49 protein-coding genes and 1 rRNA gene (1 of these 50 only partly in view) are annotated in these 52,964 nt (G+C 73.9%); 22 read left to right on the plus strand and 28 right to left on the minus strand.

Annotation, left to right across the window (positions count from 1 at the left end; all coding sequences use genetic code 11):
* The 4 genes from BM142_RS07440 to BM142_RS07455 form a co-directional block, all read right to left on the minus strand.
* Positions 1–1,817 carry the 5' portion of a vitamin B12-dependent ribonucleotide reductase gene (locus BM142_RS07440; RefSeq protein WP_092196140.1) on the minus strand. 1,066 nt of this gene lie to the left of the window's left edge, so 1,817 of the gene's 2,883 nt are visible here — the first part of the coding sequence; it begins with the start codon at positions 1,815–1,817; its stop codon lies beyond the left edge, outside the window.
* Positions 1,818–1,968: 151 nt separating this feature from the next.
* Positions 1,969–2,469 (minus strand): transcriptional regulator NrdR, encoded by a 501-nt coding sequence (gene nrdR / locus BM142_RS07445; protein WP_092196141.1) that lies wholly within the window; start codon positions 2,467–2,469, stop codon positions 1,969–1,971.
* 616 nt (positions 2,470–3,085) lie between these two features.
* The gene (locus BM142_RS07450) at positions 3,086–3,967 is read right to left on the minus strand and encodes a hypothetical protein (protein ID WP_139228801.1); all 882 of its coding nucleotides are present in this window, start codon (positions 3,965–3,967) and stop codon (positions 3,086–3,088) included.
* 206 nt (positions 3,968–4,173) lie between these two features.
* The gene (locus tag BM142_RS07455) at positions 4,174–4,752 is read right to left on the minus strand and encodes a LysM peptidoglycan-binding domain-containing protein (protein ID WP_092196143.1); all 579 of its coding nucleotides are present in this window, start codon (positions 4,750–4,752) and stop codon (positions 4,174–4,176) included.
* Positions 4,753–4,958: 206 nt separating this feature from the next.
* Here BM142_RS07455 and lexA point away from each other — a divergent pair, with 206 nt between their 5' ends.
* Complete coding sequence (gene lexA, locus BM142_RS07460) at positions 4,959–5,714, plus strand: transcriptional repressor LexA (protein ID WP_092196144.1); 756 nt, start codon at positions 4,959–4,961, stop codon at positions 5,712–5,714.
* A 54-nt stretch (positions 5,715–5,768) separates the two neighbouring features.
* Here lexA and BM142_RS07465 read toward each other — a convergent pair whose 3' ends face one another.
* The 3 genes from BM142_RS07465 to hflX form a co-directional block, all read right to left on the minus strand.
* Positions 5,769–6,791, minus strand: coding sequence for an NHL repeat-containing protein (locus BM142_RS07465; protein ID WP_254790620.1), 1,023 nt, complete (start codon positions 6,789–6,791; stop codon positions 5,769–5,771).
* A gap of 4 nt (positions 6,792–6,795) precedes the next feature.
* Positions 6,796–7,515, minus strand: a complete 720-nt coding sequence (locus tag BM142_RS07470; RefSeq protein WP_254790622.1) for a phosphatase PAP2 family protein — start codon at positions 7,513–7,515, stop codon at positions 6,796–6,798.
* Positions 7,516–7,592: 77 nt separating this feature from the next.
* Complete coding sequence (hflX, locus tag BM142_RS07475) at positions 7,593–9,041, minus strand: GTPase HflX (protein WP_092196146.1); 1,449 nt, start codon at positions 9,039–9,041, stop codon at positions 7,593–7,595.
* A gap of 141 nt (positions 9,042–9,182) precedes the next feature.
* Between hflX and BM142_RS07480 the strand changes: the two genes are divergently transcribed.
* On the plus strand, positions 9,183–9,392 hold the full coding sequence (locus BM142_RS07480; RefSeq protein ID WP_092196147.1) for a hypothetical protein: 210 nt from the start codon (positions 9,183–9,185) through the stop codon (positions 9,390–9,392).
* Positions 9,393–9,402: 10 nt separating this feature from the next.
* Here the strand turns inward: BM142_RS07480 and dapF are convergent, their stop codons facing one another.
* Genes dapF through BM142_RS07495 form a run of 3 tightly spaced genes read right to left on the minus strand, consistent with a single transcriptional unit; the run spans position 9,403 to position 11,920 of the window.
* Positions 9,403–10,281, minus strand: a complete 879-nt coding sequence (gene dapF / locus BM142_RS07485) for a diaminopimelate epimerase (RefSeq protein WP_254790624.1) — start codon at positions 10,279–10,281, stop codon at positions 9,403–9,405.
* Positions 10,278–11,198: a tRNA (adenosine(37)-N6)-dimethylallyltransferase MiaA gene (miaA, locus tag BM142_RS07490; RefSeq protein WP_092196148.1), complete on the minus strand. Its 921-nt coding sequence runs from the start codon at positions 11,196–11,198 to the stop codon at positions 10,278–10,280. The genes dapF and miaA overlap by 4 nt, the downstream gene beginning before the upstream one ends.
* Positions 11,195–11,920: a class III extradiol ring-cleavage dioxygenase family protein gene (locus BM142_RS07495; protein ID WP_092196149.1), complete on the minus strand. Its 726-nt coding sequence runs from the start codon at positions 11,918–11,920 to the stop codon at positions 11,195–11,197. Before BM142_RS07495 ends, miaA begins: the two co-directional genes overlap by 4 nt.
* A gap of 41 nt (positions 11,921–11,961) precedes the next feature.
* Here BM142_RS07495 and BM142_RS07500 point away from each other — a divergent pair, with 41 nt between their 5' ends.
* A complete protein-coding gene (locus BM142_RS07500; RefSeq protein WP_092196150.1) occupies positions 11,962–13,773 on the plus strand; it encodes a DUF349 domain-containing protein in 1,812 nt (603 codons plus the stop codon).
* Positions 13,774–13,780: 7 nt separating this feature from the next.
* Complete coding sequence (locus BM142_RS07505) at positions 13,781–14,485, plus strand: alpha/beta hydrolase (protein ID WP_092196151.1); 705 nt, start codon at positions 13,781–13,783, stop codon at positions 14,483–14,485.
* Here BM142_RS07505 and miaB read toward each other — a convergent pair whose 3' ends face one another.
* Positions 14,486–15,967, minus strand: coding sequence for a tRNA (N6-isopentenyl adenosine(37)-C2)-methylthiotransferase MiaB (gene miaB / locus BM142_RS07510; RefSeq protein WP_092196152.1), 1,482 nt, complete (start codon positions 15,965–15,967; stop codon positions 14,486–14,488).
* A gap of 134 nt (positions 15,968–16,101) precedes the next feature.
* On the opposite strand from miaB, the gene BM142_RS07515 reads away from it, so the two are divergent.
* The 6 genes from BM142_RS07515 (at position 16,102) to ctaD (ending at position 22,291) form a co-directional block, all read left to right on the plus strand.
* Complete coding sequence (locus BM142_RS07515) at positions 16,102–16,857, plus strand: amino acid ABC transporter ATP-binding protein (protein ID WP_175527151.1); 756 nt, start codon at positions 16,102–16,104, stop codon at positions 16,855–16,857.
* 34 nt (positions 16,858–16,891) lie between these two features.
* Positions 16,892–17,782 (plus strand): glutamate ABC transporter substrate-binding protein, encoded by an 891-nt coding sequence (locus BM142_RS07520; RefSeq protein ID WP_092196154.1) that lies wholly within the window; start codon positions 16,892–16,894, stop codon positions 17,780–17,782.
* Between the two features lie 104 nt (positions 17,783–17,886).
* The gene (locus tag BM142_RS07525) at positions 17,887–18,537 is read left to right on the plus strand and encodes an amino acid ABC transporter permease (protein WP_092196155.1); all 651 of its coding nucleotides are present in this window, start codon (positions 17,887–17,889) and stop codon (positions 18,535–18,537) included.
* The gene (locus BM142_RS07530; protein WP_092196156.1) at positions 18,534–19,436 is read left to right on the plus strand and encodes an amino acid ABC transporter permease; all 903 of its coding nucleotides are present in this window, start codon (positions 18,534–18,536) and stop codon (positions 19,434–19,436) included. The genes BM142_RS07525 and BM142_RS07530 overlap by 4 nt, the downstream gene beginning before the upstream one ends.
* 114 nt (positions 19,437–19,550) lie before the next feature.
* Entirely contained in the window at positions 19,551–20,285 is a 735-nt protein-coding gene (locus tag BM142_RS24435; protein WP_175527152.1) for a hypothetical protein, read from the plus strand.
* A 245-nt stretch (positions 20,286–20,530) separates the two neighbouring features.
* Entirely contained in the window at positions 20,531–22,291 is a 1,761-nt protein-coding gene (ctaD, locus tag BM142_RS07540; RefSeq protein ID WP_092196203.1) for an aa3-type cytochrome oxidase subunit I, read from the plus strand.
* A gap of 189 nt (positions 22,292–22,480) precedes the next feature.
* Here the strand turns inward: ctaD and BM142_RS07545 are convergent, their stop codons facing one another.
* The 4 genes from BM142_RS07545 to BM142_RS07560 form a co-directional block, all read right to left on the minus strand.
* The gene (locus tag BM142_RS07545) at positions 22,481–23,128 is read right to left on the minus strand and encodes a regulatory protein RecX (RefSeq protein ID WP_092196157.1); all 648 of its coding nucleotides are present in this window, start codon (positions 23,126–23,128) and stop codon (positions 22,481–22,483) included.
* An 8-nt stretch (positions 23,129–23,136) separates the two neighbouring features.
* Complete coding sequence (gene recA, locus BM142_RS07550; protein WP_092196158.1) at positions 23,137–24,171, minus strand: recombinase RecA; 1,035 nt, start codon at positions 24,169–24,171, stop codon at positions 23,137–23,139.
* Positions 24,172–24,344: 173 nt separating this feature from the next.
* Positions 24,345–24,539 carry a DUF3046 domain-containing protein gene (locus BM142_RS07555; protein ID WP_092196159.1) on the minus strand — a complete coding sequence of 65 codons (195 nt, stop codon included), beginning with the start codon at positions 24,537–24,539 and terminating at the stop codon, positions 24,345–24,347.
* A gap of 194 nt (positions 24,540–24,733) precedes the next feature.
* Positions 24,734–26,038: an MFS transporter gene (locus tag BM142_RS07560; protein ID WP_092196204.1), complete on the minus strand. Its 1,305-nt coding sequence runs from the start codon at positions 26,036–26,038 to the stop codon at positions 24,734–24,736.
* Between the two features lie 163 nt (positions 26,039–26,201).
* Here BM142_RS07560 and BM142_RS07565 point away from each other — a divergent pair, with 163 nt between their 5' ends.
* Both BM142_RS07565 and BM142_RS24440 read left to right on the plus strand, forming a co-directional pair.
* The gene (locus BM142_RS07565; RefSeq protein WP_092196160.1) at positions 26,202–30,803 is read left to right on the plus strand and encodes an ATP-dependent helicase; all 4,602 of its coding nucleotides are present in this window, start codon (positions 26,202–26,204) and stop codon (positions 30,801–30,803) included.
* A 154-nt stretch (positions 30,804–30,957) separates the two neighbouring features.
* Positions 30,958–31,131 carry a hypothetical protein gene (locus tag BM142_RS24440; protein ID WP_175527153.1) on the plus strand — a complete coding sequence of 58 codons (174 nt, stop codon included), beginning with the start codon at positions 30,958–30,960 and terminating at the stop codon, positions 31,129–31,131.
* 21 nt (positions 31,132–31,152) lie between these two features.
* Here BM142_RS24440 and BM142_RS07570 read toward each other — a convergent pair whose 3' ends face one another.
* Positions 31,153–31,743 carry an antibiotic biosynthesis monooxygenase gene (locus tag BM142_RS07570; RefSeq protein WP_092196161.1) on the minus strand — a complete coding sequence of 197 codons (591 nt, stop codon included), beginning with the start codon at positions 31,741–31,743 and terminating at the stop codon, positions 31,153–31,155.
* 97 nt (positions 31,744–31,840) lie between these two features.
* On the opposite strand from BM142_RS07570, the gene BM142_RS07575 reads away from it, so the two are divergent.
* The 3 genes from BM142_RS07575 (at position 31,841) to BM142_RS07585 (ending at position 34,333) form a co-directional block, all read left to right on the plus strand.
* Entirely contained in the window at positions 31,841–32,695 is an 855-nt protein-coding gene (locus BM142_RS07575; protein ID WP_092196162.1) for a DNA-formamidopyrimidine glycosylase family protein, read from the plus strand.
* A 62-nt stretch (positions 32,696–32,757) separates the two neighbouring features.
* Positions 32,758–33,354, plus strand: a complete 597-nt coding sequence (locus tag BM142_RS07580) for a helix-turn-helix domain-containing protein (RefSeq protein ID WP_092196163.1) — start codon at positions 32,758–32,760, stop codon at positions 33,352–33,354.
* Between the two features lie 106 nt (positions 33,355–33,460).
* Entirely contained in the window at positions 33,461–34,333 is an 873-nt protein-coding gene (locus tag BM142_RS07585) for a class I SAM-dependent methyltransferase (protein WP_092196164.1), read from the plus strand.
* Positions 34,334–34,424: 91 nt separating this feature from the next.
* On the opposite strand, the gene BM142_RS07590 is transcribed toward BM142_RS07585, so the two are convergent.
* Positions 34,425–35,270, minus strand: a complete 846-nt coding sequence (locus BM142_RS07590; protein ID WP_092196165.1) for a PspA/IM30 family protein — start codon at positions 35,268–35,270, stop codon at positions 34,425–34,427.
* A gap of 119 nt (positions 35,271–35,389) precedes the next feature.
* Here BM142_RS07590 and BM142_RS07595 point away from each other — a divergent pair, with 119 nt between their 5' ends.
* Entirely contained in the window at positions 35,390–36,400 is a 1,011-nt protein-coding gene (locus tag BM142_RS07595) for a PfkB family carbohydrate kinase (protein ID WP_092196166.1), read from the plus strand.
* Positions 36,397–36,882 carry a GNAT family N-acetyltransferase gene (locus BM142_RS07600; protein ID WP_092196167.1) on the plus strand — a complete coding sequence of 162 codons (486 nt, stop codon included), beginning with the start codon at positions 36,397–36,399 and terminating at the stop codon, positions 36,880–36,882. The genes BM142_RS07595 and BM142_RS07600 overlap by 4 nt, the downstream gene beginning before the upstream one ends.
* On the opposite strand, the gene BM142_RS07605 is transcribed toward BM142_RS07600, so the two are convergent.
* Both BM142_RS07605 and BM142_RS07610 read right to left on the minus strand, forming a co-directional pair.
* On the minus strand, positions 36,855–37,460 hold the full coding sequence (locus tag BM142_RS07605) for a TetR/AcrR family transcriptional regulator (RefSeq protein WP_254790626.1): 606 nt from the start codon (positions 37,458–37,460) through the stop codon (positions 36,855–36,857). The two genes, BM142_RS07600 and BM142_RS07605, sit on opposite strands and share 28 nt — an antisense overlap.
* A gap of 58 nt (positions 37,461–37,518) precedes the next feature.
* Complete coding sequence (locus BM142_RS07610; protein ID WP_092196168.1) at positions 37,519–37,932, minus strand: helix-turn-helix domain-containing protein; 414 nt, start codon at positions 37,930–37,932, stop codon at positions 37,519–37,521.
* A gap of 249 nt (positions 37,933–38,181) precedes the next feature.
* Here BM142_RS07610 and BM142_RS24120 point away from each other — a divergent pair, with 249 nt between their 5' ends.
* Positions 38,182–38,820: an AfsR/SARP family transcriptional regulator gene (locus tag BM142_RS24120; protein WP_139228802.1), complete on the plus strand. Its 639-nt coding sequence runs from the start codon at positions 38,182–38,184 to the stop codon at positions 38,818–38,820.
* On the opposite strand, the gene pgsA is transcribed toward BM142_RS24120, so the two are convergent.
* The 3 genes from pgsA to BM142_RS07625 form a co-directional block, all read right to left on the minus strand.
* The gene (pgsA, locus tag BM142_RS07615) at positions 38,706–39,377 is read right to left on the minus strand and encodes a CDP-diacylglycerol--glycerol-3-phosphate 3-phosphatidyltransferase (RefSeq protein WP_092196206.1); all 672 of its coding nucleotides are present in this window, start codon (positions 39,375–39,377) and stop codon (positions 38,706–38,708) included. The genes BM142_RS24120 and pgsA overlap by 115 nt on opposite strands.
* A gap of 5 nt (positions 39,378–39,382) precedes the next feature.
* Entirely contained in the window at positions 39,383–40,786 is a 1,404-nt protein-coding gene (locus BM142_RS07620; protein ID WP_254790628.1) for a MiaB/RimO family radical SAM methylthiotransferase, read from the minus strand.
* A gap of 112 nt (positions 40,787–40,898) precedes the next feature.
* Positions 40,899–43,403 (minus strand): FtsK/SpoIIIE family DNA translocase, encoded by a 2,505-nt coding sequence (locus tag BM142_RS07625; protein WP_092196170.1) that lies wholly within the window; start codon positions 43,401–43,403, stop codon positions 40,899–40,901.
* 89 nt (positions 43,404–43,492) lie between these two features.
* On the opposite strand from BM142_RS07625, the gene BM142_RS07630 reads away from it, so the two are divergent.
* Complete coding sequence (locus BM142_RS07630) at positions 43,493–45,454, plus strand: alpha/beta hydrolase family protein (protein ID WP_092196171.1); 1,962 nt, start codon at positions 43,493–43,495, stop codon at positions 45,452–45,454.
* Positions 45,455–45,563: 109 nt separating this feature from the next.
* Here the strand turns inward: BM142_RS07630 and BM142_RS07635 are convergent, their stop codons facing one another.
* From BM142_RS07635 to BM142_RS07650, 4 genes are read right to left on the minus strand one after another with little or no spacing between them, the layout of a single operon-like run.
* The gene (locus BM142_RS07635) at positions 45,564–47,264 is read right to left on the minus strand and encodes a ribonuclease J (protein WP_092196172.1); all 1,701 of its coding nucleotides are present in this window, start codon (positions 47,262–47,264) and stop codon (positions 45,564–45,566) included.
* The gene (gene dapA, locus BM142_RS07640; RefSeq protein WP_092196173.1) at positions 47,261–48,157 is read right to left on the minus strand and encodes a 4-hydroxy-tetrahydrodipicolinate synthase; all 897 of its coding nucleotides are present in this window, start codon (positions 48,155–48,157) and stop codon (positions 47,261–47,263) included. The genes BM142_RS07635 and dapA overlap by 4 nt, the downstream gene beginning before the upstream one ends.
* Positions 48,158–48,166: 9 nt before the next feature.
* Complete coding sequence (locus BM142_RS07645) at positions 48,167–48,664, minus strand: dihydrofolate reductase (protein ID WP_092196174.1); 498 nt, start codon at positions 48,662–48,664, stop codon at positions 48,167–48,169.
* A 41-nt stretch (positions 48,665–48,705) separates the two neighbouring features.
* Complete coding sequence (locus tag BM142_RS07650) at positions 48,706–49,515, minus strand: thymidylate synthase (protein ID WP_217640623.1); 810 nt, start codon at positions 49,513–49,515, stop codon at positions 48,706–48,708.
* A 90-nt stretch (positions 49,516–49,605) separates the two neighbouring features.
* On the opposite strand from BM142_RS07650, the gene BM142_RS07655 reads away from it, so the two are divergent.
* Positions 49,606–50,043, plus strand: a complete 438-nt coding sequence (locus BM142_RS07655; protein WP_092196175.1) for a DUF1232 domain-containing protein — start codon at positions 49,606–49,608, stop codon at positions 50,041–50,043.
* On the opposite strand, the gene BM142_RS07660 is transcribed toward BM142_RS07655, so the two are convergent.
* Entirely contained in the window at positions 50,011–51,246 is a 1,236-nt protein-coding gene (locus tag BM142_RS07660; RefSeq protein WP_092196176.1) for a winged helix-turn-helix domain-containing protein, read from the minus strand. The two genes, BM142_RS07655 and BM142_RS07660, sit on opposite strands and share 33 nt — an antisense overlap.
* A 64-nt stretch (positions 51,247–51,310) precedes the next feature.
* On the opposite strand from BM142_RS07660, the gene BM142_RS07665 reads away from it, so the two are divergent.
* On the plus strand, positions 51,311–51,907 hold the full coding sequence (locus BM142_RS07665) for a GNAT family N-acetyltransferase (RefSeq protein WP_254790630.1): 597 nt from the start codon (positions 51,311–51,313) through the stop codon (positions 51,905–51,907).
* Entirely contained in the window at positions 51,904–52,563 is a 660-nt protein-coding gene (locus tag BM142_RS07670) for a DUF2461 domain-containing protein (protein WP_092196178.1), read from the plus strand. The genes BM142_RS07665 and BM142_RS07670 overlap by 4 nt, the downstream gene beginning before the upstream one ends.
* A 90-nt stretch (positions 52,564–52,653) precedes the next feature.
* On the opposite strand, the gene rrf is transcribed toward BM142_RS07670, so the two are convergent.
* Positions 52,654–52,770 (minus strand): 5S ribosomal RNA (gene rrf / locus BM142_RS07675).
* Positions 52,771–52,964: the final 194 nt, after the last annotated feature.

The following is a 52,964-nucleotide window of genomic DNA, read 5'->3' on the forward strand; positions in this document are numbered from 1 at the left end:
TGCTCCTCCTGGTAGCCCAGGCTCTTGAGCGCGCGCGGCACCGTCTGGTTGACGATCTGCATGGAGCCGCCGCCGACCAGCTTCTTGAACTTGACCAGCGAGAAGTCCGGCTCGATGCCGGTCGTGTCGCAGTCCATCATGAAGCCGATGGTCCCGGTGGGGGCCAGCACCGAGGCCTGGGCGTTGCGCCAGCCGTTGTCGGCGCCGATCGCCAGGCACTCCTGCCACTGCTGGGTCGCGGCCTTGAGCACGTCGGCGTCGTCGGCGCCGACCGGGCGGATGGCGTCGTTGGCGGCGGCGTGCTTGCGCATCACCCGGGCGTGCGCGTCGGCGTTGCGCGCGAAGCCGTCGTAGGCGCCGACGATGCCGGCCAGCTCCGCCGAGCGGCGGTAGGCCGTACCGGTCATCAGCGAGGTGATCGCCGCGGCGAGGGTCTGGCCGCCCCGGGAGTCGTAGGCGTGGCCGGTCGCCATGAGCAGCGCGCCCAGGTTGGCGTAGCCGATGCCGAGCTGCCGGTAGGCGCGGGTGGTCTCGCCGATCGGCACGGTCGGGAAGTCGGCGAAGCAGATGGAGATGTCCATCGCCGTGATGACCAGCTCGACGGACTTCACGAAGGTCTTCGCGTCGAACGTGCCGTCGCTCTTGAGGAACTTCATGAGGTTCAGCGACGCCAGGTTGCACGAGCTGTTGTCCAGGCTCATGTACTCCGAGCAGGGGTTGGACGCGTTGATCCGGCCCGTCTCGGGGTTGGTGTGCCAGTCGTTGATCGTGTCGTCGTACTGGATGCCCGGGTCGGCGCACTCCCACGCGGCCTGGGTGACCTTGCGGAAGAGCGTCTTCGCGTCAACGGTCTCGATGACCGAGCCGTCCATGCGGGCCCGCAGGCCGAACTCGCTGCCCTCGTCCACCGCGCGCATGAACTCGTCGGAGACGCGCACCGAGTTGTTGGCGTTCTGGTACTGGACGCTGGTGATGTCCTTGCCGCCGAGGTCCATGTCGTAGCCGGCGTCCCGCAGCGCGCGGATCTTGTTCTCCTCGCGCGCCTTGGTCTCGATGAACTCCTCGATGTCGGGGTGGTCGATGTCGAGGACGACCATCTTGGCCGCGCGGCGGGTGGCGCCGCCGGACTTGATGGTGCCGGCGGACGCGTCGGCGCCGCGCATGAAGCTGACCGGGCCGGACGCGGTGCCGCCCGAGGACAGCAGCTCCTTCGACGAGCGGATGCGGGAGAGGTTGAGGCCGGCACCGGAGCCGCCCTTGAAGATCAGGCCCTCCTCGCGGTACCAGTTGAGGATCGAGTCCATCTCGTCGTCGACGGCGAGGATGAAGCAGGCGCTGACCTGCTGCGGCGCACTCGTGCCGACGTTGAACCAGACGGGTGAGTTGAAGCTGAACACCTGGTGCAGCAGCATCCAGGTCAGCTCGTGCTCGAAGATCTCGGCGTCGCCCTCGCTGGCGAAGTAGCCGTGCTCGCGGCCGGCGGCACCGTAGGTGAGCACCACCCGGTCGATGAGCTGGCGCAGGCTGCTCTCGCGCTGGGGCTGCCCGACCGCGCCGCGGAAGTACTTCGTGGTGACGATGTTGGTGGCGTTGATGCTCCACTCGGCGGGGAACTCCACACCGCGCTGCTCGAAGTTGATCGAGCCGTCCCGCCAGTTGGTCATGACGACGTCGCGGCGCTCCCAGGTCACCTCGTCGTAGGGGTGCACACCGGCGGTGGTGAAGACGCGCTTGATCTTCAGGCCCTTGCCCCGGCTCGGCGCCTTGGCCGTGCGTCGGGTGCGGGAGCCGGCCAAGCGGTCGTCGGTCTCGGTCATGGTGTGGAGCTCTCCCTGTATCTGAATGGCGCGGTCGTCATTCGCCGTGTCGTGTGCGCGGTGGGTGGATCGGAGGGCTGGGGAAGAGCCGCGATCGTGCGGTGCTGTCGGGTGCGTCGTACTCGTGTCTAGCGGGTGGTACTGACAGTTCTCAGCCGCCCGCGGGGGCGCCCGAGGGGACGGATCCGGTCGGTTCGGGGGCCTGCGCCTGCCGGGCCCGGAGCTCGGCGATCTCCTTCTCGAAGTCGGCCACCGAGGTGAAGGACCGGTAGACGCTCGCGAAGCGCAGGTAGGCGACCTCGTCGAGCTCGCGTAGGGGCTTGAGGATGGCCAGCCCGACCTCGTTGCTGGGCACCTCCGCGGCACCGGTGGCGCGGATGGCGTCCTCGACCTGCTGGGCCAGCTTCTGCAGCTGGTCCTCGTCCACCGGCCGGCCCTGGCAGGCCCGCCGGACACCGGCCACGACCTTCGACCGGTTGAACGGCTCGCTGACCCCGCTGCGCTTGACGACGGCGAGCACGGCCTCCTCGACCGTGGTGAACCGGCGGCCGCACTTGGGGCAGGAGCGGCGACGCCGTGTCGTCGCTCCCTCGTCGGCCTCCCGCGAGTCGATGACACGGCTGTCGGCGTTGTGGCAGAACGGGCAGCGCATCGCGGGGACCTCCTCCCGGTCGAGAGCCGTTCCGTCAGCGGCTCCTGTGGACCCTCCTGGGGACATCCGGTGGACGTCCGGGGGAGAACCTGGGGAGCAGCCTGTGGACAGGCTTACAACTCTGTAACTACTAGATGTAGGGGAACCCTAGGCCGGTCCACACAAGATGTGCAAGAGATCGGATCGTCGGCGTGTTCCGTCCTGACCCTGCGGTCACCAGGGAGGACATCGCTCCCCACGAGTCACACGACACGCCGGGACGGCGCGCCCGGGAGACCCACCGCGGCAGTGCCGAACGACACCCGGAGCGACGCCGGCCCTCCACCGGCGCCGGCCCGGGCCGCCAGGCGGCACACACCCGTGGACGGCCCACATCCGACGTCGGCACTCCCGGGACGGCACGCGCCCGACGACCGGAGGATCCGGGGACGACCGTGCCGGACAGGCCGGGGGCGAAACGTTCCGGACGAGCAGGGACGGCCTCGGGGCGCGCCGGGCGAGCCGGGGACGATCCGCACCCGCGGCGCCCCGGACACGCGTGGGACGGACTCTGCGGCGCCGACGACCCCCGGGTCGATGCCACCACGGTGGACGGCGCCGACGGGCCGGGTGGGTATCAGGCGCGGCGCGCGGATCCGTCGAGACGGGGACGGCGGGCGTGCGGCACGTGATCGCTGAGCCGCATCGGCCGGGTCAGCAGCTCCGGCTCGAGCCCTTCCGGCGCCGACCAGCCCCCGCGACCTCCGGGCTGCTCGGGACGGGCGGACGGGCGCGCCCGCGGCGGGCCGTCGACGGTGGACGCCGAGGCCCCCCGCTCAGGGGCCGAGGGGGACGGAGCGGGCACCGCCGCGAGCAGACCGGTGTCCGCGGCCCGGTGGCGACCCGGGATCGCCGGGACGGGCGGACGCGTCGGGGCCTCGGGGGCGCGGCGGCGCCCGACCGCGGGGGTCTCACCGGTCTCCGGCGCGCGGCGCCGGCCGACCGCAGGACGCTCCGCCGTCTCCGGCGCGCGGCGGCGGCCGGTCGCCGGGGCGACGGTGTCCTCCGGGGCGCGGCGGCGCCCCACGGAGGCGAACTGGGCCGTCTCGTCGGCGGTGCGGCGCCCCCCGGCCGACGGAGCGTCGGGGACGACGGAGAGGTCACGCACCATGGGCAGCCCGGCGGTCGCCGGGCCGTCGGCATCCGCGGACCGCGCCCGGCGACCGGAGGGGTGGCGGGCGACCGACATCTCCTGGGTGCCCGGGCCGGGTGCCCCGGAGCCGGTGCCCCCGGCCGCGACCGACAGGTGCCGTTCGGGCAGGCGGAGGGACGCGAGATCCGTCCACGCCGTCTCCTCCACCCCGCCGAGGACGACCCGCACCCAGACCTGGCAGGACCCGGTGGCGTCGTGCCGCCAGCCGAGGAGCTCACCGGCCCACCAGGTTCCGGCCTGGTAGACCTCGACCGCCTGCGGTTGGCTGGTGAACACAGCTGCTCGGTTCTCCATGGCGCCTGACACGTGACGACCGTAGGCGGTCGAGTGACCACTGAGCGTGAAGGCGCTCGCACTGAGGATTGACGAAGTCGCGGCCCGACGTTGTGGACCTCTTGCCCTGGCGCCGGGCGACCGCGGTGCTCCGGGTGTCACTCCCCACCTGCCGGATTCCTGCTGGTGGGGAGCCCGATCGCCCCCGGGCGCCACGTGCCGGACCCCCGGGTGCCGGTTCACGGGAGGAGCAGGATCTGGCCCGGGAGGAGCTCGGCACCACCGAGGTCGTTCAGTTCCTGGATCCGGTCGATCACGGCACGGACGTCGCCACCACCCTCGAGCGAGGAGGCGATGGACCACAGCGTGTCACCCGGCTGGACCACGATGCTGCTCTCCCCCGCCAGGCGCAGCCCCCCGGCATCATCTCCGACGAGCGGCCCCAGCCAGGCGCCGACCGCCACGCCCGCGGCCAGCGCCATGACCACGGCGAGCCGCCGCGCGCGGCGGGTCAACCGCAGACCGGCCGCCGACGCCCGCTCCACCACCCCGTCCCGGCCGGACGCAGGTCGGCTGCCGGCACGGCCGGCCGGTGCGGGCACCCGCCCCTCGGGCCGCGGAGCCGCCGGGCGCCGGGCGGGCACGGACGGGACCGCGGGCGGGCGGCAGATGCCGACCCGCGACGGGCTCCGGCGCGAGGGCCGGGACAGGGGTGCGTGCGCCGACGTCGAGCCCTCGGCGGCGACCACCAGGCGCGGCCGCCACGGCGCCCGCACCTCCTCGTCGAACTCCAGCACGGCCTGCGCGACGCTCCCCATGACCCGTCCTCCCCAGCTCTCCGGTGGTGCCCGTTGGTCGAACGCCTGTTCGATTCGAACGGCTGTTCGATGTCTACCGCACGGGTCCGACGAAAGCCACCGGACACGGAGATAGCTTCGAACATGTGTTTGATCCGCGGGCGCCGAGGCGCTACCGTCCGGGGGACGGACACAGGCGCTGCGGGAGCGGCGGACGAGGAGGCGGCGTGGCGGAGAAGAGCGGGAGCTCAGGCGGTCGCAGGACGTCGGCGGACGGCGGCGCGGCGACCGGCACGGCGGCGGTCAGCTCGTTCCCCGACCGGGGTGCGGACGGCGACGGCCTGACCCAGCGCCAGCGCCGCGTCCTGGAGGTCATCCGCGACTCGATCGAGCGCCGCGGGTATCCCCCGTCGGTCCGCGAGATCGGCGAGGCGGTGGGGCTCTCCTCGGCGTCCTCGGTCGCCCACCAGCTCTCCGTGCTGCAGAAGAAGGGCTGGCTGCGACGCGATCCCAACCGGCCCCGCGCGCTGGACGTCCGCCTGCCCGGCGACTCGCCGCACGCCGTCCCGGCACCCGCGGAGCCCGCGGCCGAGGACACCGGCTTGTCGGCACCCACCTACGTCCCGCTGGTGGGCCGCATCGCCGCAGGTGGTCCGGTGCTGGCGGAGCAGGCCGTCGAGGACGTCTTCCCGCTCCCGCGCGAGCTGGTCGGCGAAGGCACCCTGTTCATGCTGAAGGTGGTCGGTGACTCCATGGTGGAGGCGGCCATCTGCGACGGCGACTGGGTGGTGGTCCGGCAGCAGCCGAACGCCGAGAACGGCGAGATCGTCGCCGCGATGATCGACGGCGAGGCCACCGTCAAGACCTACAAGCGGCGCGACGGGCACGTGTGGCTGCTGCCGCACAACCCTGCGTACGAGCCCATCCCGGGTGATGAGGCCACCGTCCTCGGCCGGGTGGTCAGCGTCCTGCGCCGCGTCTGACGCCCAGCCCCGTCCGGTCGGGACGAGCGAGCCCACCGGACGGGGCGGTGCGGGTCAGGGACGCCGGCGCAGCATCCCGCCGATCCAGAGCACCACGGTGGCCACGGCGGCCGCGATCAGCGCCGAGGTCCACGGGGACAGCCCGGAGCTGCTCAGATCGGCGAAGCTCGGCACCGGCGACTCTCCTGCCGCCGGCGGAGCGGCGGTGGCGGCGGGCGTCAGCGGCACCCGGGTGAGGTCGCTCGGCAGCCCCTCGCTGGCCACCAGCAGGCTCTGCCCGTCCGCCGCGAAAGTGATCGCCTCCCCCTGGGGAGAGTCGGGCAGCGGGATGACCACCGGCTCCGCGGAGAGGGCGCCGACGACGTCGTTGCCTGCCAACGGCCAGACGTAGGCGTCGGTGTAGGTCCGCAGCGCCAGCCGCAGGCCGTCCCCGGACACCGCACCGCCGGTGACCAGCAGCTGACCGGCCCGGCCGACGGGCCCTCCGGGCGTGCCCGTGAGCGTCATGTTCACGCTGGCCACCTTGGCCAGCGCCACGGTGCCACCGTCCACCAGCGCCGAGGTGGGGCTGTAGACGCCACTGGCGCCCAGCACCTCCTTGGTCACCACGTACGGCGTCCCGTCCGGCGCGAGCAGGAGAGCCTCGGCGTCGTGCGGGCCGTCGGGATAGGTGAGCCGGTGGACGCCGGTGGTGCCGTCCGGGCGGACGGCCAGCAGTGCCACGGTGGTGCGGGTGGCCGCGTTGTCCCCCGTGTCGGCCAGCCAGACGGTCCCGTCGGCCGCGACCGCCATGTCCTCCGGGTCGTAGGGGTCGACGGGAGCGGTATGGGTGTCGATCACCTGGCAGGCGGGGTCGAGCAGGTGGACGGCCACCTCCTCGCCGCCGTCGTTCATGGCGAGGACCCCGTCGCCGACGTCGACCAGACCGGAGATCTCGGCGAGTCGCGGGTCGGTGATCTGGCACTGGACGGTGGGTGCCGCGGCGGCGGCCGCGACCTCGGCGGAGGCGGGCACGGCGCAGCAGAGGACGGCACCGACACCGAGGACGCCCCCGGCGACCGACCGCCGTCCTCGCACGCCGCTACGCGGTCTGCCGGCCTCGGGCACGTACCCAGCGTGACAGAACGACTGCATCGAGTCCGTGAACCACGCCCAACAGCACGATGCCCACCGCTCCCCCGACGATGGCGTCGGTGATCCAGTGGAAGTCCAGCGAGACCATCGAGACGCCGGTGGCGACCGGCCCGGCGATGCTCAGCCACCAGAACGCCCGCTGCACCCGGGCGGGCAGTTCGTACTCGACCGCCAGCCACCGGGCGACGCCCCACATGATGACGGCGTTCGCCACGTGGCCCGACGGGAACGATGCGCCGTCGACGTGGAAGAAGAGCTCGTCGGGGTGCCCCGGCGCGGTCCGCCCGGTACCGAACTTCACCGCGTAGACGCCCACGGTCAGCGTGCCCAGCGCGAGCAGCACGCGCAGCAGAGGGACCACGGTGCGGTGCCGCCAGGCCAGGTAGCCGACCAGGACGGCCAGGACGATGAGGATGGTCGCCCGACCGCCCAGCTGGGTGACCGCCCAGATGACCGGATAGGCGGCCGAGTCGCGCAACCCCCAGCCGCGGACGGCGTCGGAGACCCACAGGTCCAGCGGCTCCAGTGCGCCGCCGGCGAGCAGGTCGGCGGTGACCACGCCGCCCACGAGCAGGGCGAGCAGCACCAGCCACCACGGTGGGCGGCCGATCGTGGGAACGCGGGTGCGCTCGGACACGCCGGCGTCCCGCACCACGCCGCTCGTCACGTCGCCACCGTACCGGGCCGTGATCTCCCCGTGATCCGGACGAGCCGGTTCCCCGCCGTCCAGGCCGCGCGACAGGATCAGGCGACCGGGACGGCGAACTGCTCGAGCGTCGCCGCCAGGCCACCGTCCACCCGGGCGCTGAGCCGGGTACCGGCGTCCTCGTGCCGTTCGCTGAGCACCTCGCCGTCGCGGTGCACCCGGGCGACCACGTCACCGCGGTCGTAGGGCACCAGCACCTCGACGTCGACGTCCGGGTGCGGCAGCCGGGTGGCGATCAGCTCGCGGAGGGCCTCGATGCCGGTGCCCGTCCGTGCCGACACCCACACGGCGCCGGGCAGTGCCCTGCGCAAGGTCAGGATGTCGTCCTCGGTCATCGCGTCGACCTTGTTGACGACGATGACCTCCGGCACGGCCGCGGCGTCGATCTCACCGAGGACCACCCGCACGGCGTCGATCTGGCCCAGCGGGTCGGGGTCGGAGCCGTCCACGACGTGCAGCAGCAGATCGGCGGCGGCGACCTCCTCCAGCGTGGAGCGGAACGCGTCGACCAGCTGGTGCGGCAGGTGCCGGACGAACCCGACCGTGTCGGTCAGGGTGTACTCGCGGCCGTCGGGCGACTCGGCCCGGCGGACGGTCGGGTCCAGCGTGGCGAACAGCGCGTCCTCCACCAGCACCCCGGCGCCGGTGAGCGCGTTGAGGAGGCTCGACTTCCCGGCGTTGGTGTAGCCCGCGATCGCCACGCTCGGCGTCGCGTTCCGGTCGCGACTGGAACGCTGGGTGGCCCGCGCGGTCGCCATGCCGGCGATCTCCTTGCGCAGCTTGCTCACCCGGGCGCGGATCCGCCGCCGATCGGTCTCGATCTTGGTCTCACCCGGTCCACGGGTACCGATACCGCCACCACCGGCGACCCGGCCACCGGCCTGCCGGGACAGCGACTCACCCCAGCCGCGCAGTCGCGGCAGCATGTACTGCATCTGCGCCAGCTCGACCTGCGCCTTGCCCTCCCGGCTGCTCGCGTGCTGGGCGAAGATGTCCAGGATCAGCGCCGTCCGGTCGACGACCTTGACCTTGAGGATCTTCTCCAGCTGGTTGAGCTGGCCGGGGGTCAGCTCGCCGTCGCAGATCACGGTGTCGGCGCCGGTCGCGGCGACGATGTCGCGGATCTCGTTGGCCTTGCCGGACCCCACGTAGGTGGCCGCGTCCGGCTTGTCGCGACGCTGGCTCACCGCCTCCAGCACCTGGGAGCCCGCGGTCTCGGCCAGGGCGGCGAGCTCGGCGAGCGACCGGTCGGCGTCGGCCTGCGTGCCCTCCGTCCACACGCCGACCAGCACGACGCGCTCGAGGCGCAGCCGGCGGTACTCGACCTCGGTGACGTCGGCGAGCTCGGTGGACAGCCCCGCCACGCGGCGCAGCGCACCGCGGGCCTCGAGGGCGTAGGAGCCGGTGGTGTCGTCGGGCTCGTCCCAGTGCCCGGCCGGTGCGGGACGGGTCTGGTCGTCGAAGGGGACGTCGGGAGCGGTCGTCATCGTCTCCAATGTGGCATGCCCCGTCCTCGGGGGCACCTGAGTTGTGCGCATCGCCCGGTACAACGCACGCGGGGTCCAGGTGCATCCCACCCGCTCCCGGGTAGGGGCGCAACGACGCATCCACACGACGAGGGGATCGCCATGAGCGAGACAGGATCCAGCAAGCTCGGCTCGGACAGCGAGGTCGACGACCCGGGACGCGACCCGAAGGGGCTCGGCGGGCCGTCGCGCAACCCGCTCGGGGGCGGCCCCGATCAGGACAGCGGGCGCGGCGAGGCCGACCCGCAGCCGGGCATCGAGGGCCAGTCGATGATGCCGGAGTCGCCCAGCGAGGACGACGACCGCGCCTGACCCCGGGCGCTCAGCCGGCCAGCCACTCCGGGCACAGCTCACCGGCGGCCACCAGCACCGCCGGCCCGGTGAGCAGCGTCGTCCCGGGGGTCACCTGCACCGACAGGCGGCCCCCGGGCACGTCGACGAGGACGGTCCCCTCGGCCCGTCCCGCGGCGGCCAGCGCCGCGTAGCCGGCGGCGCAGGCGCCGGTGCCGCAGGACCGGGTCTCCCCGACCCCGCGCTCGACCACGCGGAGGCGGATGTGCGCGCCGGCCTCCAGCACGTTCACCAGCTCCACGTTCACGCCGTCCGGGAAGAGCCCGGCGTCGACGGACGGCGTCCCGCTCAGGTCCAGCCCGTCGACGTCGACGTCGGTCAGGCAGGCCAGGTGCGGGTTGCCCATCGAGACGGCCAGGCCGGCGAAGGTCCGGCCGGCGACCCCGGCCTCCCCGGCGCCGAACTCCCGTGCCGGACCCATGTCCACCCAGTAGTTGCCGTCCGCGGTCGCACCGACCCGGCGCGGACCACCTCGGGTGCCCACCAGGATCCCGGCCTCGCAGGTGGCCCGGTCCAGCAGACCCTCGGCGACCAGGGCGTGCAGGAACAGCCGGATCCCGTTCCCGCACATCTCGGCGGTGGACCCGTCGGCGTTGCGGTGGTCCATGAACCACTCGCAGCTGTCCAGGTGCGCCCCCAGCACGGCCGCGGCGTCGGGCACGTGCACGCTGCGCACGAGGCGGAGCACGCCGTCGCCGCCGAGCCCGCCGCGCCGGTCGCAGAGCCGCCGCACCAGGGCCTCGTCCAGCCGGTGCTCGGGCCACACGGCGCCGTCGGGGTCGGGCAGGACGACGAAGTCGTTCTCCGTGCCGTGGCCGGCGAGCACCCGGGGAGCGTTGGCGGAGGTCACGGCCCGATCGTACGGGCGGTGATCACCGAGGAGACCGCGTCGACCAGGTCGGGACGCCCGGCGTCGAATGGGCTGATCGTGGCGTCGCGCCGGAACCAGGACCGCTGCCGCCGCACGAACCGCCGCGTCGTGGACACGGTGCGCTCGCGCGCCTCCGACGGCGTCAGCCCGCCGTCGAGCTGGGCCAGCACCTGCGCGTAGCCCAGGGCCCGGGAGGCGGTGGGGCCCTCCCGCAAGCCATCCTCGGCCAGCCGGGCCACCTCGTCGACGAAGCCGGCGGCCCACATCCGGTCCACCCGGTCGGCCACCCGCCGGTCGAGCTCGGCCGGCTCCCGGTCCAGGCCCAGGACGACGGCCGGGTAGTGCGGGCGGGGCTCGGGCAGCTGGGCGCGGAACGGCCCGCCGGTGAGCTCGATGACCTCGAGCGCGCGGACGATCCGCCGTCCGTTGGTCGGCAGCACCGCGGCCGCCGCCGCCGGGTCGAGCCCGGCCAGCCGCTCGTGCAGCGCGGCCGCGCCCACGGTGCCGAGCTCGGCCTCCAGCCGCGCACGCAGCGCCGGGTCGGTGCCCGGGAAGTCGAGCTCGTCGAGGACGGCGCGCAGGTAGAGGCCCGAGCCGCCGACCAGCAGCGGCACGGTGCCCGCCGCCCGGAGCCGGTCGATCTCGGCACGGGCGCGCTGCCGGTACTCGGCCACGGACGCCGCCTGCCGGACGTGCCAGAGGTCCAGCAGGTGGTGCGGGACGCCCTCCCGCTCGGCGAGGCCGGGCTTCGCGGTCCCGATGTCCATGCCGCGGTAGAGCTGCATGGAATCGGCGTTGACGACCTCCCCGCCGAACCGGTGGGCCAGCGCCACCGCCAGCGCCGTCTTGCCCGTCGCCGTCGGGCCGACGATCGCGACCACCGGCGGGGGCGTCACGCCGCCACCCAGGAGGCCACGAGGTAGCCGACCCCGAACGGCGCGGCGTCGTGGTGCAGCCGGGCGCTGATCGTGCGCCCGTCCAGGGCGGCGCCCACCGCGCGCCACACGGGCACGCCGGCGGCGAGCAGGCGTGCCCCCTCCTCCGCGTCGAGGGCGGCGAGGGCACCGGCGTCCCCGCCGGCCAGCGCCCGGGCGACGGCGGCGTCGAACGGCCCGGCGGCGGCGTCCAGGTAGCCCGGGGCCCCGGTGCTGCGCCGGGCGGAACCGTCGCCCATCGCCAGGATCCCCACCGGTGCGGGCAGATCGCGCACCAGCTGTGCCAGGTCGACCGGGCCGACCCCCACGCGGCCGCCGGAGAAGCCCGCCTCGTCCAGCAGCCAGGCGCCCAGCGTGTGCGCCATCGGTGCCCGGCGGTCGCCTGGCCGGGCCCGTGCCTGGAAGGCGATCTCCAGGTCCAACCCGATCCCGCGGAGGGTGCCGGCGTCGCCGGGCCCGAGCCGAGGCCCCGGGGGCGCGCCCTCCCCCACCACCACGACGACCTCGGGGCGCACCGCCAGCAGCTCGGCGACCGCGGCGGCGCAGGCGCTCCGCAACGCCGTGGTGCTCTCGTCCGCACGGCCCTCGACGGGGGGCAGCAGGAGCGGCGGCGCGGGGCAGAAGGCCACGGCGACCGAGGCGCGGGCGCCCGGCGGGGGCGGTCCAGGGGGAAAGGCGCTCACGCCGGCCAGTCTCCCGGATGCGACGTGGGACACTGCCGGACGTGTCGAGCACGGACAACCCCGGGAACGGGGCGCAGCAGGACTCTCCGCCGATTGCGGAGACCACCGAGACGGTCAGCACGGAGGTGGTGAGCCCCGCCGTGGCGGACGCTCCCCCGCCGGGGCAGGCCGCCGAACCCGAGGCTGCCGGCGCCGGGTCGACCACGGCAGAGGCGGAGGCACCCGGCCCCGAGGCGCCCGAGGCGACCGCCCCCGAGGCGACGGCACCCGACACGGTGAACCCCGACGCGCCGAACCCCGACACGGCGACCCCCACGGATGCGGCGACCCCCACGGATGCGGCGACCCCCACGGATGCGGCGACCCCCACGGATGCGGCGACCACCACGGATGCGGCGACCACCACGGATGCGGTGACCACCACGGAGGCGGTGACCGGCTCGGAGGCGGTGACCCCCGAGGCGGGCACGCCGGCGGCACCGGCGCCCGGCAACGCCGCCCTCGCCGACCCCACCGCCGACACGCCTGCTCCCGCCGCGCCGAAGCCACGTCCGTCGGCGCCCCGTCCGGTGCCGCGCCCGATGCCGCAGCCCACGGCCGCCGCGCCGGAGCCGGCCGTCGACGTGCCCGCCGTCCCGGCCAGTGATCCCACGCAGTGGGGCCGGGTCGACGAGGAGGGCACGGTCTACGTGCGCACGGCCGAGGGCGAGCGCGCGGTCGGGTCGTGGCAGGCCGGCGAGCCGGCGGCCGGGCTGGCGCACTACGGGCGTCGCTACGACGACCTGGCCACCGAGGTTGCCCTGCTCGAGGCCCGGCTCAAGGCGCACACCGGCAACCCGTCGGAGATCCGCAGCAAGGCCCAGGGCCTCGCGGAGTCCATCCCCACCGCCACCGCCGTGGGTGACCTGGAGGGTCTCGCCGCACGGGCCCGCGCCATGGTGCAGACGGCCGACGCGGCGGCCGCGGAGTACCGGGCCGAGAAGGCGGCCGCCCGCGCCGCCCAGATCGCCCGCAAGGAGGCGCTGGCCGCCGAGGCCGAGCAGATCGCCGCCGAGTCGACGTCCTGGAAGGCGGCCGGCGACCGGCTCAAGGCCATCGTCGAGGAGTGGAAGACGATCCGCGGGATCGACCGCAAGACCGACGACGCGCTCTGGACCCGGTTCGCCGCCGCCCGGGACGCGTTCGGCCGGCGCCGGGGTGCGCACTTCGCCTCCCTCGACGCGCAGCGCGGTGAGGCCCGCGCCGCCAAGCAGCAGCTGATCGAGGAGGCGCGGCGGCTCGCCACCTCCACCGAGTGGGGGCCGACCAGCGCGGCCATGCGGGCGCTGATGGACCGCTGGAAGGCCGTGCCGCGGACCGGCCGGGAGGGCGACGACGACCTCTGGAAGGAGTTCCGCGCCGCCCAGGACGTGTTCTTCGCCGCCCGCGCGGAGTCGGACAAGAAGCGCACCGGCGAGGAACAGGCCAACCAGCAGCAGAAGGAAGAGCTCCTCGCCCAGGCTGAGAAGCTCGACCCCGCCGGCGACCTCAAGGGTGCCCAGAACGCGCTGCGCAAGATCCAGGAGCGCTACGACGCCATCGGGCACGTGCCCCGCGGGGTCATGCGGCAGCTCGAGGACCGCATGCAGGCCGTCGAGCAGAAGGTGCGCGGCGCGGCGGACTCCACCCGCATCCGGACCGCTCCGGAGAACCCGATGGTGACCTCGATGCGCGCCGCGGTGACCAAGGCCGAGGAGCAGCTGGCCAAGGCCGAAGCAGCCGGCGACGCCCGGCGGATCGAGGAGGCGAAGGCGAACCTGGCGACCCGCCGCGAGTGGCTGGCCGAGGCCGAGAAGTCCGCCGGCCGGCGCTGACGCTCCGGTGGCCACGTTCGTGCTGGTCCACGGCGCCTGGGGTGGCGCCCATGGGTTCCGGCACGTCCGGAGGGCACTGCGGGAGGCCGGGCACGAGGTGTTCACGCCCAGCCTCACCGGGATCGGTGAACGGGTGCACCTGGCCAGCCCGCAGGTCGGCCTGACCACGCATGTCACCGACGTCGTCAACACGGTGCTCTACGAGGACCTCACCGAGGTCGTGCTCCTCGGGTTCTCGTACGGGGGCATGGTGGTCAGCGGAGCGGTGGACCACATCGGGGATCGCGTGGCGGCCCTGGTCCTCCTCGACGCGTTCCTCCCCGCGGACGGGGACACCGTCCACGGCCTCCTCGGGCGGACGGTCGCCGACACCGCGGCGCCGGGCCGGCCCTGGCTGGTCGACGGACCCGTGCGGGCCTACGACGATCCGGCCGAAGCGGCGTTCTCCGTCCCGCGGCGGACTCCGCAGCCGGTGCGGTGCTTCACCGAGCCGGTCCAGCTGCCTCGGCCGCTGGAGGACTTCCCGTTCTCCCGCACCTACGTACGGGCCACGGAGCCCGACCCAGAGGCAATCGGGAACGCGGCCTTCGACGCCGCGGCGGTCCGGGCCCGGACGTCCCCGGCGTGGCGCTACATCGAGCTGGCGACGACGCACCTCGTCGCGCAGAACCGTCCGGCCGATCTGGCGCGCCTGCTGCTGGAACTGACCTGATCAGCAGCCGCTGACGGGTACCAGCGGCTCCGGGGGCGTGCCGATGCGCGGCATGCCCAGCAGGACGCCCGGCGTGGTGGGACGCGTGCCGGCCTCGCTCGCGTCGCCGGCGCGGGTGCGCCGGTGGGACAGCGGCGCACCGTCGGCGACGAGGAAGTGCGGCTTCGCGTCGGTCACGACCGTCTCGACGACGTCGCCGGGACGCACGCCCTCGGCCGCGGTGAAGTGGACCAGGCGCCCGTCGCGGGCCCGGCCGGAGAGCCGGCCGGTGGCCGCATCCTTGCTCCCCTCCCCCGCCGCGACGAGCAGCTCGACGCGGCGGCCGAGCTGTGCCCGGTTCTCCGCCCAGCTGATCTCCTCCTGCAGCGCGGTCAGCCGCAGGTAGCGCTCCTGGACGACCCCCTTCGGGAGCTGCCCGTCCATCTCCGCGGCCGGCGTCCCGGGGCGCTTGGAGTACTGGAAGGTGAAGGCGCCGGCGAACCGGGCCTGCGCCACGACGTCCAGGGTGTGCTGGAAGTCCGCCTCGGTCTCGCCGGGGAAGCCCACGATGATGTCGGTGGTGATCGCCGCATCCGGCATGGCCGCCCGCACCCGGTCGATGATCCCGAGGTAGCGCTCCTGCCGGTAGCCGCGGCGCATCCGGCGCAGCACGTCGTCGGAGCCGGACTGCAGCGGCATGTGCAGCTGGTGGCACACCGCGGGCGTCCCGGCCATCGCGTCGATGACGTCGTCGGTGAACTCGCGCGGGTGCGGGCTGGTGAACCGCACCCGCTCCAGCCCCTCGATCGCCCCCGTGGCCCGCAGCAGGTCGGCGAAGGCGCCGCGGTCGCGGAACTCCACGCCGTAGGCGTTCACGTTCTGCCCGAGCAGGGTCACCTCGAGCACGCCCTGGTCCACCAGCGCCTGCACCTCGGCCAGGATGTCGCCGGGACGGCGGTCCTTCTCCTTGCCGCGCAGCGCCGGGACGATGCAGAACGTGCAGGTGTTGTTGCAGCCCACGCTGATCGACACCCAGCCGGAGTGGGCGGAGTCCCGCTTGGCCGGCAGGGTCGAGGGGAACACCTCGAGGGACTCGGCGATCTCCACCTGTGCCTCGGCGTTGTGCCGCGCCCGGTCCAGCAGCGCGGGCAGGGAGCCGACGTTGTGCGTGCCGAAGACGACGTCCACCCAGGGCGCGCGCCGGACGATCTCGCCGCGGTCCTTCTGCGCCAGGCAGCCGCCGACGGCGATCTGCATGCCGGGGCGGGCGTCCTTGACCGGCCGCAGGTGCCCGAGGTTGCCGTAGAGCCGGTTGTCCGCGTTCTCCCGCACCGCGCAGGTGTTGAGGACGACGACGTCGGCGTCGCCGTCCTCGGGCGCCGCGGCGTAGCCGGCCTGCTCGAGGAGGCCGGAGAGCCGTTCGGAGTCGTGGACGTTCATCTGGCACCCGTAGGTGCGCACCCGGTAGGTGCGCGGCGCGGGGGCCTCGGTTGCGCTGCTCATGACACGTCAGAGGGTACGGCGAGCCTTCGCCGCCTCCTGGAGGTCTTGCTTCCGCGCGGTCACCGCCCGCTTCGTTACTCCTTCGTGATCGCGACGGTCACTCACTGTGGCGCCTGACCCCTAGTGTTCCGGGAGTGACCAGCCGTCCGAACGGAGAACCCCTCGTCCGCCTGTCCGGCGTCAACAAGTGGTTCGGCGAACTGCACGTGCTGCAGGACATCGACCTGGACATCGCCCGCGGGGAGGTCGTCGTCGTCATCGGCCCCTCGGGGTCGGGCAAGTCGACGCTGTGCCGCGCGATCAACCGGCTCGAGCCGATCGAGAAGGGCGAGATCTCGATCGACGGCGAGCGCCTGCCCGACGAGGGCAAGGACCTCGCCCGCCTGCGCGCCGACGTGGGCATGGTGTTCCAGAGCTTCAACCTCTTCGCGCACAAGACCATCCTCGAGAACGTCACCCTCGGCCCGGTCAAGGTGCGCAAGAAGCCCAAGGCGGACGCGGACAAGCGGGCGCGCGAGCTCCTCGACCGGGTGGGCGTCAGCGCCCAGGTGGACAAGTACCCCGCGCAGCTCTCCGGCGGACAGCAGCAGCGCGTCGCGATCGCGCGGGCGCTGGCGATGGAGCCCAAGGTGATGCTCTTCGACGAGCCGACCTCGGCGCTGGACCCCGAGATGATCAACGAGGTCCTCGACGTCATGGTCGGCCTGGCGAAGGACGGCATGACGATGGTCGTGGTGACGCACGAGATGGGCTTCGCCCGCCGGGCGGCCAACCGCGTCGTGTTCATGGACGAGGGCCGCATCGTCGAGACCGCCGAGCCCGAGACCTTCTTCACCGCCCCGAAGTCGGAGCGGGCCAAGGACTTCCTGTCCAAGATCCTCACCCACTGATCGCACGAAGACCGTCAAGCGAGAGGACCCCTCCATGAGTTTCCGTCGCGGCGCCCTGGCCGCCACCCTGACCACCACCGCCCTCGTCCTGTCCGCGTGCGGCGGTGACGACGGCGGGGACGCCCCCGAGCCCGACGTCGCCGAGGCCCCCGAGTTCGAGGCCGGCACCACCATGGCCGAGATCGCCGAACGCGGCTCGATCACCGTCGGCACCAAGTACGACCAGCCCGGCTTCGGCCTGGAGACCCTGGACGGGGAGCTCGAGGGCTTCGACGTCGAGGTCGCCAAGATCATCGCCGCCGAGCTCGGCATCGCGCCCGAGGACATCCAGTGGGAGCAGACCCCCTCGGCCGTCCGCGAGGAGGTCATCGAGGGCGGCGAGGTCGACATGGTCGTCGCGACGTACACGATCAACGACGAGCGCGCGGAGCGGATCACCTTCGCCGGGCCCTACTACGAGGCCGGGCAGCAGATCATGGTCGCGGCGGACAACGACGAGATCACCGGTCCGGAGTCCTTCACCGAGAACCCAGAGCTGAAGGTCTGCTCGGTCACCGGCTCGACCCCGGCGGACCAGATCGAGCAGTACCTGGCGAACCCGTCCAGCCAGCTGGTCCTGTTCGACGAGTACTCGCAGTGCGCCGACTCGCTGTCCAACGGCCAGGTCGACGCCGTCACGACCGACAACGTGATCCTGCTGGGCTTCGTCTCGGAGTCCGACGGCGAGTTCAAGCTCGTCGGCGAGCAGTTCACCGAGGAGCCGTACGGCATCGGCATCGAGAAGGGCGACGTCGCCTTCTGCGAGTTCATCAACGAGACGCTGGCCGACAACGAGGAGGCCTACGTGGCGGCCTGGGAGGCCACCGCGGGCCAGATCGAGGGCACGCAGACGCCGGAGCTCCCCGAGCCCGCCGAGTGCGTCTGATCCCTGCTGTCGGACCGCGACCGGTCGGCCACGTCGGCCGGCCGGTCGTGGTCGGCCGCAGGCGGCACCGCACACACCGACACCGCTGGCACTGAGGGGGGCACGTGGGCCCGGTCCTGGAGAACCTCGACCTGTACGTCGACGGCTTCCTGACGTCGCTGAGCATCATCGTCGTGGCGATGGTGGGATCCCTGCTACTGGGCCTGCTCATCGCGGCCTGCCGCGTCTCCCCGGTCCCACCGCTGCGCGCCTTCGGGACGTTCTGGGTGTCGACCTTCCGCAACACCCCGCTGTCGGTGGTGCTGTTCTTCTGCGCCTTCGGCCTGCCCGAGCTGGGGATCAACCGGACCTTCTACTTCTTCGGCGTCCTCGGGCTCATCCTCTACACGTCGGCGTTCGTCTGCGAGGCGGTGCGGTCGGGCATCAACTCGGTGTCCGCCGGACAGGCGGAGGCGGCCCGCTCGATCGGCCTGAACTTCACCCAGGGCCTGCGCTACGTCGTCCTGCCGCAGGCGCTGCGGACGGTGGTGCCCCCGCTGGGCAGCGTCATCATCGCCATGTTCAAGAACTCCGCCGTGGTCGGCGCCTTCGGCGTCGGCGGCGACCTGTGGAGCACCGGCCAGACGCTGACCAGCGCCCGCGGCTACGAGACGCTGCCGATCTTCATCGGCGTGGCGATCGGGTTCCTGCTCATCACGCTGCCGGCCGGCGCGGTCCTGCAGGTCATCGAGCGGAAGGTGGCGATCGCGCGATGAGCCAGCAGGACACCGTGCTCTACGACGCACAGGGACCGAAGGCCCGTCGCCGGACGAGGATCGGTACCGCGATCGCGGTGCTGGTCCTCATCGCGCTCGCCGTCGTCGTGGTGCTGCGCCTGGCCGAGCGGGACCAGTTCTCCATGGAGCTGTGGGGCCCCCTCATCAACCCGGGCAACGAGAACTTCGAACTCGTCTGGGAGGTCATCGGCGAGGGCATCGTCAACACCCTCAAGGCGGCGATCGTCGCGATGACGCTGTCGGTGGTGATCGGCACGCTGATCGCCGTCGCCCGGCTGTCGCTGGGCCGGTTCGCGCGGATCCCGCTGATCGGGTTCGTCGAGCTCTTCCGCGGCCTGCCGGTCGTCATCCTGGTGTACCTGAGCGTCCGGGCGCTGCCGGACGTGGGCGTCGACCTCAGCGACTGGCCGGGCGGCCAGGTGTTCTGGGGCCTCATCATCGGCCTGACCGCCTACAACATGGTGATCTTCGCGGAGGTCGTCCGTGCGGGGATCGCGTCGCTGCCGCGCGGGCAGCGGGAGGCGGCGCTCGCGACCGGCCTCACCAACGGGCAGACCATGCGGATCGTGCTGCTGCCGCAGGCGTTCCGCATCATGCTGCCGGCGATCATCAGCCAGCTGGTGGTCGTGCTGAAGGACACCTCGCTGGTGGTCTTCGTGGCCAACTTCGACGAACTGCTCAGCCAGGGCGAGAGCATCATCCGCAACCTGGGCAACCCGATCCAGACCTTCACCGTCATCGCGCTGCTCTACATCGCGATCAACTACCTGCTCGGGCGGCTGGCGCAGTACATCCAGCGCCGTCAGGGCCGGGCGTCGACGCGGGCCGCCGAGACGACCGACGCAGGACCGAACGTGCCGGTCGGCGGGGGCGCCTGACCCGTCCAGGGAGATCCTGTGACGGGGTCGATCTGCGCACCCGCCCCATCCGCCCCAGGCACGGCGCGCCGCGTACGACACGCCGGGCGCCCGGCGGCGAGACTGGGTTCCACCATGGAGACGATGCACGCCGCCGGACGGCGCACCCTGCCGCCCGTCCCCCGCTCGACCGGCCGGCCGGCCACCCCCCGCGTCGTGCGGGCGGACGAGGGCGACCCGGACACGCCGACCGAACGCTTCGTCGTCGACCTGTCGACCGGCGAGCAGCGGGCGGTCGAGGCGGCGGAGCGGGACCGGCCGACCGCGCCGAACCGGCCGGCGGAGCGGAGCCGGCCTGCGGAGCGGGACCGGCCTGCGGAGCGGGACCGGCCGGCGGAGGCGGCGAAGCCGGACCTGCCGGCGGAGGTGGTGGGCGAGGCCGCCGCAGGTGTGCCCGCGGGGGCCCGGACGGCGACGGCCAGGCGGTCGGGACGGCGCCCGGCGTCGGCCGCCGATCAGCGTGAGCTCGACCTCGCCCAGCAGCTCGTCGCCCGCCTGCGGGCGGGCGCTGCCGACTTCGCCGCCGCCGCCGGCGCGGAGTCCGCCGTCGTACGGGAGGCGGTGCCGCCGGCCCGGCACCGCCGCGCCCGGTGCCGGGTGGTGCTCCGCTACGCCGACGGGCGGGAGGTCGACGTCACCTTCCTCGGCTCTGCCGGTGCCCCGGGCACGCCGTCCCGGCACGGGTTCGACCGGCAGATCCGGCGCTGGCTGGCGTCCGGGCAGCGGCGGGACGGTGCGTGGCTGGTCACCGACCCCGACGCCCCCGACGGCCTGGCGATCGACCTGGGCGCCTGGGTCCGCGCCGCCTGAGAGCGGCAGCCGCGGTCCGGCGCCGTCGCCGCACCGGCTCCGGGACGGATTCGTCGGCTCCCGGGTTTCCCTCTGCCCGAGGATGAGCCACGATGGCGGTGTCGCTACCGGTCCGGCGAACAACGTCGCGAACCGAAGGCTTGCGCCCAGCGCAGAAACACCGGGGAGCCGCTGATGTCCCGCAGCACGGGAATCCTCCGACGGGGCACCGTGTGCACCCGGCCGGCCGCATCGGCGGGCGCAGCATGACCGCCATCGCGCCGCAGCCGATCATCAGCCGGCCCAGTCCCGCGCACACGCCGGCCAAGGGTTCCCGGCTCACGCACCTGCTGCGGACGACCGATCACAAGACGATCGGTCTGATGTACCTGACCACGTCGTTCGCGTTCTTCATCGCGGGCGGCCTCATGGCCATGCTGATGCGGGCGGAGCTCGCCCAGCCGGAGCTGCAGTTTCTGTCGCCGGAGCAGTACAACCAGCTGTTCACCATGCACGGCACGGTCATGCTGCTGATGTTCGCGACGCCGCTGTTCTTCGCCTTCGGCAACCTGATCATGCCGCTGCAGATCGGCGCCCCCGACGTCGCCTTCCCGCGGCTGAACGCCTTCTCCTTCTGGCTGTTCCTCTTCGGCAGCCTCATCGCGGTGTCGGGCTTCCTCACACCGGGCGGTCCCCCGGACTTCGGCTGGACGGCCTACACGCCGCTGTCCAACGGGGTGAACACCCCCGGACCGGGCGGGAACCTCTGGATCGGCGGGCTGGCCGTCAGCGGTCTCGGGACGATCCTCGGTGGCGTCAACTTCATCACCACGATCGCCTGCCTGCGTGCACCCGGGATGACCATGTTCCGGATGCCGATCTTCGTCTGGAACGCGCTGATCACCAGCCTGCTGGTGCTGCTGGTCTTCCCGATCCTCACGGCTGCGCTGTTCGCGCTGCTGGCCGACCGCAATCTCGGGTCGCTGATCTACTCGGAGGAGAACGGGGGCGCCATGCTGTGGCAGCACCTGTTCTGGTTCTTCGGCCACCCCGAGGTCTACATCATCGCGCTGCCGTTCTTCGGCATCGTCACCGAGATCATCCCGGTGTTCAGCCGCAAGCCGCTGTTCGGCTACAAGGGCATGATCGGCGCCACCCTGGCCATCGGCTTCCTCTCGCTGGCCGTATGGGCGCACCACATGTTCGCCACCGGCGCGGTGCTGCTGCCCTTCTTCGCCTTCCTCACCTACCTGATCGCCGTGCCGACCGGGCTGAAGTTCTTCAACTGGATCGGCACCATGTGGCGCGGCCAGCTGACCTTCGAGACCCCGATGCTGTGGTCGATCGGCTTCATGGTCACCTTCCTGCTCGGCGGCCTGACCGGTGTCCTGCTGGCCAGCCCGCCGCTGGACTGGCACGTGCACGACTCCTACTTCGTCGTCGCGCACTTCCACTACGTCGTGTTCGGCACCGTGGTCTTCGCCGCCAACGCCGGCATCGCCTTCTGGTTCCCGAAGATGTGCGGCCGGATGCTCGACGAGAAGCTGGGCAAGCTGCAGTTCTGGATGACCTTCATCGGCTTCCACGGCACGTTCCTCATCCAGCACTGGCTGGGCAACGAGGGCATGCCGCGGCGGTACGTCGACTACCTGCCGACCGACACGTTCACCACGCTGAACATGGTCTCGACCATCTTCTCGTTCGTGCTCGGCGCCTCCATCATCCCGTTCCTGTACAACGTCCGTCGCTCCTGGAAGTACGGCCAGCTGGCCGTGCGCGACGACCCGTGGGGCCACGGGAACTCGCTGGAGTGGGCCACGTCCTCGCCGCCGCCCCGGCACAACTTCGTCGAGATCCCGCGGATCCGCTCGGAGCGCCCGGCCTTCGAGGCGCACTACCCGCACCTCGTCGACCGGCTCCAGGCGGAGGCCCACGCGGGCCGGTCGCACGAGCCCTACATGGACCACTCGATCACCGGGGACGACCGGGGACCGCGGCAGGGACCGCGGGACCCCGACCCCACCTGATCAGGCCTCGTCCGGAGGCTCGCGCCGAGCGTGCGAGGCGCGAGAAGGGCGGGTCCTTCTCCTGCCCCCACCGCTCACGAGCTCGCGGCGGGACCCCGCAGGGGGCGGGTCGACACCGGAGAGGCCCAGGACCGTCGTGGTCCTGGGCCTCTCCGGTTCAGCGGTCCGGACCCAGCCGCCCGCCGTCGCTCAGGGCAGCAGGGTGTCCTCGTCGAGGTCGTCGAAGTCGGGATCGGCTGCCTCGTCGGCACCGGCGTCGTCGAGGACCTCGCGCACCACCGCGGCCGCCATCCCGCCGCTGTAGCCCTTGCGGGCCAGCATGCCCATGAGCCGGCGGGTGGCCGTGGCCCGGTCGAGCCGGCTCATCGCCGTGGCCCGCCGCTCCACGAGCCGGCGGGCGGACGCGCGCTCGTCCTCGTCGTCGACCGCACTGACAGCCTCGGCGGCCACGTCCGGGTCGACCCCCTTGGCGCGCAACTCCTGGCTCAGTGCCCTCCGGGCCAGCCCCCGGCCCGCCTGCCGGGAGGTGACCCAGGCGCGGGAGAACGCTGCGTCGTCGATCAGCCCGACCTCGGTGAACCGGTCGAGCACCGCACCGGCCGCGTCCTCGGGCACGCCCCGCTGATCGAGCAGGTCGGCGAGCTGCTGCCGGGTCTTCGGCGCCCCGGTGAGCGCCCGCAGGCAGATGCCGCGGGCCACCGACTCGGGGTCGCTCATCTCCTCGTCCGGGCCAGGGTCGACGTCCGGGTTCAGGGGATCGTCGACCCGGGCTCCGGGCCGCCGCGCGCCCGGGCGGACGCCCGGGCCGCGGCGGCGGGTGGAGGGGAAGCCGGACATGCGCCGACTCAGAAGTCGGTGGGAGCGGCGTCCACGGGGGCGTCGAGCGTGGGACCGATCCCCAGCTTCTCCTTGATCCGCTTCTCGATCTCGTCGGCGAGGTCGGGGTTGTCCTTGAGGAAGTTGCGGGCGTTCTCCTTGCCCTGACCGAGCTGGTCGCCCTCGTAGGTGTACCAAGCGCCGGACTTCTTCACCATGCCCTGCTCGACACCCACGTCGATGAGCCCCCCCTCGCGGCTGAAGCCCTGGCCCCAGAGGATGTCCAGCTCCGCCTGCTTGAACGGTGCGGCGACCTTGTTCTTGACCACCTTGACCCGCGTACGGCTGCCGACCGCGTCGGTGCCCTGCTTCAGGGTCTCGATGCGGCGGACGTCGAGCCGGACCGACGAGTAGAACTTCAGCGCCCGACCACCCGTGGTGACCTCGGGCGAGCCGTAGACCACGCCGACCTTCTCGCGCAGCTGGTTGATGAAGATCGCCGTCGTCCCGGAGTTGCTGAGCGCGCCGGTGATCTTGCGCAGGGCCTGGCTCATCAGCCGGGCCTGCAGACCCACGTGGCTGTCGCCCATCTCGCCCTCGATCTCCGCGCGCGGCACCAGGGCGGCCACCGAGTCGATGACGATGATGTCCAGCGCGCCGGAGCGGATCAGCATGTCGGCGATCTCGAGGGCCTGCTCACCGGTGTCGGGCTGGCTGACCAGCAGCGCGTCGGTGTCGACCCCGATGGCGCGGGCGTACTCCGGGTCCAGGGCGTGCTCGGCGTCGACGAAGGCGGCGATGCCCCCGGCGGCCTGCGCATTGGCCACCGCGTGCAGCGCGACCGTCGTCTTGCCGGAGGACTCCGGGCCGTAGACCTCGACGACGCGGCCGCGCGGCAGACCGCCGATGCCGAGCGCGATGTCGAGGGCGATCGAGCCGGTCGGGATGACCTTCATGGCCACCTCGGGGCTGTCGCCCAGGCGCATGACCGAGCCCTTGCCGAACTGCTTGTCGATCTGGGCGAGGGCCATGTCGAGGGCCTTGTCGCGGTCGAGAGTTGCCATGGTGGATCACCTTCGGTTCGCAGAAGCGGGTCGAGCCGACGCTAGGACGAGGCACCGACAATTCGTGGTGACCGAGCGGTTCTGTGGAGAGACGACCGGCCTGTGGACGCCACTGTAGGGCGAACACCTGTTCGATCGCCAGGTCGACACGCCGGCGTCCCCGCCGCCGGGCCTCACCGCCCCTTCGGGGGCACCTCGTAGGCCTCGCAGATGGCCAGCCACACCTTCCGCACCGAGATCCCGGCATCGATCGCGTCGACCGCGCTGCGGCCACCCAGCTCGGCGAAGACGTGGTCGCGGGCCATGCTCTGGGCCCGCATCGACCCGAACTGCCCCTCGAGGCGGGACCAGAACTCCTGCAGTCGCACCCCTCGACGCTAGCGCGCCGTCGAGGACGGGCCGTCCGCGCCCGCCACGCACCTCCTGGCGGGCGGGGCGGCCCGGAACGGCCGACCGCCGTCCTACGCTGGGCGGATGATCCCCGGCACCGGGAACGACACCCTCGACCTCGTCCTGGAGATCGGCATCGTGCTGGCCCTGCTGGTGATGATCGTGCTGATGATCAGGAACTACCGGGACCGCTGAGCGCCCTCCGCCCCAGGAACCAGACGACGAGCAGCGGGAGCACCAGGACGGCGGAGACCGCCGAGACCAGCTCGAACCCGCCCACGTCGAGGAGCGGCCCGCCCACCACGCCGGCCACGGCCGCACCCAGCCCCATGAGCAGGTCGGTGCCGCCCTGCGCGGTGGGCCGGATCGTCGCGTCCACCGACTCCGTGACCATGGTGGACCCGGCGATCAGCCCGCACGACCACCCCAGCCCCAGCAGGAAGAGCCCGATGCCGAGCTGGACGGCCTGACCCGGGGCGGCCGTGCCCGCCAGGGCCGCGGCGGCCAGCAGCAGCACACCGCCCAGCAGCACCGTGGCCGACCGGCCCACGCGGTCGGACAGCACCCCGACGAGCGGGGAGAAGAGGTACATGCCGGCCACGTGCACGCTGATGACCAGGCCGATGACCCGCAGGGTCGTCCCGTCGTCGCCCCCGGCGTGGCCCATGTGCACCGGGGTCATCACCATGACGCCGACCATCACCGCGTGCGAGACCACCACGGCCGTCAGGCCCAGCCGCCCGCCGGCGGTCGCCCAGACCGCCGCCAGCGCCGCCCGCGTGGCGCGCCGTGGCCGCGCCGGCGCCGTCCCGGTGCCACCTCCCAGCCGTCGGGCCAGGAGCAGCGGATCGGGCCGCAGCAGCAGGACCAGCGCGACCGCGACGACGGCGAACACGGCCCCGGAGACGACGAACCCGCCGCCCAGGGCCGGGAGGCCGAGGGCTTCCCCCATGTCGGCGCCGGGCCCGGCCAGGTTCGGGCCGAGGACCGAACCGATCGTGGTGGCCCAGACGACCAGCGAGAGCGACCGCCCCCGGTGCTCGGGGAGGGCGAGGTCCGCCGCCGCGTAGCGGGCCTGCAGGCCGCACGCGGTCGCGGCACCGAAGAGGAACAGGCCCAGGAGCAGCAGCGCGAGCGAGGACAGGACGGCGGCAACGACGGTCAGCACCGAGCCCAGGACGGCGACCGCGAAGCCCGCCGCCAGGCCGGCCCGGCGCCCGGACCGGTCGCTGAGCCGGGCGAGCGGCACGGCGATCAACGCCGCGCCGAGCACGGCCGCCGTCTGCCCCAGGCCGGCCGCGGTGTCGGTGCCGGCGACGTCGCGGGCGAGCAGCCCGCCGACGGTGATCCCGACGGTGACGCCGATCCCGCTCAGCGCGACGGCCCCGCTGAGCACTCCGAGCGTGCGGCGCTGCACGGCGGCCTGCTCCGCCGGCGCCAGGTCGACGGGTGCCGTGTCGGGAGCTGTCGGTCGCATACCGGGAGTGTGCCGCAGGCCGGTGACCGTCCCGGCGGATTTCGGGGCGCGGTCGGTGCCCGTCGCCCCCGCCCCGGGTCCGGCGGCCCCGGGGAGCCTGCCCGGGCCGGGCGCTCCGCCTCCGACCGGCGGAGTGTCGTACCCCGCGGGGACACTGGGCACCGTGTCCGCCCCCGCTGCCGGCCCGTCGGCGCTCGACCGGTTCTCCGAGGCCACCCGCGCCTGGTTCACCGGCGCGTTCGTGCGGCCCACCGCGGCCCAGGAGGGCGCCTGGTCGGCGATCAGCAGCGGCGAGCACGCCCTGGTGGTGGCACCGACCGGGTCGGGCAAGACCCTGGCGGCGTTCCTCTGGTCCCTGGACCGGCTGGCCGCGGTACCCCCGCCGGCCGAGGAGCAGCTGCGCTGCCGTGTCCTCTACGTGTCCCCGCTCAAGGCACTGGCCGTCGACGTCGAGCGCAACCTCCGGGCCCCGCTGGCCGGCATCGGCCAGGCCGCCGCCAGGCTCGGTCTCGAGCGCCCCGGGATCCGCGTGGGCATCCGCTCCGGCGACACCCCGGCCGACGAGCGCCGCGCCTTCACGCGGCGCCCCACCGACATCCTCATCACCACGCCGGAGTCGCTGTTCCTGCTGCTCACCAGCTCCGCGCGCGAGGCGCTCCGGGGCATCGAGACGGTGATCGTCGACGAGGTCCACGCGGTGGCCGCCACCAAGCGCGGCGCGCACCTGGCCGTCTCCCTCGACCGGCTGGACGAGCTGCTCGACCGGCCCGCGCAGCGCATCGGGCTGTCGGCCACGGTGCGTCCGATCGAGGAGGTCGCCACGTACCTGGCCGGCGGCCGGCCGGTGCGGGTCGTCGCACCACCCTCGGCCAAGGAGTGGGACCTCTCGGTCGTCGTCCCGGTCGAGGACATGAGCGAACTGGGGCAGCCCACCGGCGAGCTGGAGGGGTCGGCGGCCGGCAACCAGCCGCGGACCTCGATCTGGCCCGCGGTCGAGGAGCGGGTGCTCGACCTGGTCCAGGCGCACCGCAGCACCATCGTCTTCGCCAACTCCCGGCGGCTCGCCGAGCGGCTCACCAGCCGGCTCAACGAGCTCGCCTACGAACGGGCGACCGGCGAGACCGTTCCTCCCGGCACGAACGCCGCCGCGCTCATGGCCCAGGCCGGGTCCGGCGGCGGCGTGCCCGAGGGGATCGCGCCGGTCGCTGCCGCCCACCACGGGTCGGTCTCCCGGGAGCAGCGGGCGATCGTCGAGGAGGCGCTCAAGTCCGGCCGGCTGCCCGCCGTCGTCGCCACCTCCAGCCTCGAGCTCGGCATCGACATGGGCGCGGTCGATCTCGTCGTCCAGGTGGAGGCACCACCCACGGTGGCCAGCGGTCTCCAGCGGGTGGGGCGGGCCGGCCACCAGGTCGGTGCGGTCAGCCGTGGGGTGCTGTTCCCCAAGTACCGCGGCGACCTGGTCCAGTGCGCCCTGGTCGCCGAGCGGATGAAGGCCGGCGCGATCGAGTCGATCCGCTACCTCCGCAACCCCCTCGACGTGCTGGCCCAGCAGGTCGTCGCGATGGTGTCCGAGCGACCGCGCACCGTCGACGAGGTCGCTTCGGTGATGCGGCGGTCGGCCGCGTTCTCCTCGCTGCCGGACTCCGCACTGCACGCCGTCCTCGACATGCTGGCCGGCCGCTACCCCTCCGACGCCTTCGCCGAGCTGCGCCCGCGGCTCACCTGGGACCGGGTGACGGACACCCTGACCGCCCGGGCCGGCGCGCAGCGGCTGGCGGTCACCAGTGGCGGCACGATCCCCGACCGGGGGTTGTTCGGCGTCTTCATCGTCGGCGCCGAGGGCACCGGAGGGCGGCGGGTCGGCGAGCTCGACGAGGAGATGGTCTACGAGTCCCGCGTCGGCGACGTCTTCCTGCTCGGTTCCTCGTCCTGGCGGATCGAGGACATCACCCATGACCGGGTCCTGGTCACCCCCGCTCCCGGCCAGCCCGGCAAGATGCCGTTCTGGCACGGCGACTCCCTCGGCCGGCCCCTGGAGCTGGGCCGCGCGCTCGGGGCCTTTCTCCGCGAGGTCGGCTCGGCGACGCCGGAGGCGGGCCTAGAGCGCGCCCGGGCGGCGGGCCTGGACGAGTGGGGTGCGGCGAACCTGCAGGCCTACCTCGCGGAGCAGAAGGCGGCGACCGGTCACCTCCCCGACGACCGCACGCTGCTCGTCGAGCGGTTCCGCGACGAGCTCGGCGACTGGCGGCTCGTCGTCCACTCCCCCTTCGGCGCGCAGGTCAACGCCCCCTGGGCGCTCGTGCTGGCCGCCCGGCTGCGCGAGCGCTACGGCGTGGACGTCGCCTCCATGCACTCCGACGACGGCATCGTGCTGCGACTGCCCGACACCACCGGCGAGCCGCCGGAGGCCGACCTGGCCGTCCTGGACCCCGACGACGTGGAGCGCGAGGTCACCGCGGAGGTCGGCAGCTCCGCGCTGTTCGCCAGCCGGTTCCGCGAATGCGCCGCCCGCGCCCTGCTGCTCCCCCGGCGCGACCCGCGCCGCCGGACCCCGCTGTGGCAGCAGCGCCAGCGGGCAGCCCAGCTGCTGTCGGTCGCCGCCGAGTTCTCCTCCTTCCCGATCACCCTCGAGGCCGCCCGCGAGGTGCTGCAGGACGTCTACGACGTGCCCGGACTGGTCGAGCTGATGGGTGACGTGCGGTCGCGGAAGGTGCGCGTCGTCGACGTGCAGACCGACTCGGCCTCGCCGTTCGCGCAGTCGCTGCTGTTCGGCTACGTCGGCCAGTTCCTGTACGAGGGCGACGCGCCGCTGGCGGAGCGCCGGGCCCAGGCCCTGGCCCTCGACACCGGCCTGCTGGCCGAGCTGCTCGGCCGCACCGAGCTGCGCGAGCTGCTCGACGGCGATGCCATCGCCGAGATCGAGGCCGAGCTGCAGCGGCTGCCCGACCAGCGCCACCCGCGCGACGTCGACGGCGCGTCCGACCTGCTGCGCGGGATCGGTGACCTGACCGCCGCGGAGGCCGGTGCCCGCGGCGTGCCGCAGGAGTGGCTCGACGAGCTGGTCGCCGCGCGCCGGGCACTGCAGGTGCGGATCGCCGGGGAGGAGCGCTACGTCGCCATCGAGGACGCCGGCCGGCTCCGCGACGCCCTGGGCACCGCGCTCCCCGTCGGCGTCCCCGAGGTGTTCACCGAGCCCGTCGCCGACCCGCTCGGTGACCTCGTGGGCCGGTACGCGCGCACCCACGGCCCCGTCCAGCCCGCCGAGGTGGCCACCCGGCTCGGCCTGGGCGTCGCCGTGGTCACCGCGACCCTGCACCGGCTGACCGGGACCGGCCGGCTCGCCAGCGGGGAGTTCCGCCCGGGCGGCAGCGGTCAGGAGTGGTGCGACGCCGAGGTCCTGCGGGCCATCCGCCGCCGGAGCCTGGCCCGGCTGCGGCAGGAGGTCGAGCCGGTCCCCATCGGCACGCTGGCCCGGTTCACCCCGTCCTGGCAGGCCGTCGGCGGCCGGCTCCGCGGGGCCGACGGCGTGCTGGCGGTCGTCGAGCAGCTGGCGGGAGCCCTCGTGCCGGCCAGCGCCCTGGAGTCCCTCGTGCTGCCGGCACGGGTCCGCGACTACTCCCCCGCCATGCTCGACGAGCTGACCAGCGCCGGCGAGGTGCTGTGGGCGGGCGCCGGCGGGCTGCCCGGCGGCGACGGCTGGGTCAGCCTCGTCCCCGCCGACCTCGCGCCGCTGCTGCTGCCCGAAGCACTGGAGGTGCCCGAGGCCGGGGCACCCGTCCTCGAACAGCTCTCCGGTGGACAGGCGCTGTTCTTCCGCGGCCTCTCCGACCTCGTCGGGGCCACCGACGACGCGGCGACGGCCGACCTCGTCTGGGATCTCGTCTGGGCCGGCCTGCTCACCAACGACACCCTGGCGCCGCTGCGCACCCGGCTGCACGGTGGCGGCACCCACAAACGCACACCCACGGCCCCGCGGGTCACCCGCAGCCGGTACGGGCGCCCGCGCCTGGGACGACCGGCGATGCCCACCCGCACCGGTCCGCCCACCGTGGCCGGGCGCTGGTCCCGGCTGCCCGACCGCGAGCCCAACGGCACCCGCCGGACCACCGCACGGGCCGAGGCGCTGCTGGAACGGCACGGCGTGCTGACCCGCGGCGCGGTCATGGCCGAGCAGGTGGCCGGCGGCTTCTCCGCGGTCTACCCGGTGCTGCGGGCCTTCGAGGAGAACGGCCGGGCCCGCCGCGGGTACTTCGTGGAGACCCTCGGCGCCGCGCAGTTCGGCACGCCGGGCTCCATCGACCGGTTGCGCACCTTCGCCTCGCCGGACCGGGCGCCGGGCGGGGCCGTCGTCCTCGCCGCCACCGATCCGGCGAACGTCTACGGCGCCGCCCTGCCCTGGCCGGAACGGCCCGATGCAGCGGACCCCGGAGCCGTCGACGTGGGCGAGGGAACCGGTGCGGGGCGGAAGGTCCCGGCCGGGCACCGGGCGGGCCGGAAGGCCGGTGCCCTCGTCGTCCTCGTCGACGGCGACCTGGTGCTCTACGTCGAGCGCGGCGGGAAGACGCTGCTGTCCTGGACCGAGGACGAGCAGGTGCTCAAGGAGGCGGCGACCGCGCTGTCGGGCGCCGTGTCGGCCGGTGCCCTGGGCCGGATGGTCGTGCAGCGGGCCGACGGTGCCTCCGTGCACGAGTCCACGCCGCTGTCCTCGGCCCTCCAGGCAGCCGGGTTCGCCGCCACACCCCGCGGACTGCGGCTGCGTTCCTGACCGGACCACGGTCCCCGGCGCACCGGCGGAAGGACAGGCCGCGGGACCACCGTCACGAGATGACGGTCACGTGGCGATACGCCCGGAACGGTGCGGCTTCCGGGATCCGGGGGCATGGTCGGTGTACCCGAGCGCACCAAGGAGGCAGATCCTCATGCGCACCCTGTTCCTCGTCCTGCTGGTGGCCGGCGTCGTACTCCTGACGATCGGAGCCGTCGTCCCCGAACTCTTCGTCCTCTCACTCCTCGGCATGCTGGTCATCGCCGGCACGGCGAGCGTCGCCCTGGCCGCGGCCCACCACCGCGGCCCACCGCAGGCCCACTACTGAGGCAGGCGCCTCGGGTGCGGGTCAGTCCCGCTCCGGTCGCAGCCAGCGGGCGAACAGCCGGGTCAGGGCCGGCATCAGCACGTGCCCGAGCAGCAGCACCACGACCACGGCCGAGATGAGCAGCCGCACCGCCACCGGCCAGCCGTCCAGGTGCGGTGTCACCACGAGCTGGAACAGCGAGGTGCTGGCGAACACCGCGACGACGGTCAGCACGGTCAGCCGCCAGCGCGGTCCCGGTGTCGAGGGCCGGGTGAAGAAGCTGTCCAGGCCGGTGACGCGGGCGTAGCGCTCGTCCTCGACGATGCCGCGCAGACGGACCAGGAAGTCCCGGCGCTCGGCCGAACCCTCCCAGGCGGCCAGCGACTCGTCGTCGGCGAACCGGTAGACCAGGTGGTACTCGGAGCTGTCCGGGCCCGGACGCAGCAGGGTCGCGCCCAGATTGCCGGGAAAGGCCGCCGCGATCGCCAGGACGTCGGCCGCCTCCCGCTCGAAGGCCTCGCGCCGGTCCGGGCGCACCACCCGGGCCACCGTCACCGTGACCGGCTCCGGGTTCGGGTTCGGTGCCGACGGATCGCCGACCAGCCGGGCACGCAGACGCAGGGGCACACTCACGCGACACTGCAGCGCGCTCCGTGGCGGTCCTCATCCCGGATGTCGGTGGTCTCACACCATCTGAGCAGGGCGGACCCGCGCCGGGGACACTGGGCACGTGCCCGAGGGAGACACCGTGTGGCTGGCCGCGCAGCGGATGAACACCGCGCTGGCCGGTGGCACGCTGGTCCGCGGTGAGTTCCGCATCCCCCGGCTGGCCACGCTCGACCTGACCGGGGGGACCGTCCGCGAGGTCCTGCCCCGCGGGAAGCACCTGCTGATCCGGCTGACGGACGGCCGCACGCTGCGCACGCACTTCCGGATGGACGGCAGCTGGCACATCTACCGGCCGGGCGCACGGTGGCACGGCGGTCCGGCGCACGACGTGCGGCTGGTCCTGGCGACCGACGCATGGGAGTGCGTCGGCTACCGGCTGCACGACATCGACCTCGTCCCGTCCACCGAGGAGCACCGGCTGATCGGCCACCTCGGACCCGACGTCCTCGGGCCGGACTGGGACCTCGACGAGGCGCTGCGCCGGCTGCGGGAGGCACCCGACGAGCAGGTCGGCGTCGCCCTGCTCGACCAGCGCAACCTGGCCGGGATCGGGAACCTCTACAAGGTCGAGTCGCTGTTCGTGCTCGGTGTCCATCCCTGGGCCCGGGTGGCCGACGTCGAGCGGCTGCCCGACCTGGTCGAACGGGCGCGCACCCTCATGCGGGCCAACCTGCACCACCCCGAGCAGAACACGACCGGCGATCGCCGGCGTGGCCGCGACCACTGGGTCTTCGGCCGGCGCGGCCGGCCGTGCTTCCGGTGCGGTACGGCGATCCTGCTCGGCGAGCAGGGCCCGCCCGTACAGGAGCGCGTCACCTGGTGGTGCCCGTCCTGCCAGGCGGCGACGTCGTCCATCGACCCGCGGGCGCGCACCGGAGAGCCGGACCACCCGAAGCCGGTGACCCTCTACCCCTGAGGTGGGACGGCCGTGCTCGGCCCCGGCACGCGACTTTGCTGTTCGGGCATAGATTCTTCCGCATGACGCAAGAGGACGACGAGCTGGAGACCCTGGTGCGCACCCGCATCCGGGCCCTCCGTGTCGCGCAGGGGTGGTCCCTGGAGGAACTCGCCCGCCGGGCCCACGTCAGCCAGTCGACGCTCTCCCGCATCGAGAACGGCCGGCGTCGCCTGGCCCTGGACCAGCTCGTCGTCCTGGCCCGCGCGCTGGACACGTCACTGGACCAGCTGGTCGAGACGGCGTCCGACGACGTCATCACCAGCCCGACGATCGACGGCGCGCACGATTCCATGCGCTGGGCCGTCCGGAGCGATCCCGGCATGTCCGTCATCCGCCAGCGCATCACCCAGCCACCGCCCGACGACCCCGCCCGCATGCGCGCGCACCCCGGCCGCGAGTGGCTCGTGGTCCTGTCCGGAACCGCGGTCCTGCTGCTCGGGAACCGCCGCTTCCGCGTGGAGACCAACCAGGCCGCCGAGTTCCCCACGATGCTGCCGCACGCCATCGGGACGGCGGGCGGCCCGTGCGAGATCCTGGGGATCTTCGACCGCGATGCCCGGCGCGGCCACCGGCCCGCCGACGGCGACGAGGAGCTCGACCGCCACCCCGAGAGGTGATCCACGCCGGTGCGGGCAGGCGTGACGAGCAACGGAGCCCGCGCATCCCTTGCTTGTTGAGCAAGAGACTGTGCTTCTGACGCATAGGCGCCCTAGCGTTCCGGTCATGGACGATATGCACCAGCACACCGGAGACCACGGCACCCGGCACGGCCGGCCCGACGAGCACGCACTCCACGGCCAGGGCGACATCCTCGACCGGGATGCCGAGGTGCTGGCCGAGATCAACGCCGACATCGTCGCGCAGCTGCCGCTCGACGCCCCGCCCCGGCACATCGTCGACCTCGGGTCCGGCACGGGCGCGGGAACCTTCGCGCTCCTCGACCGCTTCCCCGAGGCCCGCGTCACCGCGGTCGACTCCTCCGTCGAGCACCTCCGGCGCCTGCGGGAGAAGGCGTGCGGCCGGGGTGTCGACGCACGGGTGAGCACCGTGCAGGCCGACCTCGACGACGCGAGCTGGCCACGCCTCGACACCCCGGACCTGGTGTGGGCATCGGCCGCTCTGCACCACGTGGCCGAGCCCGCCCGCGCACTGCGCCGGGTGCACGACGTGCTTGCGCCCGGCGGGCTGTTCGCGGTCGTCGAGCTCGCCGGGTTCCCCCGCTTTCTGCCGGAGGACGCCCCGGAGGACCGGCCGGGTCTGGAGGAACGCTGCCACGCCGCGACGGCGTCCCACGTCGCCGAGCGCATGCCGCACCGCGGCGCGGACTGGGGGCCCGAGCTGACCGCAGCCGGTTTCGTCGTGGAGGACGCGCGGACGATCCCCGTGCACATCGAGGCCTCGGGCCGCGCCGACGTCGGCGGCTACGCCCTCGCCGGCCTGCGGCGCCTGCGCTCCCGGGTCGCCGATCTGCTCCCGCCCGAGGACCTCGCCGCTCTCGACCGGCTCCTCGACGTCGAGGGGCCGCACAGCATCCTGGGCCGGCCCGACCTCGCGCTGCGCACCGAGCGCACGGTGTGGGCTGCCCGCCGCCCCTGACTCCCCGTCCAGCAGCGCGCGGTGCCGGTGAGCGACACCCGCGATCGTCGATCGGGCGGCCCGGGCCGGGTGCCCCGGCCCGGGCGCGCGATCAGGCGGTCTGGTCGGGCCGCTCCGCCGGCTGGGCCTCGCGCTGCTCGGCCGCCGGCTGCGGCACCGACGGCGTTCCCTGCTCGATCGCCTGCGCCGGCTGCCCTCCCTCGACCGCCGGGGCGGCGCCGCCCATGGAGGCGCGGATCTGGTCCAGCCGTGAGGCCCCGGCGACGTCGAGCGTCGCCTTCTCCACCTCGAGCATCCGGCCCTCGACCGAGCTCTGCGCGAGCTCGGCCTGCCCCAGGGCGTTGGCGTACCGGGCCTCGATCTTGTCCCGCACCTCGGACAGGCTCGGGGTGTTGCCCGGCGCCGAGAGCTCGTTGACCTGCTTCATCGAGGAGGCGACGTGCTCCTGCATCTTCGCCTGCTCCAGCTGCGACATCAGCTTGGTGCGCTCGGCCAGCGTGGTCTGCAGTCGCATCCGGCTCTGCTCCACCGCGCCGCGCGCCTGCTCCGCGGCCTGCAGGGCCTCGTCGTGGCTGCGCTTGAGGTCCTCCATCGACTGCTCGGCGGCGACGAGCTGGGTGGCGAAGGCCTGGGCGGCGTTCTCGTACTCGGCCGCCTTCGCGGCGTCGCCGCCGGCCCGGGTCTTGTCCGCGAGGGTCAGCGCCTGCCGGGCGGAGGCCTGGAGCTTCTCCACCTCCCCGAGCTGACGGTTCAGCCGCATCTCCAGCTGCCGCTGGTTGCCCAGGACCGCGGCGGCCTGGTTGGCCAGCGACTGGTGGCGCTGCTGCTCGGCCTCGATGGCCTGCGCGATCTGGATCTTGGGGTCGGCCCGCTGGTCGATCTGGGCGTTGGCCGACGCCGTGAGGTACTTCCACAGCTTCACGAACGGATTGGGCATGGGTCCTCCTGCTCCGGCGCAGCGGCCGGCCCGGTGATGCGCGTCGCTTCATCGTCCCAGGTGATGCACCGTCGGAGCCAACGCGGTCGCCCGTCGGCTTCCGCGGCTAGGGTTCTGCCGTGTCCGAGTCCCCCGTCCTGGCCGTGGTCGGCGAGCTCGTGGTCGACCTGCTGCCCGTCCCGGAGGCCGGCGACGGCGCCCCGGGGACGGCACCGCACTACGTCGCCCGCCCGGGTGGCAACGCCCTCAACGTCGCGGTCGCAGCCGGCCGCCTGGGCGCCCCGGTGCGCCTCATGGCGCGCCTCGGCACCGGCCCCCTCGCGGCGAACCTGCGCCGGCACGCGGAGCTCTCCGGGGTGGACCCGGCCGGTTTCGTCGACGCCGCGGAGCCGGTGAGCCTGGCCGTCGTCGGCCTGGGCCCCGACGGCTCCCCCGACTACGGGTTCCACGTGCTCGGCGCCGCCGACTGGCAGTGGACGGACGAGGAGCTCGAGCGGGTGCTGCCCGTCCGCACCGGCATCGTGCACGTCGGCTCCATCTCCAGCTGGACGGCGCCCGGCGCCGACGCCATCGCCCGGCTGGTCTCCCGGCTGCACGGCGACGGCACGCTGGTCAGCGTCGACCCGAACATCCGCCCGATGCTCGCCGACGGGGCCGTGGGCGGCATGCTCGGCAACACCGGCACCGTCGTCCGGTCCCGGCTCGCCCGCCTCGTCGAGCGGGCGGACGTCGTCAAGGTCAGCGCCGAGGACCTGGCGTGGCTGGGCGAGGCGGACGACCTGGACGCCACGGCCGCGGACTGGGCCGGCCGGGGACCGGCGCTCGTCCTGCTGACCGACGGCGGCGCCCCGCTCCGGATCGCCCGCCCCGGCCGGCCGCTGCTGCACCGCGAGCCGCCGGTCGTTCCGGTCGTGGACACGGTGGGGGCCGGGGACTCGCTGGCCGCCGGCCTGCTGGCCGGGCTGCTGGAGGCCGGCGTCACCACGCGCGCCGCCCTGGAAGCCCTGCCGGACGAAGTTCTCCTCGCCCTGCTGGACGACGCTGCGCTCGTGGCCGCGCTCACCTGCACCCGGGTCGGCGCCGACCCGCCCACCCGCGCGGACCTCGACGCCGCGCGCACCGGCCGGTGAGCCGGGACCTGCAGCTGGTCGGGTTCGAGGAGCTGTCGGCCGGCGTCCTCCGGGACCGGCTGCTCGCCGACCGCGCGTCCTTCTGGTCCGGCTCCCGCCTGACCGGGGCGGAGATCCGGGCCCTGCACGACCCGGTCTTCTTCCACCAGTTCGGCGGGTTCGGCGGGCTCGCCCGCACCCCGTACGGCGGGGACGCCGGCTACCTGCTGGGGGTGGTGAGCGCCGACCGGCTGGGCGTGGTGCACGCCCTCGCCGTCCGCCCCGAGTTCCGCGGACGCGGCGTGGCCGTGCGCCTGCTGGAGCGGTTCGCCGGGGTGGCGGCGTCGGTCGCCGCCCGCGCCGTCCAGGCGGTCGCCCCACCCGGTGACGACGTCGTCGCCGGGCTGGCCCGGCGGTTCGGCGCCTCCGCCTCCCCCGCGCCGGGACACGCCGGCCCCGGCGCCGACCGGGTGCTCTACACCTGGCTGCCGGCGGCCGGCTGAGCCCCGTCCCCCGAGGGGACGAGCAGCGCGGCCAGCCGGGCCGCCTGCCGGTGTCGCGTGGTCGAGCGGCCCGGTTGCAGGACGATCCCCAGCAGCCACCGTCCGGCCAGCTCGGCGCTGTCGCCGTCGACGCCGAGCGCCCCGGCCAGCCGGCCGGTCAGCTCGGCCCAGCGGTCGGCGCCCATCGCGAGCAGCCCCGTCAGCGTCCCGGGCTCGGTGTCGGCCAGGCGCCGCAGGACCGGATGCGCCCCCAGCTCGTCGGAGAGAGCGGCCAGCGCGTCGGCCGGGGTCCGGCCGTCGGCCAGGGCGGTGAGCCGATCGAGCTCGACGGCGACCAGCGCCGCGACGACCTCGTCCTTGGTCCGGAAGTGGTTGTACAGGGTCGCCTTCGCGACCCCCGCCGCAGCCGCGATGGACTGCATGGTGCTGCGCCGGACACCGTGCTCGGCGAACGCGCGGCCGGCGCCGGCCAGCAGCCCGAGCCGGGTCCGCCCCATCGCGTTCCCGCTGCGCGTGTGCGCGCCGGGCAGGTGGACCGGACCGGCCCAGGGGGACGGACCGGCGAGGGGCGGCGGCATGGCTCCTGTCTCGCACCGACCAGCGCGTCCGTCAAGGACGACGAGCGCGCCGCGCCGGTCAGGCGGCGAGCGAGACGGCCTCTCCACGGCGCAACGCCGACCGGGCCGGCTGCCCGGCGCCGACCAGGGCGAGGGCGGGCTCGGCGACGGGTGCGGCGGCCGCGGGCTGCTCGGCGGCCGACTGCTCCTGCGCGGCCGGGGAGTCGACGGAGGGCGCCAGCGGCCGGACGGTGCTCCCGCCGGCCACCCGCAGCTCCAGGCTGACCTCGGCGAGCAGGTCGGCCAGCTCGACGTCGAGGGCGTCGCAGATGGAGGCGAGCAGCTCCGAGGACGCTTCCTTCTGCCCCCGCTCCACCTCGGAGAGGTAGCCGAGGCTGACCCGGGCGGCTCCCGAGACGTCGCGCAGCGTGCGGCGCTGACGCAACCGGTGGCCACGCAAGGTGTTCCCGAGCTGGGTGCGCAGCAGCGTCATGGCCGTCTCCTGTCCTGCGAGCGGGGAAGCGGCGGCGCCCTCGTCGGGCGCCGTGCGCTCACGGTACGCGTCGCCCGGGGCCCGGGTCGGGCCGACCGGCGCACGTCCGCTGTCGGCGTAACACCCGGTCGGTGCGCCCGCTTCCCCTCCCACCGGCGCACGGCTGTACCCGCCGGGCGCCCGCGACCCTCTGTGGAGTGCCCGTCGGGCCGCTGCCGCGGCCCGGCCACACCGCGGAAGGGCCCGGACATGGACCTGCGCACCGATCCCTCGATCCCGCTCGTGCGGGTGCTGGGTGGCCTGTCCCTGCACCACGGTGGGCAGCGCACCGCCCTCCCGGCCGGCAGCCACCGCCTGCTGGCCCACCTCGCCCTGCATCCCGCCGGGGTCGACCGCCGCAGCGTGGCCGCGGCGCTGTGGCCCACCGCCGACGACGACCGGGCGACCGGCAACCTGCGGACGGCGGTGTGGTGCCTGCAGCAGGTCGGCTGCGCGCTGGTGCAGGTGGAGCCGACGGTGCTCCGCCTCCGGGCCGACGTCGAGACCGATCTGGCCGGTGTCGAGGCGTGGGCGGAGCGGGTGCTGGCCGGGGCCGCCACGCCGGAGGACCTCGCCGTCGACGCGGGCGCGATCGCGGCCCTGGAGCTGCTGCCCGGTTGGTCCGAGGACTGGGTGCTCCTCGCGCGGGAGCGGCTGCACCTGCACCGGTCGCGGGCGCTGGCGGCGCTCGGCGTCCCGGCCGCCGCGGACCGGTGCCGCGCCGGCGTGGCCGATCAGGCGGCGGTGTCGGTGCGGGTGCCGCCGGCCCCGGTGGGCCCGGCGGACCGGCGAGCGGCGGCCGCGCGCATGGCCCGTGCGCTCGTCTGGCGCAGGGTGAGCGCGCGGTAGACGTAGTCCAGGCCGGTGAGGACGGTGAGCAGCACCGCCGCGGCCATCACCCACCAGCGGGCGGTCGCGAGCAGCCCGGTGAGCGGCAGGATGTAGAGGCCGATCGCCAGTGCCTGGACGACGGTCTTCAGCTTGCCGCCCCGGCTGGCCGCGATCACCCCGTGCCGGATCACCCAGAAGCGCAGCAGCGTGACCCCGACCTCGCGGACGAGGATCACGAGGGTCACCCACCACGGCAGCAGCTCGAGCACCGAGAGCCCGATCAGGGCCGTCCCGGTGAGCGCCTTGTCGGCGATCGGGTCGGCGAGCTTGCCGAACTCGGTGACCTGCCCGGTGCGGCGGGCGATCATCCCGTCGTAGCGGTCGGTGATGATCGCCAGGCCGAAGACCAGCGTCGCCCAGTAGCGGTCGGCGTCGTCGACCCCGCCGTCCTGCAGCAGCAGGACCGCGAACACCGGCACCACCGCCAACCGCAGCACGGTGAGCGCGTTGGGCAGGTTCATCAGCTTGACCGACGAGGGCGGGTGGGCGGCCGGGTCCGGGGCGACGTCGGTCATCCCGGTCACCGCCCGGCCGGGCCGGTCGGGAAGGCCGGGGTCAGCGCGCGCGCGACCAGGTCGATGCCCTCGGTGCCCACGACCTCGGCGGTCACCAGCTGCCCGGCGACCGCGTCGTCGCGTACCCCCGCCACGGTGGTGGTGCCGTCGGCGTCCGGGTCCTGGTGGGCGGCGTGGCCGGACCAGGTGCCGGGGCCCTCCTCCGCGGAGAGGTCGTCGGCGAGCAGCACGTCCACCCGCTCCCCGATCCGGTCCTCGGCGCGCTGGGCCGTGAGCTCCTCGACCAGGTCGGTGATCCGGCGCACGCGGGCGTCGATCTCGGACTGGTCGAGCTTGCCGTCCAGCGTCATCGCCTCGGTGCCCTCCTCGTCGGAGTAGCCGAACACACCCACCGCGTCCAGGCGCCCCTCGGTGAGGAACCGCTCGAGCTCGACGACGTCGGCCTCGGTCTCGCCGGGGAAGCCGAGGATGACGTTGGTCCGGAACCCCGCCCGCGGGGCCAGGCTGCGCGCCCGCTCGACCAGCGCCAGGAAGTCGTCCGTGCCGCCGAAGCGGCGCATCCGCCGCAGGAGCGTGGGAGACGAGTGCTGGAAGGAGAGGTCGAAGTACGGCGCGACCCGGTCCGTGCCGGCGATGATCTCCAGCAGACCCGGGCGCAGCTCGGCCGGCTGCAGGTAGGCCACGCGCACGCGGACGATGCCCTCGACGGCGGCCAGCTGCGGCAGCAGCTTCTCCAGCGAGCGGAGGTCGCCGAGGTCCTTGCCGTAGGAGGTGGAGTTCTCGCTGACCAGCACCAGCTCGGTGACGCCCTGGGAGGCCAGCCACTGCGCCTCGCCGAGCACCTCGGCCGGCGGCCGCGAGACGAATGCGCCGCGGAAGGTGGGGATGGCGCAGAACGCGCAGCGGCGGTCGCAGCCCGAGGCCAGCTTCAGCGCGGCGGACGGGCCGGACGCCAGGCGCTTGCGGCGCAGCCAGTCGTGCCCCGGAATGGAGGGCGCGTCCGCGGCGGCCGTGGCGGCGGTGCGCTGCACCGGGCTGATCGGCAGGAGGGTGCGGCGGTCGCGCGGGGTGTGCGGGACCAGCGGGCGGCCGGCGAGGACGTCGTCGAGCCGGTCGCCGATGGCCCCGTAGTCGTCGAAGCCGAGCACGGTGGCCTCGGGCAGCGCCCCGGCGAGCTCCGATCCGTACCGCTCGGCCATGCAGCCGACGGCGACGACCGATGCCCCGGAGTCGGTGGCCGCCAGGATCGCGTCGACCGAGTCCTTCTTCGCCGTCTCGATGAACCCGCAGGTGTTGACCAGCACGGCGTCCGCGCCGTCGGCGTCCTCCACCAGGTCGTAGCCCTCTGCGGCGAGCCGGCCGGCGAGCTCCTCGGAGTCCACCTCGTTGCGGGCGCACCCGAGGGTCACCACCGCCACTGTCCGGGCAGGGCGGGGTAGAGCTGTCACCGGTTCATCGTAGTCGCCGACCGCCGCGGCGCCGCTTGCGGTGACCCCTTCGGGTCCTCCGGTCAGGCCGGGGTCACCCCGCCGACCCGCCGCGCAGGGTGAACAGCACCGACTCGAGCTCGTCGGGCTTGATCAGCACGTCGCGCGCCTTGGACCCCTCGGACGGCCCGACGATGCCGCGGCTCTCCATGAGGTCCATCAGGCGGCCGGCCTTGGCGAAGCCGACGCGGAGCTTGCGCTGCAGCATCGAGGTGGAGCCGAACTGGCTGGTGACGATGAGCTCGACGGCCTGCACCAGCAGGTCGAGGTCGCCGCCGATGTCCTCGTCGATCTCTTTCTTCTCACCGCCCGCACCACCCGCGGTGAAGACCTCTTCCCGGTACTCGGGCTCGGCCTGCCGCTTGGTGAACTCGACGACCGCCTCGATCTCGGCGTCGGTGACGAAGGCGCCCTGCACGCGCATCGGCTTGCCCGCACCGATGGGCATGAACAGCGCGTCGCCCATGCCGATGAGCTTCTCCGCGCCGGGCTGGTCGAGGATGACCCGGCTGTCGGTGAGGCTGGAGGTGGAGAACGCCAGGCGCGAGGGCACGTTGGCCTTGATCAGGCCGGTGACGACGTCGACCGACGGGCGCTGGGTGGCCAGGATCAGGTGGATGCCCGCCGCACGGGCCTTCTGCGTGATCCGGACGATGTGCTCCTCGACGTCGCGCGGGGCCACCATCATCAGGTCGGCGAGCTCGTCGACGATCGCGAGGATGTAGGGGTAGGGCCGGTAGACCCGCTCGCTGCCGGGCGGGGCGGTGATCTCGCCCTTCTCGACCTTGCGGTTGAAGTCGTCGATGTGCCGCACGCCGGTGGACTTCATGTCCTGGTACCGCTGCTCCATCTCCTCGACCAGCCAGGCCAGCGCCGTGGCGGCCTTCTTCGGGTCGGTGATGATCGGCGTGATCAGGTGCGGGATGCCGTCGTAGGGCGTCAGCTCGACCATCTTGGGGTCGACCAGGATCATCCGGAGCTGGTCCGGGGTGGCCCGCAGCAGCAGCGAGGTCAGGATCGAGTTGACGCAGCTGGACTTACCGGCACCGGTGGCGCCGGCGACCAGCAGGTGCGGCATCTTCGCCAGGTTGGCGCAGACGAAGCCGCCCTCGATGTCCTTGCCGAGGCCGACCAGCATCGGGTGCGGGTCCTGCTTGGCCGCGCCGGACCGCAGGACGTCGCCCAGGCTGACCTTCTCGCGGTCGGTGTTGGGCACCTCGATGCCGACGGCGGACTTGCCCGGGATCGGCGCGAGGATGCGGATGTTGTCGTTGGCCACCGCGTAGGCCATGTTCTTGGTCAGCTGGGTGATCTTCTCGACCTTGACGCCCTGGCCGAGCTCCACCTCGTAGCGGGTGACCGTCGGGCCGCGGGTGAAGCCGGTGACGGCGGCGTCGATGTTGAACTGGTCGAGCACCCCGCTGATCGCCTCGATGGCGACGTCGTTGGCCTTCGACCGGGCCCGCGGCGGGTCCCCGGGGCGCAGCATCGACAGCGCCGGCAGCACGTAGTCGCCCTCGACCGGCTGGATCGACAGCTGCTGCGGCTCGGTGATCGGCGGCAGGTCCTCGGGCGGGGAGGTCCGGTCGACGACGGGCCGGCGCGAGGCCGGCTGCAGGTCGGTGTGCTCGGGCTCGGTGGTGAGCGTGGCCTCCGCGGCCGCGGCCATCGCGCCGTGGTCGATCGGCCCGGTGGTGAGCAGGTCCTCCGACAGCGGCTTCCGCCGGGAGCGCCGGCTGCGCGGCTCCTCCGGCTCCTCGTCCTCGTCGTCGTCCTCGTAGTCCTCGTCGTCGTAGTCCTCGCCGCGGCCGAGCAGCCAGTCGCCGAGGTCACCGAGCCGCTGGGGGATCTGGTGGACAGGGGTCGCGGTGATGACCAGCAGGCCGAAGAACGTGACCAGCACGAGCAGGACGACGGCGACGACCGTGCCCACGCCTGCCTCCAGCGGGCTGCCGACCGCCCAGCCGACCAGACCGCCCGAGCCGGGCTCCTTGGCGGCGGGCGCGGCCGGGGTGCCCACGACCTGGGCGATGCCGAGGACCGCCGCGACCGTGCACAGCCAGCCGATGGCCAGCCGCCCGCGGGCCTCGGGGCGTGGCCCCCGGCGCAGCAGCCGCAGCGCGGCGAAGAAGAGGACCACCGGCAAGGCCATGACCAGCGAGCCGACGACCCAGCGGACGCCGGCGGTCAGCGCCTCGCCGACCGGGCCGATGCCGTTGCTCCAGGCGGCCGCACCCAGCACGATCGCCAGTCCGAGGACGGCCAGGCCGACCCCGTCGCGGCGGTGCTCGGGCGCGAGCGGCTCGGCCTCCTCCGGCCGGGCCACCGACCGGGCGATCCCGCCGGCGCCGCGGGCCAGCAGGTTCCAGCTGCCGGCGACGACGCCCCAGAGACCGGGTGAGCTCTTCTTCTTGGCGGCCGGACGGCGGGCGGCCGTGGAGCCGCGCTTCGCGGGCGGTCGCTTCTTGCTCGCAGCCGTCGAACCGGACCGGCTGCGGGAGGACGCCGGTCGACGCGTCGACGTGGTGCGGGCAGGCATGCGTCGGACGGTAATCGCCTTTCGGGCTCGCCGGGGGCAGGTCGGCGCACGTGTCCCACCCGGGGGCCTCGGGCCCTAACGTCACAGGCATGGTCTCCGCGCCCCTCCCCCACGCCCCGACGACACACGGTGGGTGGCCCACCCCGATCACCTCGGCACTCGTCGTCCGGGCCGCGGCGCGGCTGGGTGAGGTGGTCGTGGACGGGGACGACGTCTGGTGGTCGGAGTCACGGCCGGCCGAGGGTGGCCGGTCGGTCATCGTGCGCCGGTCGGCCGACGGCACGGTCGCCGACGTCCTCCCGGCGCCCTGGAACGCCCGCACCCGGGTGCACGAGTACGGCGGCGGCGCGTGGACGGTGGCCGGGGGCGTCCTGTGGTTCACGGACTTCGCCGACCAGCGGCTGTACCGGCTGCTCCCCGGGAGCTCCCCCGTCGCCGTCACGCCGGAGCCCGGGATCCCCGCGGGCGTCCGGCACGCCGACCTGCGCGTGGTCCCGGGCGGCGTGCTCGCCGTGCGGGAGACGCACGCCGCGTCCGGCGCGGCCGCCGACGTGGTGAACGAGATCGTCCGGGTGGCCGACGACGGCAGCACGGAGGTCCTCGTGAGCGGTCCGGACTTCGTCTCCGATCCCCGCCCCGGCCCCGCCGGTGAGCTCGCCTGGCTGCAGTGGGACCACCCCGCCATGCCGTGGGACGCCGCGCAGCTGGTGGTCCGCGCGGCCGACGGCACCGAGACGGTGGTCGCCGGCGGGATCGGCGAGTCTGTCGTCCAGCCCACCTGGGCCCCCGACGGCACCCTGTGGTTCCTCTGCGACCGCACCGACGTCTGGTCGCTGCACCGCTGGCGCCCGGGGTCGGCCGCGGAGCTGGTGCTCGACGTCGGCAGCGACATCGCCGGGCCGCAGTGGGTCTTCGGCAGCAGCCGGTTCGCCCTCCTGGCCGACGGTCGGATCGTCGTCGCCTTCGGCCGGGGCGGCCAGGACCGCCTCGGCGTCCTCGGCGCGGACGGCGAGCTGCGCGAGCTGGACCTCCCCTCCACCGCGTACCGCGGGATGATCGCCGGCGGTGACGGTGTGGTCTGCGTCGCCGGGGCCCCGGACAGCGAGCCGGTGGTGCTGCACGTGCCCGTCGAGGGCGGCTCCCCGGAGGTCCTGCGCCCGGCGCGGGACCTGGGCCTGGACCCGGCCTGGTTCTCCCGCCCCGAGCACATCACGTTCCCGACCGAGGACCGCGGCACCGGCATCGGCGAGGCGCACGCGCTGGTCTACCCGCCGGCCAACCCCGAGACGACCGCACCGGCCGGCGACCTGCCCCCGCTCCTGGTGGTGGTGCACGGCGGCCCCACCGCCGCCGCCGTCCCGGTGCTGAACCTCGACGTCCAGTACTGGACCTCGCGCGGGTTCTGCGTGGCCGACGTCGACTACCGGGGGTCGACCGGGTACGGCCGCCGCTACCGGGACGCCCTGCAGGGCCGCTGGGGCGTGGTCGACCTGGACGACGTCGTGGCCTGCGCACGGTTCCTCGCCGACAGCGGCCGGGTCGACCCCTCCCGCATGGCCATCCGCGGCGGCTCGGCCGGCGGTTACACCACCCTGGCGGCGCTCTCGATGCGCCCGGGGGTCTTCACCGCCGGCGCCAGCCACTACGGCGTGGCCGACCTGGGCGCGCTCGCGGCCGAGACGCACAAGTTCGAGTCCCGCTACCTCGACGGCCTGGTCGCGCCGTATGACCCAGATGCCGGGCCGTCGGGCCGGGCGGTGTACGACGAGCGCTCACCCATCAACCACGTCGACGCCCTTGACACCCCGCTGGCGGTGTTCCAGGGCGACGAGGACGCCGTCGTGCCGCCGGACCAGGCGGAGGCGATCGTCGCGGCGCTCCGGGCGAAGGGCGTGCCGCACACGTACCTGCTGTTCGCCGGCGAGCAGCACGGCTTCCGGAAGGCGGAGAACATCCGCGCGGCCCTCGACGGCGAGCTGTCCTTCTACGCCCAGGTGTGGGGCTTCGACCTGCCCGAGGGCGAGCAGATCACCCCCGTCCCGATCCGGTGACCTGCTCGCGCGACGTCGTCCTCCCTCGTCGTGCGGCGTCCTCCCTCGTCGTGGGCGGTGAGGGAGGACGCGCCATGATCAGGTTCCCTGATCATGGACCGGGGCGGGGTCAGACCTCGAGGACGGTGGGGATGATCATCGGCCGGCGGCGGTGGGTGTCCGACACCCACTTGCCGACGGTGCGCCGGACGATCTGCGACAGCCGGTGGGCGTCGACCTCGTCGTCCTGGAGCGCACGCCGGAGGTTGTCCTCGACCAGGGCCAGCACCTCGTCGAAGGCGGCCGGGTCGTCGGAGAACCCCTTGGTGTGCAGGTGCACCGGGCGGACGATGGTCCGGGTGGAGGGCTCGATGACCACCGTGAGCGCCACGAACCCCTCGTCGCCGAGGATCCGCCGCGCCTGCAGCGACTCCTCGCCGACGTCGCCCACGTTGAGCCCGTCGACGTAGACGTTGCCGATCGGGACGCTGCCCACGATGGCGGCCTTGCCGTCGACGAGGTCCACGACCACGCCGTCCTCGGCGAGCAGCACCCGGTCGCGGCTCATGCCGGTCTCCTCGGCCAGTGCCGCGTGCGCCCGCAGGTGCCGCCACTCGCCGTGCACCGGCATCAGGTACCGCGGCCGCGCCACGTTCAGCAGCGTCCGCAGCTCCCCGGCCGGCGCGTGGCCGGAGACGTGCACGCGGGCGGTCTCCTTGTGCACCACGGTGGCACCGAGCCGGGCCAGGCCGTTGATCACCTTGTAGACGGCGGTCTCGTTGCCCGGCACCAGCGACGAGGCGAGGACGACGGTGTCGCCGGCCTCGATGGTCACCTGGTGGTGGTCGCCCCGCGCCATCCGGCCCAGCGCCGACAGCGGTTCGCCCTGGGAGCCCGTGCTGACCAGCACCACCTGCTCGGGCGGCATCGCGGCGGCGTCGTCGAGGGAGACCATGAGCCCGGGGGCGACGCGGAGCAGCCCGAGGTCGCGGGCCACGCCCATGTTGCGGACCATCGAGCGGCCGACGAGGGCCACCTTGCGGCCGTGCTTCTCCGCGCAGTCGAGGACCTGCTGGATGCGGTGCACGTGGCTGGCGAAGCTGGAGACGATCAGCCGCTGCGTGGCCCGCGCGAACACGTCGTCGAGCACCGGCCCGATGCTGCGTTCGGGGGTGACGAAGCCGGGCACCTCGGCATTGGTGGAGTCGGCCAGCAGCAGGTCGATGCCGGTGGCACCCAGCCGGGCGAAGGCACCCAGGTCGGTCAGCACGCCGTCGAGCGGCAGCTGGTCCATCTTGAAGTCGCCGGTGTGCACCAGGAGGCCGGCCGGGGTGCGCACCGCGACCGCCAGCGCGTCGGGGATCGAGTGGTTGACCGAGATGAACTCGCAGGAGAACGGCCCGGCGACGTGCTCCCCGCCCGCCGCCACCTCGACCAGGGTGGGATCGAGGCGGTGCTCGCGCAGTTTCGCCGCGACCAGAGCGAGGGTGAACCGCGAGCCGACCAGCGGGATGTCCTCGCGCAGCCGCAGCAGGTAGGGGATGGCGCCGATGTGGTCCTCGTGCCCGTGGGTGAGGACGACGGCGACGACGTCGTCCAGCCGGTGCTCGATGACCCCGAAGTCGGGGAGGATGAGGTCGACGCCCGGCTGCTCGGCCTCGGGGAACAGCACACCGCAGTCGATGACCAGCAGCTTGCCGTCGAACTCGAGGACGGCCATGTTGCGGCCGATCTCCCCGAGCCCGCCCAGGGCCATCACCCGCAGGCCGCCCGCGGGCAGCGGCGGCGGCGCCTTCAGCTGCAGGTGCGGCTGGGTGACCTGACCACTCACAGGTCGACGCCTCCGGCCGCGAGGTCCTCCCGCAGCCGGGCGATCTCCTCGGGCGTCGCGTCGACCAGCGGCGGGCGGACCGGCCCGGCCGGCAGGCCGAGCTCCTTCAGCGCGGCCTTCACCATGATCACGCCCTGGCTGCGGAAGATCCCGGTGTAGACCGGCAGCAGGCTCTCGTTGACCGCCCGCGCCGTCGCCAGGTCGCCGGCCTCGACGGCGGCGATCAGCTCGGCCAGCCGGGGCCCGACCACGTGCCCGGCGACGCTGACCACGCCCACCGCGCCGAGCGCGAGCAGCGGCAGGTTGAGCATGTCCTCGCCGGAGTAGTACGCGAGGTCGGTGCGGGCCATGGTCCACGCGACGGCGCCGAGATCGGCCTTGGCGTCCTTGACCGCCACGATGTTCGGGTGCTCGGCGGCGCGGACCAGCGTCTCGACCTCGATCGGGATCGAGGACCGGGGCGGGATGTCGTAGAGCATCACCGGCAGGTCGGTGGCGTCGGCGACCGCGGTGAAGTGCCGCAGCAGGCCGGCCTGCGGGGGCCGGTTGTAGTACGGCGTCACGACCAGGAGGCCGTGCACGCCCAGCTGCGCGGCCGACCGCGCCTTCTCGATCGAGTGGGCGGTGTCGTTGGTGCCGACGCCGGCGACGACCGTCGCCCGGTCACCCACCGCGTCCATCACCGCCTCGAGGACGGCGTGCTGCTCGCCGTCGCTGATCGTCGGCGACTCCCCCGTCGTCCCGAAGACCACCAGGCCGTCGTGGGACTGCCGGTCGACCAGGTGCGCGGCCAGCTCCTGGGCGCCCGACAGGTCGATCGAACCGTCCTCCGCCAGCGGGGTCACCATCGCCGTGAGCACACGCCCGAAGGGCCGAGCGGGGTCGCTGGTCATGGGGAGAATCTACCCAGCGGAGGGCCGCCGCCGGCGTCCGTACTCCGACACGGCGTACCGGAGCCCGGAGGACGGGGAGAACGACCAGCCCTCCTCCGGCGTGCGGGCGACCCGCCGCCACTGCGGCCCGACGGCCGGTGCGCGGGTGTCGCCGTCGACTTCCAGGTCGACGTCGGTGACCACGAGCCGGTCCGCGTGCGGCAGGAACGCCTCGTACACCGACCCACCGCCGATGACCCAGAGCGGCGTCCCGGTGGCGAGCACCTCGGCGACGGAGCCGGCGCGCCGGGCACCGTCGGCCGACCACGCCGGGTCGGTGGTGAGGACGACGTTGGTGCGCCCGGGCAGCGGCCGGAACCGCGCGGGCAGGGACTCCCACGTGCGCCGGCCCATGACGACGGTCGCGCCCGTGGTGCGGGCGCGGAAGAGGGCCAGATCCTCCGGCAGGTGCCACGGGAGACCGCCGTCGGCGCCGATGACCCCGTTGCGGGCCTGCGCCCAGATCATCGCGACGCCACCCCGTCCGGCCCGCGAGCTCGCCGGACCGCTCACACCGCCACGGCGGCCCGGATCGCCGGGTGGTGCCGGTAGTCGTTCAGCGCGAAGTGCTCGTAGGTGTAGTCGAACAGCGACGGCGCCGGGGCCAGGTCGACCGTCGGGAAGGGCAGCACCTCGCGGGAGAGCTGCTCGCGCACCTGGTCGGTGTGGTTGCTGTAGACGTGGCAGTCGCCGCCGACCCAGATGAAGTCCCCAGGCGCGAGACCCACCTGGTCGGCCACCATGCGGGTGAGCAGCGCGTAGCTGGCGATGTTGAACGGGACGCCGAGGAACATGTCGGCGCTGCGCTGGTAGAGCTGGCACGAGAGCCTGCCGTCGGCGACGTGGAACTGGAAGAACGCGTGGCAGGGCGCCAGCGCCATCTCCGGCAGTGCGGCGACGTTCCAGGCCGAGACGATCATCCGCCGCGAGTCGGGATCGGACCGCAGTGTCTGCAGCACGTCGGAGACCTGGTCGATCTGCCGGCCGTCGGGCGTCGGCCACGACCGCCACTGGACGCCGTAGACCGGCCCGAGCTCGCCGTCGGGGGACGCCCACTCGTCCCAGATGGTGACGCCGTTCTCGCGCAGCCAGCCGACGTTGCTGTCGCCGCGCAGGAACCACAGCAGCTCGACGGCGATGGACTTGAAGTGGACCTTCTTCGTGGTCACCAGGGGGAAGCGCTCGGACAGGTCGTAGCGGAGCCGCTCCCCGAAGAGGCTGACCGTCCCGGTGCCGGTGCGGTCCTGCTTGGGCGTGCCCTGCTGCAGGACGCGTCGGAGGAGGTCCTCGTACTGCGTGTCGATCGGTGCGCCTTCCACGGGTCCGACCCTACGTGCGACCGCCGACGGGACGGCGGGCGTGGACACCACCTGCACCACGGGTCCACCGGCTCCCGGCAGACTCTCCGCGTGGAGTGGTGGCAGACCCTGCTCGCCGTCACGGGCGGTGTGCTGCTGCTGTGGGCGGTGGCCCTCGCGTTGCTCTGGCGCGCCCGGCCGGGAGAGCTGACCGTGCGCGAGGCGCTGCGGCTGCTGCCCGACCTGGTCCGGCTGGTGCGGCGGCTGGCCCGCGACCGCACGCTCCCCCGCGGGGTGCGGGTGCGGCTGTGGCTGCTGCTGGCCTACCTGCTCTCGCCGGTGGACCTGGTGCCGGACGTCGTCCCGGTCCTGGGCTACGCCGACGACGTCGTGGTGGTCGCCCTGGCGTTGCGCGCGGTGGTCCGGGCGGCCGGCAGCGCGGCACTGACCCGCGCGTGGCCGGGTGGACCCGCCGGGCTGGCGGTCGTCCAGCGGCTGGCCGGGCTGCCGGCGTCCTCAGGCCCCGACGTCGGCTCGCGCCGGAGCTGATGCGCGGGCCAGCTCCCCCGCCAGGTCGCCGGCCCCGCAGACGGCGACGTCGTCGAGTTCCAGCCAGTCGGCCATCAGCCGCAGCTCCCCGGCGAGGGCGGCCGAGACGGCCCGCCGGTCGATGCCGTCCTCGCCGTGCGCGGCCTGGACCAGCAGGATCCCGGCCTTGCGGTCGGCCTTGAGGTCCACGCGCGCCACCAGGTGGTCGCCGAGCAGGAACGGCAGGACGTAGTAGCCGTGCACGCGCTTCGCCGCCGGGGTGTAGATCTCCAGCCGGTAGCGGAACCCGAAGATCCGTTCGACGCGCGGGCGCTCCCAGACGAGGGAGTCGAACGGGCTCAGCAGGGCGCGGGCACGGATCCACCGCGGCCGGCGGGCGGCCGGGTCGAGCCAGGCCGCGCCGCCCCAGCCCGTCACCTCGACCGGCAGCAGCTGCCCCGCGTCGGCCAGCTCCGCGATCGCGGTGCGTGCCGCGACGGGCGTGAGCCGGAAGTAGTCCCGCAGGTCGCGCTCGGTCGCCACCCCCAGGGCGCGGGCGGCCGTGCGCACGAGTTCCCGGACGGCGTCGGCCGGCTCGGGGGTGGGCGCCCGCAGCACATCGGCCGGCAGCACCCGCTCGGTGAGGTCGTAGACCTTCTCGAAGCTCGTCGTCCGGTGCGTCGCGGTGACCTCCCCGGTGAAGAAGAGCCACTCGAGGGCCACCTTGCCCGCGTGCCAGTCCCACATCTCGCCGGATCGCTCCCGAGGCCCGTCCAGCAGGTCCCCCGCCTTGAGCGGTCCCTCGGCGCGGACGCGCTCGAGCACCTCGGCGACGAACCCGGGCCGCTCGCGCTGCAGCCGCACCATGTTGCCCCAGGCATGCTGCTCGGCGGCCGCCATGCGCCAGCGGAGGAACGGGTGCAGCCGCACCGGCAGGAACGACGCCTCGTGCGCCCAGTACTCGAACACCGCGTGCCGGCGGGCCGTCAGGTCGTCGAGCGCGGCCCGCGGGTAGCTGCCCAGCCGGCTGAACGCGGGGAGGTAGTGGGAGCGGGAGAGGACGTTCACCGAGTCGATCTGCACGACGGCCAGCCGGTCGACGAGCCGGCGCAGCTGACGGATCCCGATGTCCGTCGACGGGCGGGGCTCGGCGAAGCCCTGGGCGGCCAGGGCGATCCGCCGGGCGAGCCCGGCGGGCAGCCGTTCGACGGGGGCCGGATGCATGGCCCGATCCTGCCGCGCAGGTACGACGTCCGTCCGCTCGACGGCTCCCCTCTACGCTGCCCGGGTGAACCCCGAGGCCGGCTTCCCGCGCGCGACGGGGTCCGCGGACGCCTCCGTCCGCCCCGCCCTGCCGCAGGACGCCGAGGAGATCGCGCGGATCCAGCTGGTCACCTGGCGGACGGCCTACCGCGCCACGCTGCCGGCGGCGGTGCTCGACGACTGGGACGCCGACGCCGCGACCGGCAGCTGGGCCGCGGCGGTCACGTCCCCGCCCACCCCGGGGCACGGCGTCCTCGTGGCGCTCGAGCGCAACACGGTCGTCGGCTTCGCCGCCTTCGCCCCCGCGGAGCTCACTCCCGGCGAGGCTCCCGACCCGGCCGGCCCGTCCGCCGAGCTGAGCACCCTGCTCGTCGAGCCCCGCTGGGGCCGCCGGGGGCACGGCAGCCGCCTGCTGGCAGCCGTCACCGACCTGGTCCGCGGGGGTGGCGCCGCCCGGCTGCAGACCTGGCTGCTCGAGGACGACGCGGTCTCGCAGGGCTTCTACGAGTCGGCGGGCTGGGGCCCGGACGGGTGGGCACGGACGCTGGACACCGGAGACCGCCCGCTGCGGGAGATCCGCTGGCACGCGCTGCTCGACGACCCGTCGGAGGAGGCACGGTGAGCTTCGAGGGCTTCCCGGACGAGGGGCTGGTGTTCTACGAGGGCCTCGAGGCGGACAACAGCAAGACCTACTGGACCAGCAACAAGGGTGCCTACGAGGCGCACGTCCGCGCTCCGCTCCAGGAGCTCCTCGGCGAGATCGCCCCCGAGTTCGGCATCCCGAAGGTCTTCCGGCCGTACCGCGACGTGCGCTTCAGCCACGACAAGACGCCGTACAAGACGCACCAGGGGGCGGTGATCCACCCCGAGGGCAGAGCGGGCGCCTGGTACGTGCAGGTCTCGGCGGACGGCCTGCGTGTCTCCGGTGGCTGCTGGCGGCTGGAGTCCGACCAGGTCGCCCGGTACCGCCGCGCCGTGGCCGACGACGTCCAGGGACCGCGACTGCAGGCCGAGGTGGACCGATTGGCAGCCGCGGACTGGGCGATCGAGGGCGATCGCCTCGTCCGGGTGCCCACCGGCTACTCACCGGACGCGCCGAGACTGGACCTGCTCAAGCACAAGGCGCTGCACGCCACCCGCACCTGGGAGCCGGCGGAGTGGCTGCACAGCCGGACGGCGCTGGAGGAGGTCCGCACCGCATGGCGCGACCTCACCGCCCTCAACGCCTGGCTGGACGACAACGTCGGCCCGACGGCGAAGGAGCCCCGCCGCCGCTGACCGCCTCGCTGTCCGTGCGTTCGGGATCTCGGCGGGCGGAAACGCCGAACGGGGCCCCAGCCGTAGCTGGGGCCCCGTTCGGGAATGGTTGTCCGGCGGCGTCCTACTCTCCCACCCCGTCTCCAGGGCAGTACCATCGGCGCTGAGAGGCTTAGCTTCCGGGTTCGGAATGTTGCCGGGCGTTTCCCTCTCGCCATGGCCGCCGTAACTCTGTGAACATGTGAACCGTCTGGTTCGTGCGTTCAGAACCGCACAGTGGACGCGAAGCAATCTTCGTAAAAGACTCTGACCAGTGTTCTCGCACCCCCCTTTGAAGGGTGGGGGGTGTGTGTGGTCAAGCCCTCGGCCTGTTAGTACCGGTCAGCTGCACACCTTGCGGTGCTTCCACTTCCGGCCTATCA

The sequence above is a fragment of the Blastococcus tunisiensis genome (genome assembly GCF_900112815.1).
In the GTDB taxonomy this organism is placed as follows: Bacteria; Actinomycetota; Actinomycetes; order Mycobacteriales; family Geodermatophilaceae; genus Blastococcus_B; species Blastococcus_B tunisiensis.

What these genes read in the sequence shown, in the direction of transcription:
- nrdR (WP_092196141.1), bottom strand. Translation starts at nt 2,469, where the DNA reads ATGCGCTGCCCGTTCTGCCACAACGCCGACAGCCGTGTCATCGACTCG.
- BM142_RS07455 (WP_092196143.1), bottom strand. Translation starts at nt 4,752, where the DNA reads ATGGGGAGCGTCGCGCAGGCCGTGCTGGAGTTCGACGAGGAGGTGCGG.
- hflX (WP_092196146.1), bottom strand. Translation starts at nt 9,041, where the DNA reads ATGACGACCGCTCCCGACGTCCCCTTCGACGACCAGACCCGTCCCGCA.
- BM142_RS07480 (WP_092196147.1), top strand. Translation starts at nt 9,183, where the DNA reads ATGAGCGAGACAGGATCCAGCAAGCTCGGCTCGGACAGCGAGGTCGAC.
- miaB (WP_092196152.1), bottom strand. Translation starts at nt 15,967, where the DNA reads ATGAGCAGCGCAACCGAGGCCCCCGCGCCGCGCACCTACCGGGTGCGC.
- BM142_RS07520 (WP_092196154.1), top strand. Translation starts at nt 16,892, where the DNA reads ATGAGTTTCCGTCGCGGCGCCCTGGCCGCCACCCTGACCACCACCGCC.
- BM142_RS07530 (WP_092196156.1), top strand. Translation starts at nt 18,534, where the DNA reads ATGAGCCAGCAGGACACCGTGCTCTACGACGCACAGGGACCGAAGGCC.
- BM142_RS24435 (WP_175527152.1), top strand. Translation starts at nt 19,551, where the DNA reads ATGGAGACGATGCACGCCGCCGGACGGCGCACCCTGCCGCCCGTCCCC.
- ctaD (WP_092196203.1), top strand. Translation starts at nt 20,531, where the DNA reads ATGACCGCCATCGCGCCGCAGCCGATCATCAGCCGGCCCAGTCCCGCG.
- BM142_RS07545 (WP_092196157.1), bottom strand. Translation starts at nt 23,128, where the DNA reads ATGTCCGGCTTCCCCTCCACCCGCCGCCGCGGCCCGGGCGTCCGCCCG.
- recA (WP_092196158.1), bottom strand. Translation starts at nt 24,171, where the DNA reads ATGGCAACTCTCGACCGCGACAAGGCCCTCGACATGGCCCTCGCCCAG.
- BM142_RS07560 (WP_092196204.1), bottom strand. Translation starts at nt 26,038, where the DNA reads ATGCGACCGACAGCTCCCGACACGGCACCCGTCGACCTGGCGCCGGCG.
- BM142_RS24440 (WP_175527153.1), top strand. Translation starts at nt 30,958, where the DNA reads ATGCGCACCCTGTTCCTCGTCCTGCTGGTGGCCGGCGTCGTACTCCTG.
- BM142_RS07580 (WP_092196163.1), top strand. Translation starts at nt 32,758, where the DNA reads ATGACGCAAGAGGACGACGAGCTGGAGACCCTGGTGCGCACCCGCATC.
- BM142_RS07585 (WP_092196164.1), top strand. Translation starts at nt 33,461, where the DNA reads ATGGACGATATGCACCAGCACACCGGAGACCACGGCACCCGGCACGGC.
- BM142_RS07590 (WP_092196165.1), bottom strand. Translation starts at nt 35,270, where the DNA reads ATGCCCAATCCGTTCGTGAAGCTGTGGAAGTACCTCACGGCGTCGGCC.
- BM142_RS07605 (WP_254790626.1), bottom strand. Translation starts at nt 37,460, where the DNA reads ATGCCGCCGCCCCTCGCCGGTCCGTCCCCCTGGGCCGGTCCGGTCCAC.
- BM142_RS07610 (WP_092196168.1), bottom strand. Translation starts at nt 37,932, where the DNA reads ATGACGCTGCTGCGCACCCAGCTCGGGAACACCTTGCGTGGCCACCGG.
- BM142_RS24120 (WP_139228802.1), top strand. Translation starts at nt 38,182, where the DNA reads ATGGACCTGCGCACCGATCCCTCGATCCCGCTCGTGCGGGTGCTGGGT.
- pgsA (WP_092196206.1), bottom strand. Translation starts at nt 39,377, where the DNA reads ATGACCGACGTCGCCCCGGACCCGGCCGCCCACCCGCCCTCGTCGGTC.
- BM142_RS07625 (WP_092196170.1), bottom strand. Translation starts at nt 43,403, where the DNA reads ATGCCTGCCCGCACCACGTCGACGCGTCGACCGGCGTCCTCCCGCAGC.
- BM142_RS07630 (WP_092196171.1), top strand. Translation starts at nt 43,493, where the DNA reads ATGGTCTCCGCGCCCCTCCCCCACGCCCCGACGACACACGGTGGGTGG.
- dapA (WP_092196173.1), bottom strand. Translation starts at nt 48,157, where the DNA reads ATGACCAGCGACCCCGCTCGGCCCTTCGGGCGTGTGCTCACGGCGATG.
- BM142_RS07645 (WP_092196174.1), bottom strand. Translation starts at nt 48,664, where the DNA reads ATGATCTGGGCGCAGGCCCGCAACGGGGTCATCGGCGCCGACGGCGGT.
- BM142_RS07660 (WP_092196176.1), bottom strand. Translation starts at nt 51,246, where the DNA reads ATGCATCCGGCCCCCGTCGAACGGCTGCCCGCCGGGCTCGCCCGGCGG.